Origin of the sequence: Hydrogenophaga sp. OTU3427 (genome assembly GCF_038440225.1) — a bacterium.
GTDB lineage: Bacteria > Pseudomonadota > Gammaproteobacteria > Burkholderiales > Burkholderiaceae_C > Hydrogenophaga.
Genome location: NZ_JASATI010000024.1, coordinates 1 through 57,250 on the forward strand (window position 1 = coordinate 1; position 57,250 = coordinate 57,250).

The 57,250-nt window shown below is 68.5% G+C and carries 47 protein-coding genes and 1 pseudogene; 17 read left to right on the forward strand and 31 right to left on the reverse strand.

The genetic code is table 11. From position 1 onward, the window contains the following. Together pyk and AAHB17_RS14555 are read right to left on the reverse strand one after the other, a co-directional pair. Window positions 1–1,384 (reverse strand): pyruvate kinase (pyk, locus tag AAHB17_RS14550; protein WP_342131349.1); only part of this gene is annotated, 1,384 nt, incomplete at its 3' end. 180 nt (window positions 1,385–1,564) lie between these two features. Next, window positions 1,565–2,506 carry a LysR family transcriptional regulator gene (locus tag AAHB17_RS14555; protein ID WP_342131350.1) on the reverse strand — a complete coding sequence of 314 codons (942 nt, stop codon included), beginning with the start codon at window positions 2,504–2,506 and terminating at the stop codon, window positions 1,565–1,567. Between the two features lie 158 nt (window positions 2,507–2,664). Between AAHB17_RS14555 and gcl the strand changes: the two genes are divergently transcribed. The 5 genes from gcl (at window position 2,665) to AAHB17_RS14580 (ending at window position 8,790) form a co-directional block, all read left to right on the forward strand. Further along, on the forward strand, window positions 2,665–4,440 hold the full coding sequence (gene gcl, locus AAHB17_RS14560) for a glyoxylate carboligase (protein WP_342131351.1): 1,776 nt from the start codon (window positions 2,665–2,667) through the stop codon (window positions 4,438–4,440). Between the two features lie 77 nt (window positions 4,441–4,517). Next, on the forward strand, window positions 4,518–5,297 hold the full coding sequence (gene hyi / locus AAHB17_RS14565; protein WP_342131352.1) for a hydroxypyruvate isomerase: 780 nt from the start codon (window positions 4,518–4,520) through the stop codon (window positions 5,295–5,297). A 30-nt stretch (window positions 5,298–5,327) separates the two neighbouring features. Continuing rightward, window positions 5,328–6,230 (forward strand): 2-hydroxy-3-oxopropionate reductase, encoded by a 903-nt coding sequence (gene glxR / locus AAHB17_RS14570; RefSeq protein WP_342131353.1) that lies wholly within the window; start codon window positions 5,328–5,330, stop codon window positions 6,228–6,230. Beyond that, window positions 6,227–7,510: a glycerate kinase type-2 family protein gene (locus tag AAHB17_RS14575; protein WP_342131354.1), complete on the forward strand. Its 1,284-nt coding sequence runs from the start codon at window positions 6,227–6,229 to the stop codon at window positions 7,508–7,510. The genes glxR and AAHB17_RS14575 overlap by 4 nt, the downstream gene beginning before the upstream one ends. Before the next feature lie 125 nt (window positions 7,511–7,635). Next, entirely contained in the window at window positions 7,636–8,790 is a 1,155-nt protein-coding gene (locus AAHB17_RS14580) for a fatty acid desaturase (protein WP_446719603.1), read from the forward strand. 170 nt (window positions 8,791–8,960) lie between these two features. Here the strand turns inward: AAHB17_RS14580 and AAHB17_RS14585 are convergent, their stop codons facing one another. The 3 genes from AAHB17_RS14585 to AAHB17_RS14595 form a co-directional block, all read right to left on the reverse strand. Next, window positions 8,961–9,521: a FlgO family outer membrane protein gene (locus tag AAHB17_RS14585; RefSeq protein WP_446719604.1), complete on the reverse strand. Its 561-nt coding sequence runs from the start codon at window positions 9,519–9,521 to the stop codon at window positions 8,961–8,963. Next, window positions 9,518–10,201: a hypothetical protein gene (locus AAHB17_RS14590; protein WP_342131356.1), complete on the reverse strand. Its 684-nt coding sequence runs from the start codon at window positions 10,199–10,201 to the stop codon at window positions 9,518–9,520. Before AAHB17_RS14590 ends, AAHB17_RS14585 begins: the two co-directional genes overlap by 4 nt. A 175-nt stretch (window positions 10,202–10,376) precedes the next feature. Continuing rightward, a complete protein-coding gene (locus AAHB17_RS14595; RefSeq protein WP_342131357.1) occupies window positions 10,377–11,570 on the reverse strand; it encodes a phosphoglycerate kinase in 1,194 nt (397 codons plus the stop codon). 232 nt (window positions 11,571–11,802) lie between these two features. On the opposite strand from AAHB17_RS14595, the gene AAHB17_RS14600 reads away from it, so the two are divergent. The 4 genes and pseudogenes from AAHB17_RS14600 to AAHB17_RS14615 all read left to right on the forward strand — a co-directional run bounded on the left by AAHB17_RS14600 (window position 11,803) and on the right by AAHB17_RS14615 (window position 18,601). Further along, window positions 11,803–14,130, forward strand: a complete 2,328-nt coding sequence (locus AAHB17_RS14600; protein ID WP_342131358.1) for an NADP-dependent malic enzyme — start codon at window positions 11,803–11,805, stop codon at window positions 14,128–14,130. A gap of 217 nt (window positions 14,131–14,347) precedes the next feature. Further along, complete coding sequence (locus AAHB17_RS14605) at window positions 14,348–14,764, forward strand: ribonuclease (RefSeq protein ID WP_342131359.1); 417 nt, start codon at window positions 14,348–14,350, stop codon at window positions 14,762–14,764. 46 nt (window positions 14,765–14,810) lie between these two features. After that, a pseudogene (locus tag AAHB17_RS14610) lies at window positions 14,811–15,206 on the forward strand (barstar family protein); the annotation flags it as partial. A 401-nt stretch (window positions 15,207–15,607) separates the two neighbouring features. Continuing rightward, window positions 15,608–18,601: a CHAT domain-containing protein gene (locus AAHB17_RS14615; RefSeq protein ID WP_342131360.1), complete on the forward strand. Its 2,994-nt coding sequence runs from the start codon at window positions 15,608–15,610 to the stop codon at window positions 18,599–18,601. Here AAHB17_RS14615 and AAHB17_RS14620 read toward each other — a convergent pair whose 3' ends face one another. Genes AAHB17_RS14620 through AAHB17_RS14640 form a run of 5 tightly spaced genes read right to left on the reverse strand, consistent with a single transcriptional unit; the run spans window position 18,602 to window position 25,805 of the window. Further along, complete coding sequence (locus AAHB17_RS14620; protein ID WP_342131361.1) at window positions 18,602–19,438, reverse strand: hypothetical protein; 837 nt, start codon at window positions 19,436–19,438, stop codon at window positions 18,602–18,604. Next, window positions 19,435–21,213 carry a CHASE2 domain-containing protein gene (locus AAHB17_RS14625; RefSeq protein ID WP_342131362.1) on the reverse strand — a complete coding sequence of 593 codons (1,779 nt, stop codon included), beginning with the start codon at window positions 21,211–21,213 and terminating at the stop codon, window positions 19,435–19,437. The genes AAHB17_RS14620 and AAHB17_RS14625 overlap by 4 nt, the downstream gene beginning before the upstream one ends. 17 nt (window positions 21,214–21,230) lie before the next feature. Next, window positions 21,231–21,998 (reverse strand): 16S rRNA (adenine(1518)-N(6)/adenine(1519)-N(6))-dimethyltransferase RsmA, encoded by a 768-nt coding sequence (gene rsmA, locus AAHB17_RS14630; RefSeq protein WP_342131363.1) that lies wholly within the window; start codon window positions 21,996–21,998, stop codon window positions 21,231–21,233. Beyond that, window positions 21,995–23,386 (reverse strand): peptidylprolyl isomerase, encoded by a 1,392-nt coding sequence (locus AAHB17_RS14635; protein ID WP_342131364.1) that lies wholly within the window; start codon window positions 23,384–23,386, stop codon window positions 21,995–21,997. The genes rsmA and AAHB17_RS14635 overlap by 4 nt, the downstream gene beginning before the upstream one ends. Continuing rightward, complete coding sequence (locus AAHB17_RS14640) at window positions 23,379–25,805, reverse strand: LPS-assembly protein LptD (protein WP_342131365.1); 2,427 nt, start codon at window positions 25,803–25,805, stop codon at window positions 23,379–23,381. Before AAHB17_RS14640 ends, AAHB17_RS14635 begins: the two co-directional genes overlap by 8 nt. Before the next feature lie 116 nt (window positions 25,806–25,921). Between AAHB17_RS14640 and AAHB17_RS14645 the strand changes: the two genes are divergently transcribed. Together AAHB17_RS14645 and AAHB17_RS14650 are read left to right on the forward strand one after the other, a co-directional pair. After that, the gene (locus AAHB17_RS14645) at window positions 25,922–27,010 is read left to right on the forward strand and encodes an aminoglycoside phosphotransferase family protein (protein ID WP_342131366.1); all 1,089 of its coding nucleotides are present in this window, start codon (window positions 25,922–25,924) and stop codon (window positions 27,008–27,010) included. Between the two features lie 7 nt (window positions 27,011–27,017). Then, window positions 27,018–27,734, forward strand: coding sequence for a 16S rRNA (uracil(1498)-N(3))-methyltransferase (locus tag AAHB17_RS14650; protein ID WP_342131367.1), 717 nt, complete (start codon window positions 27,018–27,020; stop codon window positions 27,732–27,734). A gap of 20 nt (window positions 27,735–27,754) precedes the next feature. On the opposite strand, the gene AAHB17_RS14655 is transcribed toward AAHB17_RS14650, so the two are convergent. From AAHB17_RS14655 to AAHB17_RS14670, 4 genes are read right to left on the reverse strand one after another with little or no spacing between them, the layout of a single operon-like run. Next, the gene (locus AAHB17_RS14655) at window positions 27,755–28,243 is read right to left on the reverse strand and encodes an NUDIX hydrolase (RefSeq protein ID WP_342131368.1); all 489 of its coding nucleotides are present in this window, start codon (window positions 28,241–28,243) and stop codon (window positions 27,755–27,757) included. Next, window positions 28,240–30,648, reverse strand: a complete 2,409-nt coding sequence (locus AAHB17_RS14660) for a CHASE2 domain-containing protein (protein ID WP_342131369.1) — start codon at window positions 30,646–30,648, stop codon at window positions 28,240–28,242. Before AAHB17_RS14660 ends, AAHB17_RS14655 begins: the two co-directional genes overlap by 4 nt. An 8-nt stretch (window positions 30,649–30,656) precedes the next feature. Then, entirely contained in the window at window positions 30,657–32,402 is a 1,746-nt protein-coding gene (locus AAHB17_RS14665; RefSeq protein WP_342131370.1) for a FecR domain-containing protein, read from the reverse strand. Further along, complete coding sequence (locus AAHB17_RS14670) at window positions 32,365–33,105, reverse strand: response regulator transcription factor (protein ID WP_342131371.1); 741 nt, start codon at window positions 33,103–33,105, stop codon at window positions 32,365–32,367. The genes AAHB17_RS14665 and AAHB17_RS14670 overlap by 38 nt, the downstream gene beginning before the upstream one ends. Window positions 33,106–33,375: 270 nt before the next feature. Between AAHB17_RS14670 and AAHB17_RS14675 the strand changes: the two genes are divergently transcribed. From AAHB17_RS14675 to AAHB17_RS14700, 6 genes are all read left to right on the forward strand, one after another. Continuing rightward, a complete protein-coding gene (locus AAHB17_RS14675) occupies window positions 33,376–34,506 on the forward strand; it encodes a Re/Si-specific NAD(P)(+) transhydrogenase subunit alpha (RefSeq protein WP_342131372.1) in 1,131 nt (376 codons plus the stop codon). A 4-nt stretch (window positions 34,507–34,510) separates the two neighbouring features. After that, window positions 34,511–35,221, forward strand: a complete 711-nt coding sequence (locus AAHB17_RS14680) for a hypothetical protein (protein WP_342131373.1) — start codon at window positions 34,511–34,513, stop codon at window positions 35,219–35,221. Between the two features lie 11 nt (window positions 35,222–35,232). After that, complete coding sequence (locus AAHB17_RS14685) at window positions 35,233–35,556, forward strand: NAD(P) transhydrogenase subunit alpha (protein WP_342131374.1); 324 nt, start codon at window positions 35,233–35,235, stop codon at window positions 35,554–35,556. Further along, a complete protein-coding gene (locus AAHB17_RS14690; RefSeq protein WP_342131375.1) occupies window positions 35,553–36,977 on the forward strand; it encodes an NAD(P)(+) transhydrogenase (Re/Si-specific) subunit beta in 1,425 nt (474 codons plus the stop codon). The genes AAHB17_RS14685 and AAHB17_RS14690 overlap by 4 nt, the downstream gene beginning before the upstream one ends. 226 nt (window positions 36,978–37,203) lie before the next feature. Further along, a complete protein-coding gene (locus AAHB17_RS14695; protein WP_342131376.1) occupies window positions 37,204–38,892 on the forward strand; it encodes a long-chain-fatty-acid--CoA ligase in 1,689 nt (562 codons plus the stop codon). A gap of 95 nt (window positions 38,893–38,987) precedes the next feature. Next, window positions 38,988–39,743, forward strand: coding sequence for a 5'-methylthioadenosine/adenosylhomocysteine nucleosidase (locus AAHB17_RS14700; protein ID WP_342131377.1), 756 nt, complete (start codon window positions 38,988–38,990; stop codon window positions 39,741–39,743). A 14-nt stretch (window positions 39,744–39,757) separates the two neighbouring features. Here the strand turns inward: AAHB17_RS14700 and AAHB17_RS14705 are convergent, their stop codons facing one another. From AAHB17_RS14705 to corA, 17 genes are all read right to left on the reverse strand, one after another. Then, a complete protein-coding gene (locus AAHB17_RS14705) occupies window positions 39,758–40,459 on the reverse strand; it encodes a GntR family transcriptional regulator (protein ID WP_342131378.1) in 702 nt (233 codons plus the stop codon). Window positions 40,460–40,504: 45 nt separating this feature from the next. Next, window positions 40,505–41,782 carry a C4-dicarboxylate transporter DctA gene (locus AAHB17_RS14710; RefSeq protein ID WP_342131379.1) on the reverse strand — a complete coding sequence of 426 codons (1,278 nt, stop codon included), beginning with the start codon at window positions 41,780–41,782 and terminating at the stop codon, window positions 40,505–40,507. A gap of 118 nt (window positions 41,783–41,900) precedes the next feature. Further along, window positions 41,901–42,713 (reverse strand): N-formylglutamate deformylase, encoded by an 813-nt coding sequence (gene hutG / locus AAHB17_RS14715; RefSeq protein WP_342131380.1) that lies wholly within the window; start codon window positions 42,711–42,713, stop codon window positions 41,901–41,903. Window positions 42,714–42,726: 13 nt separating this feature from the next. Then, window positions 42,727–44,118 (reverse strand): formimidoylglutamate deiminase, encoded by a 1,392-nt coding sequence (locus AAHB17_RS14720; RefSeq protein WP_342131381.1) that lies wholly within the window; start codon window positions 44,116–44,118, stop codon window positions 42,727–42,729. Beyond that, on the reverse strand, window positions 44,115–45,356 hold the full coding sequence (gene hutI, locus AAHB17_RS14725) for an imidazolonepropionase (RefSeq protein WP_342131382.1): 1,242 nt from the start codon (window positions 45,354–45,356) through the stop codon (window positions 44,115–44,117). The genes AAHB17_RS14720 and hutI overlap by 4 nt, the downstream gene beginning before the upstream one ends. Next, on the reverse strand, window positions 45,353–46,006 hold the full coding sequence (locus AAHB17_RS14730; RefSeq protein WP_446719605.1) for a HutD/Ves family protein: 654 nt from the start codon (window positions 46,004–46,006) through the stop codon (window positions 45,353–45,355). Before AAHB17_RS14730 ends, hutI begins: the two co-directional genes overlap by 4 nt. A gap of 1 nt (window position 46,007) precedes the next feature. Next, window positions 46,008–46,796 (reverse strand): amino acid ABC transporter ATP-binding protein, encoded by a 789-nt coding sequence (locus AAHB17_RS14735; RefSeq protein WP_342131383.1) that lies wholly within the window; start codon window positions 46,794–46,796, stop codon window positions 46,008–46,010. Further along, complete coding sequence (locus AAHB17_RS14740) at window positions 46,793–47,461, reverse strand: amino acid ABC transporter permease (RefSeq protein ID WP_342131384.1); 669 nt, start codon at window positions 47,459–47,461, stop codon at window positions 46,793–46,795. Before AAHB17_RS14740 ends, AAHB17_RS14735 begins: the two co-directional genes overlap by 4 nt. A 21-nt stretch (window positions 47,462–47,482) precedes the next feature. Next, window positions 47,483–48,226 (reverse strand): transporter substrate-binding domain-containing protein, encoded by a 744-nt coding sequence (locus AAHB17_RS14745; protein ID WP_342131385.1) that lies wholly within the window; start codon window positions 48,224–48,226, stop codon window positions 47,483–47,485. Window positions 48,227–48,267: 41 nt separating this feature from the next. Next, entirely contained in the window at window positions 48,268–49,014 is a 747-nt protein-coding gene (locus AAHB17_RS14750) for an IclR family transcriptional regulator (RefSeq protein ID WP_342131386.1), read from the reverse strand. A gap of 84 nt (window positions 49,015–49,098) precedes the next feature. Beyond that, window positions 49,099–50,796 carry a urocanate hydratase gene (gene hutU / locus AAHB17_RS14755; RefSeq protein ID WP_342131387.1) on the reverse strand — a complete coding sequence of 566 codons (1,698 nt, stop codon included), beginning with the start codon at window positions 50,794–50,796 and terminating at the stop codon, window positions 49,099–49,101. A 27-nt stretch (window positions 50,797–50,823) separates the two neighbouring features. Further along, complete coding sequence (gene hutH, locus AAHB17_RS14760; protein ID WP_342131388.1) at window positions 50,824–52,365, reverse strand: histidine ammonia-lyase; 1,542 nt, start codon at window positions 52,363–52,365, stop codon at window positions 50,824–50,826. 85 nt (window positions 52,366–52,450) lie between these two features. Next, window positions 52,451–53,239: a histidine utilization repressor gene (gene hutC, locus AAHB17_RS14765; protein WP_342131389.1), complete on the reverse strand. Its 789-nt coding sequence runs from the start codon at window positions 53,237–53,239 to the stop codon at window positions 52,451–52,453. A 12-nt stretch (window positions 53,240–53,251) separates the two neighbouring features. Next, a complete protein-coding gene (locus tag AAHB17_RS14770) occupies window positions 53,252–54,034 on the reverse strand; it encodes an ABC transporter ATP-binding protein (protein WP_342131390.1) in 783 nt (260 codons plus the stop codon). Then, on the reverse strand, window positions 54,031–54,864 hold the full coding sequence (locus AAHB17_RS14775) for an ABC transporter permease (RefSeq protein WP_342131391.1): 834 nt from the start codon (window positions 54,862–54,864) through the stop codon (window positions 54,031–54,033). Before AAHB17_RS14775 ends, AAHB17_RS14770 begins: the two co-directional genes overlap by 4 nt. 5 nt (window positions 54,865–54,869) lie before the next feature. Further along, the gene (locus AAHB17_RS14780) at window positions 54,870–55,826 is read right to left on the reverse strand and encodes an ABC transporter substrate-binding protein (protein ID WP_342131392.1); all 957 of its coding nucleotides are present in this window, start codon (window positions 55,824–55,826) and stop codon (window positions 54,870–54,872) included. A 295-nt stretch (window positions 55,827–56,121) separates the two neighbouring features. Further along, window positions 56,122–57,108, reverse strand: coding sequence for a magnesium/cobalt transporter CorA (gene corA / locus AAHB17_RS14785; protein ID WP_342131393.1), 987 nt, complete (start codon window positions 57,106–57,108; stop codon window positions 56,122–56,124). Window positions 57,109–57,250 lie beyond the last annotated feature (142 nt).

Consider the following 57,250-nt stretch of genomic DNA (forward strand, 5'->3'; position numbering starts at 1 on the left):
CCATGGGCCCGCCGCAGGTGATGGCGTAGACGTCGCCGGCCTGGACGATGCCGCGTTTTTTCAGGTGGGCCTCGGCGTCGGCCAGGGCGGTGTCGCGGTCGGCGCTGGTGTCCATCAGCAGCGGGCGCACGTTGCGGTACAGCGTGAGCTTGCGCTGGGTGGCCAGTTTCGGGGTCAGCGCGTAGATGGGCATGCGCACGTCGTGGCGGCTCATCCACAGGGCGGTGGAGCCCGATTCGGTCAGCGCCACGATGGCCTTGGCGCCCAGGTGGTGGGCGGTGAACAGGGCGCCCATGGCGATCGTCTGGTCGATGCGGCCGAAGGTCTTGCCGGTGAAGTCGGACTCGATCTCGTGGTGGTGGGCCTTCTCGGCCGCCTCGCAGATCTTGGCCATCTCCATCACGGTTTCCAGCGGGTACTTGCCGGCGGCGGTCTCGGCGCTGAGCATCACGGCGTCGGTGCCGTCCAGCACGGCGTTGGCCACGTCGCTGACCTCGGCGCGGGTGGGCACGGGCGCCAGGATCATGCTTTCCATCATCTGGGTGGCGGTGATCACCACCTTGTCCATCTCGCGCGCCAGCCGGATCATGCGTTTTTGAAGCGCCGGCACGGCCGCGTTGCCCACCTCCACCGCCAGGTCGCCACGCGCGACCATGATGCCGTCGGACACGCGCAGGATGTTCTCCAGCTCGGGAATGGCCTCGGCGCGCTCGATCTTGGCGATCAGCCCCGGGCGGTGGCCGTCGCTGCAGGCCACGTTGCAGAGCTGGCGGGCCAGTTCCATGTCGGTGGCGGTCTTGGGGAAGCTCACGGCCACGTAGTCGGCCTTGAAGGACATGGCGGTGCGGATGTCGTCCATGTCCTTGGCGGTCAGGGCCGGGGCGGTCAGGCCGCCACCCATCTTGTTGATGCCCTTGTTGTTGGACAGCTCGCCGCCGACCTTGACCGTGGTGTGCACCGCCGGGCCCACCACCCGCTCCACCGTCAGCACGATCAGGCCGTCGTTGAGCAGCAGCAGGTCGCCGGCCTTCACATCGCGCGGCAGCTCCTTGTAGTCCAGGCCCACGCCCAGCAGGTCGCCCGGCTCGGTGCGCTCGGCGTCCAGCACGAAGGCTGCGCCGTTCTCCAGCATCACCTTGCCCTCGGCGAACTTGCCGACGCGGATCTTGGGGCCCTGCAGGTCGGCCATGATGGCCACTTCGCGGCCGGCGCGCTGCGCCGCCTGGCGCACCAGGGTGGCGCGGTCGATGTGGTCCTGCGCCTTGCCGTGCGAGAAGTTGAGCCGCACCACGTTGACGCCGTGGCGGATCATCTGCTCCAGCAGCGCGGGCTCGCTGGAGGCGGGGCCCAGGGTGGCGACGATTTTGGTGGCGCGTTGTGGCATGTGGTCTGTCTCCGGCCCCGGGGGGCGTTGTAATCAAGTTTCGGATTATCTGCCGGTTGAGTTACCAAGCGGTTTCATACGGCCTCGCCTTCAAATGCATAACTTCGTTGGTTCGCCTCGCCGTGCTATAGCACTGTCTTCGGCTTCCCGCCTCGTTCTGCGCTTGAATGCAAGGCCGTATCACTCTGCGGCGCTGGTCTTGCGTTTGCCGCCGGGGCTGGTCTTGTCCCACCATTCCTGGTCGAACTGGCCCTGCAGCCATTCGATGAACTGTGTCACCTTGGCCGGCACCATGCGCGGCGAGGGGTAGACGGCGTGGATCTCCTGCTGGGGCAGCTGCCAGTGGTCCAGCACGGTGGCCAGCGCGCCCGTGCGCACCGACTCCTGCGCCACGTAGCGCGGCAGCGCCGCCACCCCGAAGCCCGATCGGGCGGCGCTCAGCAGCATGGACAGGTTGTTGGAGCGCAACCGCCCGTGCACCGGCACCGACGCCGCGCGGCCCTGCGTGCCGGTGAAGTGCCAGCGGGCGTCGCCCTGCACCGTGCTGTAGATCAGGGCGTCGTGCTGCTGCAGGTCCTTGGGCGTGCGCGGCGTGCCGTGCTGCTTGAGGTAGCCGGGCGCGGCCACCACCACCCAGGGGTTGAGCCCCAGGTAGCGTGAGCCCAGCGTCGAGTCGGCCAGCCGGCCCATGCGGATGGCCACGTCCACGCCCTGCTCCACCATGTTCACGTAGCGGTCGTCGCAGCTCAGGTCCACCTGCAGGCGCGGGTTCATCTGCATGAACTGCATCACCAGCGGCGCCATCACCCGGCGCCCGAAGGCCACCGAGGTGCTGATGCGCAGGGCACCCTGCACCTGCGTCTGCAGCAGGGTCGCGATCGATTCGGCTTCGTCCACGTGGTGGGCGATGATCTTGCACTTCTCGTAGTACAGCAGGCCGATCTCGGTGGGCGTGACGCCGTGGGTGGAGCGGTGCAGCAGGCGCGCGCCCAGCTGCGTCTCCATGCGCCGCACCTGCTTGGTGGCCGCCGGCTGACCCATGCCCAGCTCGGCCGCGGCCTTGCTGAACGAGCCCAGGTCCACCACACGCACGAACAGACGAATCGCTTGAATACGCTCCATGGACAGGAGGTTAAACGCCTTCCTGCTCCCCTGTCCATTCCACCGTGGAATAAGCGAAATGAGTGGCGGCGGCCTTCCGGGAAAAGGCATGGACGCGGACCATGCGTCCAGCGGGTTCACCACGGACCCAAACACCACCCCCTATCCCAGGAGACCCCATGCCCAAGATGAAAGCCGCGATGGCCGCCGTGCTCGTGATGGAAAAGGAAGGCGTCACACAGGCCTTTGGCGTGCCCGGCGCCGCCATCAACCCGCTGTACGCCCAGCTGCGCGAACGTCAGACCATTTCGCACGTGCTGGCCCGCCACGTCGAGGGCGCCTCGCACATGGCCGAGGGCTACACCCGCGCCCGGGCCGGCAACATCGGCGTCTGCATAGGCACCAGCGGCCCGGCCGGCACCGACATGGTCACCGGCCTCTACTCGGCACAGGCCGACAGCATCCCCATCCTGTGCATCACCGGCCAGGCGCCGCGGGCGCGTTTGCACAAGGAAGACTTTCAGGCGGTGGACATCACCTCCATCGTCAAGCCGGTCACCAAGTGGGCGACCACGGTGCTGGAGCCGGCCCAGGTGCCACGCGCCTTCCAGCAGGCCTTCCACCTCATGCGCTCGGGCCGTCCGGGGCCGGTGCTGATCGACCTGCCGTTTGACGTGCAGATGGCCGAGATTGAATTCGACATCGATACCTACGAGCCGCTGCCCGCCTACAAGCCGGCCGCCACCCGCAAGCAGATCGAAAAGGCCATCGCCATGCTGCAGGCGGCCGAGCGGCCGTTGATCGTGTCGGGCGGCGGTGTCATCAACGCCGATGCCTGCGAGCTGCTGGTCGAGTTCGCCGAGCTGACCGGCGTGCCGGTCATCCCCACGCTGATGGCCTGGGGCAGCATCCCCGACGACCACCCGCTGATGGCCGGCATGTGTGGCCTGCAGACCAGCCACCGCTACGGCAACGCCAACCTGCTGGCCAGCGATTTTGTGCTGGGCATCGGCAACCGCTGGGCCAACCGCCACACCGGCAGCACCGAGGTCTACTGCAAGGGCCGCACCTTCGTCCACGTGGACATCGAGCCGACCCAGATCGGTCGCGTCTTCACGCCCGACCTTGGCATCGTCTCCGACGCCAAGGCGGCGCTGGAACTGTTCGTGACCGTGGCGCGCGAGCTGCAGGCGGCCGGCACCCTCAGGGACCGCAGCGCCTGGGTGGCCGAATGCCGCGAGCGCCGTCGCACCCTGCTGCGCAAGACCAATTTCGACGCCGTGCCCATGAAGCCGCAGCGGGTCTACCAGTGCATGAACAACAACTTCGACCACGACACCACCTACGTGTCCACCATCGGCCTGTCGCAGATCGCCGGCGCGCAGTTCCTGCACGTCTACCACCCGCGGCACTGGATCAACTGCGGGCAGGCCGGCCCGCTGGGCTGGACCATTCCGGCCGCGCTGGGCGTGCGCGCCGCCGACCCCACGCGCAAGATCGTCGCGCTGTCCGGCGACTACGACTTCCAGTTCATGATCGAGGAGCTGGCCGTGGGCGCGCAGTTCAAGCTGCCCTACATCCACATGGTGGTCAACAACAGCTACCTCGGCCTGATCCGCCAGGCGCAGCGCGGCTTCAGCATGGACTACTGCGTGCAGCTGGGCTTCGACAACATCAACGCGCCCCAGCTTGACGGCTATGGCGTGGACCACAAGGCCGTGGTCGAGGGCCTGGGCTGCAAGGCCATCCGCGTGCACCGGCAGGAAGAGATCCAGCCCGCCATCCGCCAGGCCGAACAGTGGATGGCCGAGTTCCAGGTGCCGGTGGTCATCGAGGTGATGCTGGAGCGCGTGACCAACATCGCCATGGGCACCGAGATCGACGCCATCAACGAGTTCGAGGAACTGGCGCTGAGTGCCGCCGACGCGCCCACCGCCATCGGCCTGCTGGATTGACATCGCCCCCCCCCGCGCCACGCGTTGCGTTGGGGGCTTTGGCGCCCTGAACCCCCGATTTCATTCAAGGAGACCCCATGCCGAAATTCGCGGCCAACCTGACCATGTTGTTCACCGAAGTGCCTTTCCTCGACCGCTTTGCGCGGGCGCGCCAGGCCGGTTTCGACGCGGTCGAATTCTTGTTTCCCTACGCCTTCGAGGCCGCCGAGATCCGGCGCCGGCTCGACGACAACGGCCTGCAACTGGTGCTGCACAACCTGCCCGCCGGCGACTGGGACGCGGGCGAGCGTGGCATCGCCTGCCTCCCCGGCCGCTCGGACGAATTCCGCGCCGGCGTGGCGCGCGCCATCACCTACGCCCAGACCCTGGGCGTGGGCCAGCTCAACTGCCTGGCCGGCAAGCGGCCGGCTGGCGTGACCGAGGCCGACGCGCGCCGGACCTTGGTGGACAACCTGCGCTTCGCCGCGTCCGAGCTGAAGACGGCGGGCCTGCGCTTGCTGATCGAGCCCATCAACAGCTTCGACATCCCGGGCTTCTACCTCAACCGCACCGCGCAGGCGCTGGCCATCCTGGACGAGGTGGGCGCCGACAACGCCTTCGTGCAGTACGACATCTACCACGCGCAGCGCATGGAAGGCGAGCTGGCCGCCACCCTGCAGCAGCACCTGGCGCGCATCGGCCACGTGCAGCTGGCCGACAACCCCGGCCGCAACGAACCCGGCACGGGCGAGATCAATTACGCCTTTTTGTTCGCCCACCTCGATCGCATCGGCTACGCCGGCTGGGTGGGATGCGAATACAAGCCCGCCACCACCACCGAGGCCGGCCTGGGCTGGCGCAGCGCGCTCGTCGGCTGATCCCCATTCATTTATTTGGCAGAACCTTCCATGACTTCCTCTCCCCTCAAGATCGGTTTCATCGGCCTCGGCATCATGGGCGCGCCCATGGCCGGGCACCTGATCGCCGCCGGCCACCAGCTGTTTGTCTACACCCGCAGCAAGGTGCCCGAGGCCATCGCCACCAGCAGCGCCACCCAATGCACCCACGCGCGTGGGGTGGCCGCCCGGGCCGACATCATCTTCACCATGGTGCCCGACACGCCCGACGTCGAGAAGCTGTTGTTCGGCGAGGATGGCATCGCCGCCGGGCTCACGCCGGGCAAGACGGTGGTCGACATGAGCTCCATCTCGCCCATCGCCACCAAGGTGTTTGCCGACAAGATCAAGGCCCTGAGCTGCGACATGCTGGACGCGCCGGTGTCGGGCGGCGAGGTCGGCGCGCGCAACGCCACGCTGTCCATCATGGTCGGCGGCGACGAGGCGGTGTTCGAGCGCGTCAAGCCGCTGTTCGAGCTGATGGGCAAGAACATCACCCTGGTGGGCGGCAACGGCGACGGCCAGACCGCCAAGGTGGCCAACCAGATCATCGTTGCGCTCAACATCGAGGCCGTGGCCGAGGCCTTGCTGTTCGCGGCCCGCGCCGGTGCCGACCCGGCCCGCGTGCGCCAGGCGCTGATGGGCGGCTTCGCGGCCAGCAAGATCCTGGAGGTGCACGGCGAACGCATGGTGAAGCGCACCTTCAACCCGGGCTTTCGCATCGAGTTGCACCAGAAGGACCTCAACCTGGCCTTGTCCAGCGCTCGTGCGCTGGGCGTGTCCCTGCCCAACACCGCCATCGCGCAGGAGCTGTTCAATGCCTGCGTGGCCCACGGCGGGCGGGCCTGGGACCACTCGGCCATGGTGCGCGCGCTGGAAAAGCTGGCCAACTTCGAGATCGGCCAGCCGGCATGAACGCGATGACGCCGCCCGAGTTGCTGCGGCGCCTGTTCGACGCCGCCATCGCCTCGGCCCAGCCGGCCTTGTGTGTGCCGCCGCACCTGCCCACGCCGGCCGAGCTGGGCGCGGGCCGGCTCATCGTGATCGGCGCCGGCAAAGCGTCGGCCGCCATGGCGCGCGCGGTGGAAGACCACTGGCCCGGTCCGCTGGAGGGGCTGGTGGTCACGCGCTATGGCCACGCCGTGCCCTGTGAGCGCATCGCCATCGTCGAGGCCGCCCACCCGGTGCCGGACGCCGCCGGCCAGCAGGCCGCGCTCGACATGCTGCGCCTGGTCCAGGGCCTGCGCACCGAGGACACGGTCTTGTGCCTGATCTCGGGCGGCGGCTCGGCCCTGCTGCCCCTGCCGTTGCCCGGCATCTCCCTGGCGGACAAGCAGGCGGTGGGCCGCGCCCTGCTGGCCAGCGGTGCCAGCATCGTCGAGATGAACACCGTGCGCCGCCATCTGTCGGCCATCAAGGGCGGCCGGCTGGCCGCCGCCTGCCACCCGGCACGGGTGATCACGCTGCTGCTGTCCGACGTGCCGGGCGACAACGCCATCGACATCGCCTCCGGCCCCACCGTGGCCGACCCCAGCACCTGCGCCGACGCGCTGGACACCGTGCGGCGCCACGGCATCGCCCTGCCGGCCTCGGTGCGGGCCGTGCTCGAATCGGGCGCGGGCGAATCGGTCAAACCCGGCGACCCCCGGCTGGCACGCGCCGAGGCCCGCCTGATCGCCACGCCGCAGAAGGCGCTGGAGGCCGCCGCCGCGGTGGCGCGCGAGGCCGGCCACGCGGTCCACATCCTGGGCGATGCCATCGAGGGCGAGGCGCGTGACGTGGGCAAGGTGCTGGCCGGCATCACCCGCCAGGTGCTCGAACGTGGCCAGCCCTTCCCCGCCCCCTGTGTGCTGCTGTCGGGCGGCGAGACCACCGTCACCTTGCGCGGGCAGGGCCGTGGCGGGCGCAACGTCGAATGCCTGTTGGCCTTTGCCGCCGCCCTGGGCGACCACCCGGCCGTGCATGCGCTCATGGGCGACACCGATGGCGTGGACGGTGTGGAGCCGATCGCCGGAGCGTGGCTGGGCCCCGGCACCCTGGCCCGCGCCTGGGCACACGGCCTGCGCCCGCTGGACCACCTGGCTCAGAACAACGGCCACGGCTTTTTCGAGGCCCTGGGCGCCTCGGTGCGCACCGGGCCGACGCTGACCAACGTCAACGACTTCCGGGCCATCCTGATCGGCGCGCCCGCCTGAGCCGGGTGCGGTGCCAGCGCGCCGTTGGTCGGTCCAAAGGCATCCGGGCCGAAAAAAAGCGCCGTTTGTTCGATCTGCGTCAAATCCCCGTCACGGGTCAGCCACTAGCATCGGCCGGTCTGCTGATGTTTGACGCGGTCGGACCGCGCACTGCCATGAAATCTCAAACCGATACTTCTGCTTCTGGGACCCAACTGGACTGGCCGGAGCCGCTGAGCCCGGACGCCCCCCTGCCGCACCGCAAGGTGATCCGTTCCTGGCTGATCCCGCTGTCGCAGCGCGTCACCTGGCGTGCGATCTGGCTGCTGGCGCTGGATTACACGCTGTGGCTGGGCCTGCTGGCCGGCGTGGTGCTGGCCGACGCGGTCTGGCTCAAGGCCCTGTGTGGCCTGGCCGCCGGCTTCGTGATCGGGCGCCTGTTCATCATCGGCCACGACGCCTGCCACCAGAGCCTGACGCCCCACCGACGCCTCAACAAGTGGCTGGGCCGCATCGCCTTCCTGCCTTCGCTGACCGCCTACAGCCTGTGGGACATGGGCCACAACGTGGTGCACCACGGCTTCACCAACCTCAAGGGCGTGGACTTCGTGTGGGCGCCGCTGACGCAGGCCGAATACGCCGCCCTGCCGCCCGCACGCCGTGCGCTGGAGCGCCTCTACCGCAGCGGCTGGGGGCCGGGCGTGTACTACATGGTCGAGATCTGGTGGAAGAAGATGATGTTCCCCAGCCCGGCGCAGTCGGGCGGCACCCATCGCGCCATCTTCACCCGCGACTGCCTGCTGGTGTCGGGTTTCGGCCTGCTGTGGGCCACCGGCATCACCGCCGCCGCCCTGGCCACCGGCCAGTCGGTGGCGCTGATGCTGGTCTGTGGCCTGGTGCTGCCGCTGCTGTTCTGGTTCCACATGGTCGGCTTCGTGATCTACGGCCACCACACCCACGTGCGCGTGAAGTGGCACGACGAGCGCGGCGCCTGGCAGCGCGCCCAGCCGTTCGTGTCCACCACGGTGCACCTGACCTTTCCGCTGCGCATCGGCGCGCTGGTGCACCACATCATGGAGCACACCGCCCACCACGTGGACATGAGCATCCCGCTCTACCGTTTGAAGGACGCCCAGAAGGCGCTGGAACACCTGCTGCCCGAGCGCATCATCGTGCAGCCGTTCTCGTGGCGCTGGTACTTCGACACCGCGCGTGCCTGCAAGCTCTACGACTTCAGCCGCCAGTGCTGGACCGATTTCCGCGGCCGCGCCACCGGCCCGGCCCTGCTGCCGGCGGCCTGATACGACGTCGCCTTCAAACGCATAACTTCGGTGGTTCGCCTCGCCGTGCGACAGCACTGTCTTCGGCTTCCCGCCCCGTTCTACGCTTGAATGCGAAGCCGTATGAGCGCCCTGAAGCACCCACAAAAAAGGCGGCCAGTGGCCGCCTTTCTTACTGGGGGAACGCAGCGTCAGCGCGGCACCTGCAGCAGGCGCTGCACGTCGCGGTCGTTGGGCAGGGCGTAGTCGTGGCCGTTCAGGATGCGGCCGTCCTCGGTGCGCACCATCTTCAGGCTCACATAGGTCACGCTGGCGGCGGTGGAGTAGGTGCCGACCAGGACCACCGACGCGTTGTGCGACTTGGCGATGTCCTTGATCTCGCGCGACAGCAGCAGCTCGCCCGTGCCTTCCTTGACGAACACGTCGCCGCGCAGCTTGAGCTCCTTCACGTGCAGGCCGTTGGCCACCAGGTGCGAGGCGTACTGCTCGGACAGGGTGCGGCCCAGCGGGGCGGCGCGCGACAGGTCGTTGACGTTGACCACGGTGGCCACCAGCACGGCCGACTGGCCGACGTTCTCGCGGCTCACACCGGCCAGCAGCTTGTCGATGGCGGCCTTGTTGCTGGCGATGAAGGCGTTGTTGGCGGCTTCGTCGTAGGTGGGTTCCACGCGGGTGGGCGCGGAGGTGGAGCAGGCCGACAGGCCCATCACGGCAGCGGCGGCCACGGCCGCCAGGACAAAACGCTGGCTCATTGCGACACCACCTTGTAGTTCACACTTTGCATGGCCGTGTTGACGAACAGCGGGGTGTCAGCGGTTTCGAGGTAATAGACATCGGTCTTGCGGGCCACGTACTGGCCGCCACGGGTGACGGTGGTGGTCAGGATCAGCTCGGTGGCGGTCGGGCCGCCCGAGTTGACGCTGCTGGCGTAATCCAGCGCGGCCGCGCCGCCCAGGGCGCCCAGCAGCTTGGCGTCGACGTGCTCCAGGCGCAGGCCGTAGGCCACCATCAGGCCGCCCGCCAGCATGGTGAAACCACCGGGAATGAAGTGCGGGCGCGGGCTGTTGTGGCGCACCACCTGGGTCTGGTAGCTCACCTGCAGCGCCTGCGGGTTGTTGGTGGTCAGCACCTGCTTGCCGCCCTGGACCATCTTGGTGATCAGGAACTCGCGGAAGCCCTGGTCGAACGCACTGGGCTTGGCGGGCAGGCTCACGTAGACGGGGGCGTTGGCCACGCCCGCCTTGTCCAGCGTCGCCGCGGTCTGGCTGACCACGTCCTTGGACACCAGGTCCCAGTGGCCGGCCGAACGCACCTTGTACTGCGAGGTCAGTTCGAAGTTCTGGGCCAGCGGAATCGGCGAATTGGCGCAACCCGCCAGGGTGGCCAGCAGGCCGGCAAGCGCCGACATGCCAGCGGCTTTGGAAATTTTCATGCGTCCCTCCTGGTGCTGAAATGCGGCCGTGGCAATTTGTTACCACGGATGAACGGATTGTTAATTCTGTTCGGAATCAATGCCGTTCACAAGGAATTTCTGGGCCGCAAGGGGGCGCGCATCGCCACGGTTGTTTTTGCACATCATTCCGCTATGGCGGAATGCCTGAGGAGACTCAAGCAGCGCGCCGGGCCAGCACCTCGAAAGCCGGCAGGGTCTTGCCTTCGAGCACCTCCAGGAAGGCGCCACCGCCGGTGGAGATGTAACCGACCTGCTGCTCGATCCCGTACTTGGCGATGGCCGCCAGCGTGTCACCGCCACCGGCAATGGAAAACGCGCTCGACTCGGCGATGGCCTGCGCCAGCACCTTGGTGCCGTTTTCAAACGCAGCGAATTCGAACACGCCCACCGGGCCGTTCCAGACGATGGTGCCGGCGGCCTTGAGCTGCGCGGCCAGCAGGGCCGCGGTCTGCGGCCCGATGTCCAGGATCAGGTCGTCGTCGGCCACCTCGGTGGCCTTCTTCACCGTGGCCGGCGCGTCGGCCGCGAAGGCCTTGGCCGTCACCACGTCGGTGGGAATGGGCACGGCCGCGCCGCGGGCTGCCATGGCTTTGATCACCGCCTGGGCCTCGCCCACCAGATCGGGCTCGGCCAGGCTCTTGCCGATGTTCAGGCCCGCCGCCAGCATGAAGGTGTTGGCGATGCCGCCGCCCACGATCAGCCCGTCCACGTTCTTGGCCAGCGCCTGCAGGATGGTCAGCTTGGTGCTGACCTTGGAGCCGGCGACGATGGCCAGCAGCGGGCGCTTGGGCGCTTGGAGCGCGGCCGCGATCGCATCCATCTCGGCGGCCAGCAGCGGGCCGGCGCAGGCGATGGGCGCGGTCTCGGCGATGCCGTAGGTCGTGCCCTCGGCGCGGTGGGCGGTGCCGAAGGCGTCGTGCACGAAGATGTCGCAGAGCTTGCCCAGCTTGGCGGCCAGCTCGGGTTTGTTCTTCTTCTCGCCCACGTTGAGGCGGCAGTTCTCCAGCAGCACGACCTCGCCGGGCTGGACCGTGAAGCCGCCGTCGACCCAGTCGGCCACCAGGCGCACGGGTTGCCCCAGCAGTTCGGCCAGGCGGGTGGCCACGGGGGCCAGCGAGTCCTCGGGCTTGAAGGCGCCTTCGGTGGGGCGGCCCAGGTGGCTGGTCACCATCACGGCGGCGCCGGCGTCCAGCGCCATGCGGATGCAGGGCACGCTGGCGCGGATGCGGGTGTCTTCGGTGATGGCGCCGCTGTCGTCCTGTGGCACGTTGAGGTCGGCGCGGATGAAGACGCGCTGGCCTTGGGCACGGCCTTGGGCGCACAGATCGGAGAAGCGGATGAAGTTCATGTCGGGGCGGGTGGAAAAGGGGCGGGCGGGAGCGCAGCCGGTGATTGTAGAAGTGGCGCTTTGCGCCAGCCTTTCAGGCATGAGGCGCTGTTTCGGATGCCGCACAAAAAGTCAAAAGCGAAACAACCGCCTACGTGGTCTTGCTTACTAGGGTTGTCCCCTGAGCGACGCCTACAATGGCGCACCCTCGGGCCGGGAGGCGCCGGGCTCGAACCCTTTGGAGACGCATCACATGTCACAGGATCAGGAAAACAAGCGCGCCGAGCTGCGCCGCGCCGCGCTCGAATACCACGAGTTCCCCACGCCCGGCAAGGTGGCGATTGCGGCCACCAAGCAGTTGACCAATCAACGCGATCTGGCCCTGGCCTACTCGCCCGGCGTGGCCGCGCCCTGCGAGGAAATCGTGGCCGACCCGGTCAACGCCTTCAAGTACACCAGCCGCGGCAACCTGGTGGCCGTCATCACCAACGGCACGGCCGTGCTGGGCCTGGGCGACATCGGCCCGCTGGCCTCCAAGCCGGTGATGGAAGGCAAGGGCGTGCTGTTCAAGAAGTTCGCCGGCATCGACGTGTTCGACATCGAGATCAACGAGAAGGACCCCGAGAAGCTGGTCGAGATCATCGCCTCGCTGGAGCCCACCTTCGGCGGCATCAACCTCGAGGACATCAAGGCCCCCGACTGCTTCTACGTCGAGCGCAAGCTGCGCGAGCGCATGAATATCCCGGTCTTTCACGACGACCAGCACGGCACGGCCATCTGCGTGGGCGCGGCCATCATGAACGGCCTCAAGGTCGTGGGCAAGGACATCAAGGAGGTCAAGCTGGTCACCTCCGGCGCCGGCGCCGCCGCCCTGGCCTGCCTGAACCTGCTGGTCAAGCTGGGCATTCCGCGCAAGAACATCTGGGTCACCGACCTGGCCGGCGTGGTCTATGAAGGCCGCACCGAGCTGATGGACGAGGACAAGGTCCAGTTCGCCCAGAAGACCGAGCAGCGCACGCTGTCGCAGGTGATCGAAGGCGCCGACATCTTCCTGGGCCTGTCCGCCGGTGGCGTGCTCAAGAAGGAGATGGTGGCCAAGATGGCGGCCAAGCCGGTCATCATGGCCCTGGCCAACCCCAACCCCGAGATCTCGCCCGAGGACGTGAAGGCGGTGCGCGACGACGCCATCATGGCCACCGGCCGCACCGACTACCCCAACCAGGTCAACAACGTCCTGTGTTTCCCCTACATCTTCCGGGGCGCGCTGGACGCGGGGGCCTCCACCATCACCGACGAAATGGAAATCGCGGCGGTGCACGCCATCGCCGAGCTGGCCCAGGCCGAGCAGAGCGAGGTGGTGGCCGCGGCCTACGCGGGTGAGGCCCTGGCCTTCGGCCCCGAGTACCTGATTCCCAAGCCCTTCGACCCGCGCCTGATGATGAAGATCGCGCCGGCCGTGGCCCAGGCGGCGGCCGACAGTGGCGTCGCCCTGCGCCCCATCACCGACATGGATGCCTACCGCGACCGGCTGCAGAGCTTCGTGTTCGCCTCGGGCACCATGATGAAGCCCATCTATGCCGCCGCCAAGCGGGCCGCGAACAAGCGCATCGCCTATGCCGAGGGCGAGGAAGAGCGCGTGCTGCGCGCCTGCCAGGTGGTGGTGGACGAAGGCCTGGCCCGTCCGACCCTGATCGGACGCCCCGCCGTGATCGCCCAGCGCATCGAGAAGTTCGGCCTGCGGCTGAAGGAGGAGCTGGACTACGACGTCGTCAACATCGAGCAGGACCACCGCTACCGCGACTTCTGGCAGACCTACCACCAGCTGTTGGAGCGCAAGGGCGTGACCGTGCAGTTGGCCAAGATCGAGATGCGCCGGCGCCTGACCCTGATCGGCGCCATGCTGTTGCGCAAGGGCGAGGTCGATGGCCTGATCTGTGGCACCTGGGGCACCACCCACCAGCACCTGATGCACATCGACCAGGTGATCGGCAAGACCGAGGGCGGCAGCCCCAGCACCCCGCAGGACGTGCGCATCTACGCCTGCATGAACGCGCTCATGCTGCCCGGCCGCCAGGTCTTCCTGGTCGACACCCACGTCAACCACGACCCGAGCGCCGAGGAGCTGTGCGAAATCACCGTGATGGCGGCCGAGGAGATGCTGCGTTTCGGCATCACGCCGAAGGCCGCGTTGCTGAGCCACTCCAATTTCGGCAGCAGCGACCAGCCCAGCGCCATCAAGATGCGGCGCACCCTGGCGCTGTTGCGCGAGCAGGCGCCGTGGCTGGAAGTGGATGGCGAAATGCACGGGGATCTGGCACTCGATGGTGCCGCTCGCAAGGCGCTGATGCCCAACAGCACCGTCGCCGGTGACGCCAACCTGCTGGTTTTTCCCAACATCGACTCGGCCAACATCGCCTACAACCTGCTCAAGACGGCGGCCGGCGGCAACATCGCCATCGGCCCGGTGCTGCTGGGCGCGGCCAAACCGGTGCACGTGCTCACCCCAAGCACCACGGTGCGGCGCATCGTCAATATGACCGCACTCACCGTGGCCGACGCCAACGCCGCCCGCCATAGCTGAAATCGGAAGTTGGTACACACCAACTTTGCCTGATGCGATCTCTGCCCGTTCCCGGGCAGAGCCCGCTTTTTGGGCATGGGCTTGCGTTTTTGTCGCGTTTCAGGCACACTTGCGACCTTGAATTTAAGGGTTAACCCGGGCTCGTAAACCCGCTGTCAGCAGCTTGTTGACGGGGCTTTCGGGGCCGGGTTGATTGCGTAAGGAACAGGGTTTTTTCATGAACCGGAAAAAGGCTTGGGGCAAGGCCTGGGTGGTCGCGGCCGCGTTGGCGGTTGCATCGACGCTTGGCGTACAGGCGCGCACCTCCGCTGACAGCTCCGAACCACTGGTCACCCGTTCGCCGTCCGACACCATTGCCTTGGCAGCGTTGCCCGCCTCCGGGCGTGACGTGATGGTTCAGATCAGGCAGGGCGGGCCCTTTCGGTATGAAAAGGACGGGACGGTGTTTGGCAACCGCGAGCGCTTGTTGCCCCGGCACAAACGCGGTTTCTACCGCGAGTACACGGTGCCCACCCCCGGATTGAGCCACCGCGGTGCGCGTCGCATCGTTTGTGGCGGCACCCAGGTTCGAACGCCCGAGGCTTGTTATTACACCGAGGATCACTACACGAGCTTCAAGCGCATCGTGCAGTGATCTGAGACAGCATTTTTAACTTTTTGTTATCGAAAGTGAGACGGAGATGGACACGCCACTTCGTACGGTTCGCACCAACATCGTTCAATCGATCCGAGCGTACAGCGTCAAGGACTTGCAGGCCGCGGCCGAGCAACTGGGCCACCACTTCCTGTATGCCAACCTGGCCACGGCCCAGAGCAAACAGGACGTGCTGGACCTGATCGCCGCGCAGTACACGCTGCCGTCGACCTTCGGCAAGAACTTCGATGCGCTCTACGACAGCATGACCGACCTGGTGCACAAGTCGGGCCCGCAGACCGGCTTCATCGTCGTGCTCGAGCACATTCCGGCGAACGCCAAGTTCGACAAGGAAGCGCGCGAGCAGCTGCTGGACATCTTCCGCGACGTGGCCGACTACTGGTCCGACCGCAAGATTCCCTTCCGCTGCTTCTACTCGTTCTCGGTCGCCCGTGCGCCCAAGGGCGAAGGCGTCGACGCGGCGGCCGATGAGCCCATGCCCACCGACAAGCTGGTGGACGTGAGCCCCATGGCCCTGCGCATGAGCAGCCCGTTCAACGCCGGCTACTGGCTGGCGGCGGCTTGAGGCTCGCCCCGCGCCGCGCCTAGGGCAACCCCGATCTGGCCGCTGCACATGCAGCGGTTTTTTTTTGCTCCATCCACCGTGTTCCGGGTCTTGGGGCGACAGCGCCAGCCGGTGCCATGTGGCCCAGCGGTTGTGGGTTGTCAGCGTGGGTGTGGCGCCCGATACTGCACGCGGGCGCATGGTGGCGCCCACCACACGTGGGGCGTGCAATGGAGCAAAGTTGTCTTGCAACCAGGGTTCGGATCTGGGCGGTCGCCGTGGGGCTGCTGACGGCATGGCCGGTCTCCCTGTGGGCACAAGCCGAGGGCGATGAAGCCCAGGTGCAGGGGCTGACCGAAAACGAAGAGCCGGTGGCCAACCTCAGCCCGGCCGAGGCACAGCAAGTGTTGGCCCGCACGCCCGCAGACACGGGACCGGCGCGGTATGAGTTGCTGGAGCGCCAGTACAGCGCCGCCATTGTGCTCGCGCAGCGTGCCCGCGCCTTGGACATCGCCCGGCAGCTTGCTGACGCCGCGGTCACCCGCGGGCCGCAGGCCCAAGAGTGGATCACCATCTACCTGAATGCCGAATTCAACTGGGGCCGCTCTGGCGTCGCCCTCGATGCCTGCGAGACCTACATCGCCGATTCACGACTGACGCTGGTCACGCGAGCCTCCGTCGCGCTGCGGCAGGCCTACTACACCACGGCCCGAAACGACCGGGCCATCCTGCTTCGCATTTGGTCACGCGCGGACGGTCTGGTGAGCCAGTGGCGCCAGGCTGGCGGGGTGTCCGCGGCGCTGCAGGTGGACTGGCTGCAGACGCGTTCCGAGGTGGAGCGCGCGATGGGCGACCTCCCGGCCGCGACGGCCTCGCTGCGCGAAGCACTGGGGCTGGCCCGGCGTGATCTGGCGATGGCCCTCGCGGCGCGTGGGCCCCAGGCCGAGCACCAGGTGCGGGAGGCCAGCGGACGGGTCGATGGTTCGCAAGGCATGTTGGTTTATGCGCTGGTGCGCCAGAACCGGCCACAGGAGGCCATCGAGATCGCACAGGGCAACATCGCCTTGTGGCGTGCCGGGCGCCTGTCCGAAAGCATGGGCGCGCGCTGGAACTACCGCCTGGCCACCAGCCTGAACGCGACCCAGCAGTTCGAGCCCGCGCTGACCGCAGCACGCCTGTCTGACGACATGTTGCAGCGTGCCGGCTCCAACGCCGCCAGCCACACCCGATGGCTGGCGCGCCAGGAGATCGTGCGTGCGCTGATCGGCCTGCGGCGTTGGTCCGAGGCGGATGCCTCCTACCGGGGCTTTCTGGCCGACATGCCGCCAGATGTGCTGGCGCGCACGCGGGCGTCGGACTGGCGCATGTCGGCGCTGCTGGCGGCCAAGGCCGGCCGGCTGGACGAAGCCAACGAGGCGGTCGAGCGCATCCACCGCTTCCGCACCCGCTTGTACGGCCCTGGCCACCCGCTGCTCCAGGAAACGGCGGGGGTGCGGGGCGTGGTGCGCCTGTTGCGTGGCGACGTGGGTGGTGCCATGAGCGACTACGAAACCTTGTTCGCCAGCGCACTGGACTTGCGCAGCGGGTGGTTGGACCTGGACCTGCGCGGTGTCCGCGGCTATGTGCTGGGCATTGCCTTCGACGAGTTCATGGCCCATGTGGCGGGCCGGTCGCTGGCCGGCCAGCCGCCGGCGGCGGCCATGTTGCAGCGCGCTTTCCAGTTGGCGGATCGACTGGCCTTGGGCAGCGCCCAGCGCGCCTTGACCGACAGCAGCGCCCGCGTGTTGGCCGCGAGCCCTGCGCTGGCACAGTCGCTGGAGGCGGAGCAGGTGCTGCGCCAGAAGAGTGCCGCGATCTTCGGCGGGCTGGCGGGCCTGCTCAACGAGGAGGACCGCATGCGGCGCGAGTCGCAGACCGAGGCCTTCAAGGCCGCGGCGGTGGAGGAGCGCCGTGCGCATGCGGAGAAGCTGAAGGCCCTGCGTGAGCAGATCCGGGAACGACAGGGTGATGGCGGTCAGGTGCGGGCAGAACTGGCGTCCTTGCGCGAGCGCATCGCTGCACAGTTCCCGGACTACGCCGATCTGGTGACGCCACTGATACCCAGGCCCGACGACCTGGCGCGCAGCCTTCAGGCCGGCGAGGGTCTGCTGCTGGTCCACTCCACCGATCAGGCCACGCTGGTCTGGCTGTTGCGACCCGGCGTGCCCGTGGTCTTTTCGGCCAGCCCGCTGCCGCGCCGGGAACTGGCGGCACGCGTGGCCCGCTTGCGCGCCCGCCTCGATCTGGCGGCGGCGCCCACTGCGGGTGCCGCCGCCGCGGATCTGGATGGTCTGTACGGTCTGTACCGCGATCTGTTTGCCCCGCTGGACGAGGCCTTGTCGCAGGTGCGCGTGCTGTCATTCGCCACCCAGGGGCCGTTGGCCGGATTTCCGATCGGTGCCCTGGTCACGGCGCCGCCGGCCGACCCTCAGGCCGTGCCCTGGTGGCTGCGGCGCAGCGCCTTGGCTCAGCTGCCGGCCGCTTCGGCCCTGCAAAGCCTGCGCCGCACCGCTGACCGAGCGGTGGCGCCCCGGCCGCTGCTGGGTTTTGGCGATCCGGTCTTCCAGACCGCGGCGGGCGTCGAAGGCAACACAGCCACGGCCTACGACGCCGAGCGCGGTTTCCGCTACGGCCGCTTGCCCGCCCTGCCCGACACCCGCAGCGAATTGCAGGCCATCGCGGTCGCGTTGGGCGCCGACCCTGCGCGGGATCTGGTCTTGGGTGCCGCCGCGACCCGCCGCGCGGTGCTGGCGGCCGACTTGAGCGATCGGCGCGTGGTGGCTTTTGCCACCCACGCGCTCATGCCCGGCGAACTGCCCGGCGTCTCCAAACCCTCGCTGGCGCTGGCCGCTGCGGCCGACGAGCGTGACTCGCCGCTGCTGGAACTCGACGACGTGTTGGGCCTGCGGCTGAACGCGCAGTGGGTGCTGCTGTCGGCTTGCAACACGGCGGCCGGCGAGCGCGGCGATGGTGCCATGTCGGGCCTGGTGCGGGGCTTTTTTTTCGCCGGGGCGCGCTCGGTGCTGGCCACACATTGGGCGGTGGAGTCGCGCTCTGCCGCGCAGCTCACCGCCAGCACCTTCGGCCGCTTCGGGCGGGGTGGCGAACCGGGCCGTGCCGAGAGCCTGCGCCAGGCTCAGCTGGAACTGGCCGACGGCCGTGCCGGCGGGGGGCACTGGCGCCACCCTTTTTATTGGTCGGCCTACGCATTGTTCGGTGATCCCCTGCGCTGATCAGTGGGCGGCGGCCCGCGCCTTGAGCACCGCGTTTTCCGGGCGCTCCCGTGCCAGCACCTGCCACAGGGCCTGAGCCTCTGCCCGAGCGCCCACGGCGTCGAGCTGGGTGGCAAGGAAGAGCCGGGCGCCGAAGTCGTCGCCAGCCAGCGCGCGCTGCTCGGCCAGTCGGTCCCGCAGCGCGGCGTCGGCCACCGCGAAGCGGGCGCTCGATTCCCACTGTGGATCGGTCAGGCCCCAGGCGATGACGCGCCAGCCGTAGTCACTGCCCTCGCGCAGCCGCAGCTCGGGCGGCAGGGTCGCTTGCGGCGCCCGTGTTTCGGTCTCCCAGACCACATGGCCGTCCGGCTGGGTGAGCTGCAACTGGTAGCGGCGGGCGCCCACGATGGCATCCCAGCGGAAGCTGGGGCGTGTGTCCAGGACCAGGGTGCGCACCGGCTCGCGCAGGGCTGGCAGGCCCTCGGCGCGCGGGTCGCGCATGACCAGGGTGGCGGGCGCGGCTTGCCCTTGTTTCAGTGCCAGCATGGGCAGGGTGCGCGCGGACGTGACTTGCGCCGCCAGTGTCTGACCCTGGGCGTTCGTCAGGCCTGTGGGCGCAACCTGTGCCTGCGCGCCGCCGGTCAGCCGGTATTCGCGGCCATCGGCCAGGTCCACCAGGGTGAGGCGGGCGCCGACCGGCAGGTCGATGCGTTCGCCCGCTTGCAACTCGTCGAGCAAGGCCAGCGGCGGCCGGCTCGGGCGCGCCACCTGGCCCTGCAGGTCGATCACCAGGAGGGGGGCCGCCAGGGCCGGCGCCAGCACCAGGGCGCCTGCAAGGCCGGTGAGGTGGCGTTTCATGGGCTGTCCTCGTCGGGATTCCAACCATGGACCGGCAGCGGCGAATGGCCCTTGAGCATCTGTTCGCCCAGGGGTCGCACCCGCTGGTGCCAGACGGGCTCCAACTGCTGCAGCACCGCGTCGGACAGCACCACTGGCCAGCCGGTGGTTTTGCACAGGCCTTCCAGCCGGGCGGCGGTGTTCACGGTGTCGCCGATGGCGGAGTAGGCGTGGCGTGAGCGCGCGCCCACGAAACCGACGAAACTGTCGCCCCAGTGCAGCCCGATGCCCATCTGCAGCCGTGGGCCGCCCAGACGCGCCTGGTCGGTGTTGAAGGTGGCTAGTGCGTGGTGCATGGCCTGGGCGGCGTCCAGGGCTTGCACGCAGGGGGTGGGCAAGGCCTGGGGGGCGCCGAAGAAGGCCATGATCCCGTCGCCGATGAATTTGTCAAGCGTGCCACCGTGACAGTGGATGGCCTGCGTCATGTGCTCGAAATAGCGGTTGAGCAGGGCCGTCACGTCCTCGGGCGGCAGGTGTTCGCTCAAGGTGGTGAAGTCCCTCAGGTCGGCGAACAGGACGCAGATCGCCCGCCGTTCGCCGCCTGCTTGGGGGCTGAGTCGGCCGCTCAGGATGGCTTGCAGCACCGGGGGGCTCACCGCGCCGTCGAAAGCCAGGCGCAGGCGGCGGCGCTCGGCCAGGGCGCGGACGGCGTCGGCCAGCGAACGCAGGCCCAGTCCGAGCAGCAGGGCGAGCACCCAGGTGGTGGCCGGCAGGTGCCAGCCGGCGTCGAAGGCCAGAGCGCTCGCGCCCAGCAGCAGCAGCGCACCGCCCGCCACCAGCGCCCAGCGCGCCGCCGTGGGCCGCAGCAGTGCGGTGAGCGCCAGGGCGGCGGCCAGGGCGGCACACACGGGCCACGGCCATTCGCGCGCGGGTCCACCACCGGCCAGGGCGCGCAGCTGCATGGCGTGCAGGAAGACGCCATGGGTCTGACCTCCCTGATCGGTGGTGGCCAGTGGCAGCGCCGCGCGGTGCTGGTCGTCGTGGGCCAGCAGGCTGCCGAGCAGCACGACCCGGCCCTGGAAGTGGCGTCGCAGCGCGGCCTCGTCGCCCTGGGCCTGCCATTGCAGCACCTGCGACAGCGGCAGCGGTTGAAAGGGCTCGCCCCGGTGCAGCGGCAGCACGCCGGGGCGCAGCGGCCATTGGAGCTGGCGGGCCAGCTGGCCCGCCAGCGTGGGCACGGTTGCGCCACCTTCGCCCAGACGTTCGTCGAAGCGGCGCGTGACGCCGTCGGCATCGCGCGGGATGAACACGGTGGCCAGTCCCTGGGTGCCCAGCAGGCGCTCGAACAGAGGTAGCACCGGGCGCGGGCTGCCGTCCGCCTGGGCGCCCAGGCCGAACACCAGGGGAGCGCGGCTGCGCAGCGTCGCTATGCCACGCGCCAGAGCGAGGTCCAGCCCCGGCTGCAGGCCGTCGTAGGAGGTCTCGGGCAGCACCATGTCCACGCCCACTGCGCGGACCTGGGCCTGGGCCATGGCGCGCAGGAAGTCTCCCAGGGGGCGGTGCAGTGTTGCGATGGGCAGAGCCAGTTCGCGCAGGCTGGCGTCGTCCAGTCCGACGACCACGATGGGGTTGGGGTCGTCGGTCGGGGCGCGCTGTTCCTGGAGGCTGCGCAGCAGTCGCCACTGCATGTCCAGCCTGACGTTGTCCAGCCGGGGCAGCGGGCCCAGGGTGGCCAGGACCAGCAGAAGGCAGGTGGCCAGCCAGGCCAGCAGGGCGGTGGCAGGTCTGGCTGGCATGCCCCGCCCCGTGTCGTTCAGCCGGCCGGTGCCAGCACCGTTTGCGCCAGGGCGACGTATTCGTCGACCGGGACTTCCTCGGCGCGGCGCTGCAGGTCGAACTGGCCGGCGAAATCCCGCGCGTCCAGCCACTTGCCCAGGCTGTGGCGCAGCAGCTTGCGGCGCATGCTGAAGGCGACCTGCACCAGTTCTTCGAGCAGGTGGGCGTCGAGTTTGGGGGGATGGGCCAGGGGCACCATGCGCACCACCGCACTGTCCACCCGTGGCGGGGGATCGAAGCTCTCGGGTGGCACGAACAACACGTCTTCCATGTCGTAGCGCCACTGCAGCATCACGCTCAGGCGGCCGTATTGCGCCGTGGCCGGGCGTGCCACCATGCGGTCGATCACTTCCTTTTGCAGCATGAAGTGCTGGTCCAGCACCACGTCGGCCACGGGCAGCAGGTGGAAAAGAATGGGGCTGGAGATGTTGTAGGGCAGGTTCCCAACGACACGCAGCGGCCCCTTTTGTGCTGCCAGCGCACGGAAATCCACCCGCAACACATCCGATTCGATCACCTCAAGTTGTGGGTGCGCGCGCAGATGGGCCGCGAGGTCGCGGTCGAGTTCGACCACCGTGAGATGGCCCAGCCGTTCGACCAGTGGCTGCGTCAGCGCCGCCAGGCCAGGACCGATCTCGACCATGGCATCGCCCGGTCGTGGCGCGATGGCGCGCACAATGGCGTCGATGATGCCGGCATCGTTGAGGAAGTGCTGGCCGAAGCGCTTGCGGGCCTGGTGTTTCATTTCGGCGGTTCGCGCAGCTCGACGTAGGCCTTGGCACGCAGCTCGCGTGCCCAGTCGGCGTAGGCGCGCTCCATCATCTGTTCGCGTACCTTGGGGCGGGCGGCGTCGCGGCGCTCGCGCGGGCCCAGGGCGGCCTCGCGGCGCTCCAGCACCTGGATCAGGTGCACGCCAAAACGCGACACCACCGGTTCGGACACACCGTTGATGGGCAGCGCGTTCATGGCTTCTTCGAATTCGGGCACGAACATGCCTGGGTTGGCCCAGCCCAGGTCGCCGCCCGACTTGGCCGAGGCGTCCTGGCTGTGCTGCCGTGCCAGCGCCTCGAAATCGGCCTGGCCGCTGGCGATCTGCCGGCGCCAGGCGCCCATCTGCTCGACCGCGGTCTGCTGGTTCATCTGCCGGCCGGTGCGCAGCAGGATGTGGCGTGCACGGGTCTGGGTGATGGTGGCGTCGCCGCCCGATTTGGGTGTCTTGCGCTCCAGCACCTTGAGCACGTGGAAGCCGGCACCGCTGCGCACCGGGCCGGCCACACCGCCCACCGGCAGTTTGCGGGTGGCTTCGACGAACAGCTCGGGCAGGCGGTCCAGCGGGCGCATGCCCATGCTGCCGCCTTGCTGGCGCTCCGGGCCGTCCGACAGTTCGCGCGCCACGGCAGCGATGTCCTCGCCGGCGCTGATGCGTTCGGCCGCGCGCATGGCACGGGCCAGCCGGCTGGCCACGTCGTCGGGCTTGGCGTTGTCCGGCAAGGCCACCAGGACATGGCCCAGGTTCACTTCCTCCGGTCCGGTGGCGCTGGGCGCGGCCTGGCTCTGCAGGTAGTCGTCAATGTCGCGGTCGGTCACGCGCAGCGTGGCCTCCACCTCGCGTTCGCGCAGCCGCTGCAGGGTGATGTCGCGCTTGAGCTGCTCGCGGAAGCGGGTGCGGTCTATGCCTTCCTGCGCCAGGCGGCGGCGGAAGGTGTCGAGGTCCATCTGGTTCTGCTCGGCCACCGAACGTTCGGCGATGTCCAGCGCCGCCTCTTCGACCTTGATGCCGGTGTCCGCCGCCAGTTGCAGCTGGGTGCGTTCGACGATGAGCAGCTCCAGGACCTCGCGCAGCAGCGCGTCGCGCGGCGGCACAGTTTCACCCTGGGTGCGCAGCTGGCGTTCGACGCTGGCGGCGCGGGTGCGCACCTCGCTGGCGGTGATGGGCTCGGAGTTGACCACCGCGGTCACGTGGTCCGCTTCGCGCAGGACGGGCGCGGCCGTCAGTGCGGCGGCCGCGTTGGTGCTGCCGGCATTCGGCAGGCGCAGCGACTGCGCCTGCACGGCGCCCGCGGACAGCACCACCACCAGCGCCGCCGCGGCCACCGCGCGCCAGCTTGGCCGTGGGAGGGGGGCGTCACTCATAGCGGCTGAAGCGCGAGGGCGGATTGACTTCTTCGCGCAGGTACTGGTAGCGGGGCACATTGTCTTTGAGCGTCTTCAATGGGTTGGAGCCGATGCGGGTGAAACCCACGAATTCCAGCTGGAAGAGGATGCGGCGGTTGGCCGAATTGATGCTGCGCTGCAGGCTCTCGACCACCACGCGGCCGATCCAGCAGCCCGCATCGTACTCAAAGCCCGCCACCAGATCGACCACCTTGCGGTCGGGCATGCTGTAGTTGATGCGGCCCACGCTGTACCAGCGCCCCGCGCCCAGGCCACCACCGGCCGCGCGGGCCTCGGGCGTGTCGCCGTCCCCGCCGCCCAGCGGCCATTGCCAGCCGAGGTCCAGCTGTTCGCTGGTGCCGCGCTGCAGGCGGTAGGCGGCGCTGAGCACGCGGTAGTCGCCCGGTGTGTAGCGGGTGCTCAGGGTGGTGCGCACCGATTCGCGGTTCTTGGGGTTGAATTGCACGTTGCCTTCGAAGGCCCAGCGTGGATTCCAGTTCAGCCGCGCGCCCACCAGCATGTCGCTGAGGCGTTCGGCCACCGGTTCGGCGCCGGGCAGCACCACGTTCTGGTCGCTCAGCCGCAGGCGCTGGGCGATGCCGAAGCGGGCCAGCTCGTTGCCACTGGCGGGGTCGATCAGGCGCGAGGTGGCGCCCAGCGTCAGCACATGGGCGTCGGCGATGCGGTCCTGCCCACCGTAGGGGTTCTCGGTGTAGATGGTGGCCAGGTTGAAGTCGAAGGCGGCGCTGTCGTAGCTGGGCAGCAGGCTTTGGTTCTTGTAGGGCGTGTAGGCGTAGAAGGCGCGCGGCTCCAGGGTCTGGATCAGCGCCCGGCCGAAGAAGCTGGTGTCGCGCTCCAGGAACACGCCGCTGTCGACGCTGAAGGTGGGCAGCAGGCGCGAGGCCGTGCGCCGGCCATCGGCCATGGCGACGTCGGTCTGGTACTGCGTGGCGTGCAGTTGCAGGCGCGGCTTGAGGTAGGCCGCGGGCGTGGCCCAGGTGTGCGAGACCGCGCCAATGCCCAGCAGGCGGGTGCCATCCAGGTTGCTGCCGGTCTGGGCGCGGTCGGACACGAAGCGGGTGTATTCGGTGTGCAGCGACCAGTCCCAGCCCCGGGTGCCGCCCAGGGTTTGGTCGGTCTGGGCGAAACGCGCGGTCAGCGAGGGCACGCGGTCGAACGGCGCCAGGATGGGCGCGTTCACGTCCTGCAGGGTCTGCCAGCGGTAGGCGCCGGCCGAGACCGCCCACGGGCCGCGACCCCAGGACAACACCGCGTCGTTGGCCAGCAGGCGCGAGGTCAGCGAGGTCATGGTGCGCGGGAAATCGCGCCAGTAGTCGTCGTCGCTCACCCGGTTCAGGTTCAGCCGCAGGCCGACCTGCCCCAGGCCCAGCGATGAAGGCGTGTCCAGCACTTGCGAGTGCTGCAGCGAATAGGCCCAGCGGTTGGCATCGCGCAGGCGGTCGGACGGCATGTAGGCGCCACGCGCCTGTCCGTGGTAGCTGTCTTCGAGGTAGCGGTACTCGCCCCCCATGTCGATGCCCCGGCGTGTCATCAGCGTCGGGTAGAGCGTGGCGTCGCGCTGCGGGCTCAGGTTGAGGTAGTAGGGCAGCGTGACTTCCAGGCCGCTGACGTTGTCGATGTTGAGCGTCGGCGGCAGCAGGCCCGACTTGCGCTTGTCGCTGATGGGAAAGCTCAGGTAGGGCGCGGCCAGCAGCGGCACATCCTTGAAGCGCAGCACGCCGTTGGTGGCATAGGCCACTTCCTCTGCCTGGTCGAACTCGATGCTGGACGCGCTCACCACCCAGTCGGGCAGCCAGCTCGGGCCGGGCCGGCGGGTGCAGGTGGTGTAACTCGCGCGGTGCGCGATCGAGCGGTTCTGGTCCAGGAACTCCAGCCGCTCGGCCTGGCCGGTGCCCCCTGTGCGCAGCAGGGTGAAGGTGGGCTGCAGGAAAAAGCCGGTGTTGTCGTCGAGCTTGAGCTGCAGCTCCGGGCCCTCGTACACGTTGCCATCGCGCACGATGCGCACCTGGCCGCTGGCCTGCAGGGTCTCGCTGGCCTCGGTGTAGCGGATGTTGTCGGCGCGCACCACCACATCGTGGCGCCGCAGTTCGGCCTGCCCGCTGAGCCGCGTCACGCCGTCGGCGCTGTTTTCAATCTGGTCGGCGCTCACGAAGCTGGGTGCGGCCTGCTGGGCGCCGGGGTCCAGGCGCTCCAGCAGGCGCAGGCTGGGCTTGAGTTCCAACGCTGGCCAGGTCTCGGCGTCGGTCTGGGCGTGGGCGCCACTCCAGGCGCAGAGCAGGCCGGCGGCGCCCAGGCCCAGGCTGCGTCTTGCCGCCAGGGCAATCACGCGCAGGGCACAGGGAACGGCGGCGGTGTCAGGGAGGCAGTTGCGCTTCAAGGCGGGCCCGGTGTCGTGGCAGGCCAGCAGGGCTGGCAGGCCGTTTGTAGAATCCCGGCGGATTATCCTATGGCTGCGTGAACCCGCCGTCAGACCCCACCCCACTCCCCGCCCCCATGTCGTCTTCCCCCATCGCCTGGTCCGATCCTTCGCGCCAGCAGGCCTTTGAACAATGGCTGGCCGAGCAGGCGCCCGCCCACGGCCTGCTGCCACAGACGCTGCGCCTGGCCTCGGCCGACGCCTCGTTCCGGCGCTATTTCCGCGTCGACGACACCTCGGGTGGTTCGCGCATCGTGATGGATGCGCCGCCCAGCCATGAAAACAGCGAACCCTTCGTGCGCATCGCCCACCTGCTGGGTGACGCCGGGCTGAAGGTGCCCGAGGTGTTGGCCTGGCAGGCCGACAGCGGCTTCATGCTGCTGAGCGACCTGGGCAGCAGCACCTTGCTGGAGCGCCTGGACCACGAACGCTGCGACGACGCCTTGCCTTGGTTCCAGTGCGCCAGTGACAGCCTGCTGCGCCTGCAGCAGGCCTCGCGTCCGGGCGTGCTGCCGGTCTACGACGACGCCCTGCTGCACCGCGAACTGCAGCTGTTTCCCGACTGGTACCTGGCACAACACAAGGGCGTGGTGCTGGACGACGCGGACCGCCAGACGCTGCAGACCGCCTTCGACCAGATCGTGCGCATGAACCTGGCCGCGCCGCAGGTCTTTGTGCACCGCGACTACATGCCGCGCAACCTGATGAGCCCGTCCGGTCCGGCCGACGCCGACAGCGCCCGCGTGCTGGGCGTGCTCGATTTCCAGGACGCGGTCTACGGCCCCATCACCTATGACATCGCCAGCCTGATGCGCGACGCCTTCCTGAGCTGGGACGAACCTTTTGTCATCGACGTCACCGTGCGTTACTGGGAAAAGGCCCGCAAGGCCGGCCTGCTCGACTTCGAAGGCTGGAGTGAGGACTTTGGCGCCTTCTACCGCGCGGTGGAATGGATGGGGCTGCAGCGCCACCTCAAGGTGGCCGGCATCTTCGCGCGTCTGACCTTGCGCGATGGCAAACCCAAGTACCTGGCCGACACGCCACGCTTCATCCACTACATCCGCCACACCGCCAGCCGTTACCGTGAACTTGGGCCGCTGTTGCGCCTGATCGACCGCGTCGAAGGCCTGGAAGGTCTCAGCGGTTTTGCCTTCGGCCGGGTGTGACACCCGCATGCCGCGCTTTTTCTGTCCCACCGACCTCGCGCCGGGCGCGCACCTGGGTTTGCCCGAGGGCGCGGCCCGCCACGTGCAGGTGCTGCGCCTGCAGCCGGGCGATGCCATCACGCTGTTCAATGGCCAGGGCGGTGAACACGAGGCCGTGGTGCGGCGCATGGGCCGCAGCGAGGTGGAGGTCGAGGTCGGTCTCCACCACGCGGTCGAACGCGAGCCGGCCCGAGCGGTGACCCTGGCCGTGGGCATGCCGGCCAACGAGCGCATGGACTGGCTGGTGGAAAAGGCCACCGAGCTGGGCGTGGCCCGCATCCAGCCGCTGCTGACGGAACGCTGCGTGTTGCGCCTCAAGGGCGAACGCGCCGAGAAAAAGGTCGCCCACTGGCAGGCGGTGGCGGTGGCGGCTTGCGAGCAATCGGGCCGCAACCGTGTGCCGCAGGTGGCGCCGGTGCTGGAGCTGCCGGCCTGGCTGCAGACGCAATCGGCCGAGCCGGGCCAGCGCTGGGTGCTGTCCTTGCGCGAAGGCGTGTTGCCGGCGCGCGAACGCCTGGACACGGACGCACGCGCGCTGTGCGTGGTGGCGGGCCCCGAGGGAGGCCTCAGCGCCGTCGAGGAAGACCGCCTGCTGGCGGCGGCGTTCGCGCCGGCCAGCCTGGGCCGCGCGGTGTTGCGCGCTGAAACGGCCGCGCTGGCCGCGCTGGTGCTGGCCGCCGGCTGATCCGGCCGCGCCGCTGCCGATCAGGGCGCCGCGTACAGCGCCGAGGGGTGGGTGTAGACCATGTCCAGCGGGTAGCGTTTGCCGGCATGGTGGTCCAGCACACACTGCAGCACCACCGGGCTGCGGTGGCGCGCGGCACTGTCCCGCACTTCGTCCAGTGTCATCCACAGCGTGCGCACGATGCCGTCGTCCAGCGCACGGCCGGGCTCGGCGGCTCCCAACTCGCCGCTGAAGGCCAGCCGCAGGTAGGTCGTGCCCTCGGGTTTGGCCGCGGTGCCGGTGGCATGTGCCATGTAGATACCGACCAGCGCCGTGGGCAAGAAGTGGTGGGCCGTTTCCTCCAGCGCCTCGCGCGCGCAGCCGTCCTGAGGGCGTTCACCGGGGTCAAGGTGGCCGGCCGGGTTGTTCAGTCGCAGGCCATCGGGGGTGTGTTCTTCCACCAGCAGGTAGCGGCCTTCGCGTTCGATGATGGCGGCCACGGTGACGTGGGGTTTCCAGCGCAGATTCATGGCGTCGGATTATCCGTGCCGTCCGGCAGGGTGATGGGTTCATCGTCGGGGATGGCGCGGGGCAGGAGCAGGGCGAAACGGGCGCCTTGTCCCGGCGCGCTGTGCAGCGTCACCTGGCCACCGTGGCGCACCGCCACGGTCTGGACGAAGGGCAGGCCCAGGCCCGTGCCCTGGGTGCGTATGCCCTGCTGCACACGGTAGAAGGGCTTGAACAGGTGCGGCTGGGCGGCGGGGGGGATGCCCGGCCCCTCGTCCTGGATGGCCACTTCCCAGTGGCCATCCACGGCGCGCACGCTGCAGTGCACCGTGGTGCCGTCGGGCGAATATTTGATGGCGTTGCCCACCAGGTTGGCCAGGGCGCGCTGCAGCAGTTCGCGGTCGACCAGGCTGTCGGCGGGCATCTGGGGTGGCTTGAAGCGTAGGCCGATGGACTTGGCCTGCGCCGCCTCCCAGGCGTCGTCCAGCACCTCGCCCAGCAGGTCGCTGAGGTTGTAGCGCTCGCGCACGTACTCGCGCGACTGGGCACGCACCAGGCTGATGAAATCGTCGGCCAGGGCGAGGGCCTTGCGCGCGTGGCGCTCAACGCGGTCCTGGAACTGTGCCGTGTTCATGGCGTCCGGGTCCTGGCGCACCAGGTCCACCAGGGTCAGGATGGCCGATTGCGGCGCGCGCATGTCGTGGCTCAGGAAGTGCATCGCGTCGTCGCGTTGCCGCTGCTCGGCACGCATCTGCGTCACGTCGACCAGGCTCAGGATCCAGCCGCTGTGCTGACCGGCGGCACTGAAGGACGGGGTCCACTTGACCAGCAGGTCGCGGCCCTGCTGGTCGCGGGTTTCGAGCGCGTTGGGCTCGTGCGTGGCGGTGTGGAGGTGGTGGGCCAGGCCCTGTGCCAGGCCCTCCGTGCTGACCAGGTCCGCGGTCAGGCTGGTGAGGGAGCGGCCGGCCAGGGTGACAGGGGACGAGACCTGGAAATGCCTGGCGGCGGCGGCATTGGCCAGCACGACCCGCAGCTCCGTGTCGCAGACCAGGGTGGCGTCGGGCAGGCCGTCCAGGCTGTCGCTGACAAAGCGGTGCAGGTCGCGCAGCTGGTGGGTCACGCCGGTCAGGGCATTGATGCGGCGGTCCAGGAAGTCGCCACCACGCGGGCGGCCGTCGGGGACTGGCCGTGGAATCGACAGGCTGCTGTCGCGCAACTGGTGGTACTCATCCACCAGGTAGCGGGTGGCGGCGTCCATGCGGCGCCAACTCCAGAGCACATAGGCCAGGACCACGCCCAGCATGCCCGCCACGGGCCCGAGCTGCACCTGCAGCCACAGGCTGCCGACGGCCGTGACGGTGGCCATGGACAACAGCAGGCCCAGGCACAGCAGCAGGCCCGTCAAGGGACTGGTCCACGCCAGGGCCGACAGGGCCAGCAGCACCGGCAAGGTGTTGAACAAGGTGCCCACCCAGGCGGGCGCGGTGACCAGATGGCGACCCTGCAGCAGGGTGTCGACCAGGTTGGCGGCTATCTCGACGCCAGGCATCAGCAGCCGCTCGTCGGTCACCGGCGTGGCATAGAGGTCGCCGATCCCGGTGGCGGTGGCGCCCACCAGCACCAGCTTGTTGCGGAAGGTTTCGGGTGCCACGGTGCCGTCGAGCACGTCGACATAGGGGTAGCGCGTGAACGTGCCCGGCGGCCCCGCGAACGCCACTTGTGTGCGGTGGCTGCGGCGCCAGTCGAGTGCGCGGCCGGACACCGGGTCGATGGTCGTGTGCTCGTCGTCGGTCCTGCCCGGCAGCGGGTCCCCTGGATGCAGGATGCCGGCGGTCTGCAGCAACGCCACCGTGAAGTGTGGCCAGGACTGGGTGGGCGATCCTTCACGCAGGTAGATGCTGCGGGCAACGCCGTCGTCGTCCACCGGCAGGTGCACGTGCCCGATGGCCGCGGCGCCGCGCTGGAACGCGGGCAGCGGACCGACCACCACCGCCTGACCGTCCCGGTTCTGCATCATCATGGGCAGGACCAGCTTGCCGCTGTGGGCGATCGCCGCCGCCAGCGCCCGGTCGTTGGCAGACTGACCGATGTCCGCTTCGGGCAGCAGCAGGTCGAGTCCGATGGCGGCCGGGCGCCCGGCGCTGATGCGGTCGATCAGGTCGGCGTGCAGGCTGCGGGGCCAGGGCCAGCGGCCCAGCGCCGCGATGCTTTTGTCATCGATGCCGATCAGCACCACCTGGCCGTGGGCCACCTCGCGCGGTTGCAGGCGCACCAGGGCATCGTGCAGCAGCCGGTTGGTGCGGGTGAGCAGGTTGGTGTGGTCCAGGACCACCACCGCAGCCAGCACAGCGGCGGTCAACAGCAGCCACTCGCCCCAGCGCAGCTTGTGCGCCGGCCGGGGGCGGGCAAGCGTACCGGGCTCGGGCATGGGGGGGGTCAGCGCGCCTGGCCTTTTGGCGTGGACGGGGTGATCACGTTGCCAGCACCGGATCTGACGGGCTGCCCGTCGCTGGTTTGCAGGCCGACGCTTCCCACCTGCAGCCGGTGTGTGGTGGACAGGCGGCTCAGCTGGCCGCTCTCGTCGCGGCTTTGCCAGCGCAGGAAGTGGGTGCCGCTGTCTGCCGCCGGTACATCCAGGCGTGCCCCAGGCAGCCAGCCGTCGAACACCGGCTGGGTGAACGCCGCGTCACGCGCCACCTGGACACGGTAGCTCAGGCCGGCTTTTGTTGGCCAGAACGCGGACAGGCGTGCGTCTGAAGCCACGCTGGTGTTGTCAGACAACAGCGGCAGCACCTCGAAACGGGCTGGCACACCATAGGGGCCTTGTTTGCCGGCGGCATTCAGCGCAGCCACGCGCCAGTGGTAGTGCCCGGGGGCCAGGCCGACGGTCTGCTGGCATGTGTCCGATCCGGTCCGATCGGACACCAGATCGGCGAAGTCCGCGTCGCGCGCGACCTGCACGCGGTAGCCCTGCGCACCGTCGGGCTCGGTGCAGCGCAGCGACACGGTCGGGCCAGGCACTTTTTCGTCGGGGGTGGGGTAGCGGTAGATCGGCGGCACCGGACCGGACACCACACTGAAGCCGTGGCGGGCGCTGTTGCCCAGCAGGCCGAGGGTGTCCACGTTCTGCATCGCCAGGATGTAGCGGCCATCGTCCAGCCCGTCCCAGGTCACCTGCGGTTGGTTGACCCAGGCTTCGTGCAGCACGGTGTCGGGGACGCTCGCGTCACGCACCTGCACACGGTAGGCTTGCGCCAGGTTGTTGGCAGGCAGCGAGAAGTTCACCCGCTCACCGTTGTCGAATTCGGCGGGCAGGCCGCGGAGATCGGGCGCCGCCAGCAACGTGGCCCGCTCCAGGCGGCCCTTGCCGTCCAGCCGGGCCCCCTGGCCTGCGGTCAGCAAGGCAGGCAGGCGTCGCCCCCGCAAGGCGGTCACCTGGGCCTTGGGCTGTGGCGCCAGTGCCACGGTGCCCTCGTCCACTTCGCTGGTGGTGACGAGGCCGTCGGCCGTCACGCCAAAACGCGTGCCGCGCACGCTGGCCACGGCCATGGGGGTGTGCACTTCAAAACGGCTGCCCGGGTGGCGCTTGGGCGTCACCTCGCTCTCCACACGCCCGGTTTCCATGCGGATGAGCGTCTGGCTCTGCTGCGTGTTGGGGTTCAGGCGCAGGCGCGACAGGCGCGCCCTCGAACCGGCCGACAGGCCAAAGGCCGAACCGTCGGTCAACCGCAGACGGGCAAAGGATTTGTCGCGCACGTCGATCATGGCCCCTTCCGGCACTTCGGCGCCGACGCGCAGGGCTTCGGGTTCGCTGCGGCCCGGCAGCGTCACGCGTACGTCGCCGTGCACGTGCACCACCGTGGCCGAGGTCTCGGGCAGGTTCAGCAGCGGCAAGGGAATGGTCAGCACCTGGCCGGGCGTGAGCCGGTTCGGATCGGTCAAGCGGTTGGCGCGCTGCAGGGCAGGCCAGCGGCCCGCTTGTCCGAGTTGTTGTTGTGCGATGGACCATAGGGTGTCACCCTGCACCACCGTGTGGTCGATGCCGTCGGCGTGCGCCAGCGGGAAGGTCAACGGGCCGCCCAGGCACAAGGCCACGGACACCACCCGGGCCGATCCCCACATCCCGTGCCGCGGCGAACTGGCGTCAGTCCTGCTCTTGCTCGATGCGCGAGTCGGCTTCATGTTCTTCGTTCCCAATCGATTCGAGGCGGTAGCCCTGGCCATACACGGCACTGAGCCGGTAGCCGTTCTCGGGCCGCAGGTTGAGCACGCTGCGGATGCGCGAGATGTGGGTGTCCAACGAGCGGGACATGAGTTCGGTGCCGGGTGGGTTGGATGAGCCCCACAGGCTTTCCAGCAGGTGCCGGCGCGACAGCAGGCGGCCTTTGTTGCGGAACAGGAACAGCGCGATGTCGAATTCCTTCTGCGTCAAGGCCACCGGCTTGCCGTCGATCTCGAGCCGGCGGCCGATGGGCATGAACTTGTAGCGGCCCCACACCTGCTCGGTCGGCAGCGGCTCGGCATAGACCCGCCGCAGCAGGGCCTGCACCCGCGCCACCAGCTCACCCACGCGCATGGGCTTGATCATGAAATCGTCGGCGCCACACGACAAACCTTCGACGATGTCACGTTCTTCGCGGCGGTTCGTCAAGAAAAGTATCGGGATGCGCTCGGTGAGGTTTTCCCGGATCCAGTGCACGATCTCGGGCCCCGACATGTCGGGCAGCGACCAGTCCAGCACGAGCAAGTCGTAGGACTCCCGCCGCAGTTCCTTGAGCAGGCTTTCGCCGTCCAGGAACACATGGCAGTCGTGACCGACCGCCTGCAAAGTGTATTTTGTCAACTCAAGTTGGTCGACGTCATCGTCCAGCGCGGCAACACGCATTTGTTTCCTCTCCCCTGCTGCGCGCTTGTGAGTATTGTCAGCGCAGATCAGGAAATTTTAACGTTATCGCCCATTTTGTGGGGGGAAGATGGTCAACGATTGCAAAATTCCGGGGACTTTTTTTGACCATTTGTCGGCGCGTTTGCAGGCCTTCTGACTTTTGCGAGATTCAGGGAGCGGCCTGCCGGTGGCGGCGGTCTGGGGCGCCGCAGCGGAGGCGCTGGTGAGTCAGGTAGCATTCGGGTTCAACAGTCCAACCGGAGGAGACACATGCTCATAGGCATACCGGCCGAGACGGCCGCAGGCGAGACGCGTGTTGCCGTCACGCCCGAAACCGTCAAGAAGCTCAAGGCCCAAGGCCACACGCTGCGTGTTCAATCGGGCGCGGGTGTCCCGGCCAGTGCCACCGACGCGGCCTTCGAAGCCGCGGGGGCCGAGATCACCGACGCCGCCGGCGCCTTGGGCTGTGAACTGGTGCTCAAGGTGCGCGCGCCGTCCGCAGCCGAGCTGGGTCTGATGAAGCCCGGCACCACTCTGGTGGGCATGCTCAACCCTTTCGATGCCGCCGGTCTGGCCGCCATGGCCGCGGCCGGCCTGACCGCCTACGCGCTGGAAGCCGCGCCGCGCACCACCCGTGCGCAGAGCATGGACGTGTTGTCCAGCCAGGCCAACATCGCTGGCTACAAGGCCGTGATGATGGCGGCCGACAAATACCAGCGCTTCTTCCCTATGCTGATGACCGCCGCCGGTACCGTGAAGGCCGCGCGCGTGGTGATATTGGGCGTGGGCGTGGCGGGGCTGCAGGCCATCGCCACCGCCAAGCGCCTGGGCGCGGTGATCGAGGCCAGCGACGTGCGCCCCAGCGTGAAGGAGCAGGTCGAGTCGCTGGGCGCCAAGTTCATCGACGTGCCGTATGAAACCGCCGAGGAAAAGGAAGCCGCGGAAGGCGTGGGCGGCTACGCGCGCCCCATGCCGCCGAGCTGGCTGGAGCGCCAGAAGGCCGAGGTGGCCAAGCGCGTGGCGCAGGCCGACGTGGTGATCTCCACCGCGCTGATCCCGGGGCGCCCGGCGCCGGTGCTGATCACCGAGGAGATGGTCAAGAGCATGAAACCCGGCTCGGTGATCGTGGACATCGCCGCCGGGCGGGGCGCGAACGGCGTGGGGGGCAACTGCCCGCTGACGGAGACCGACCAGACCGTGGTCAAACACGGCGTGACGCTGATCGGCGAGACCAACCTGGCCGCGCTGGTGGCGGCCGATGCGAGCGCGCTGTACGCGCGCAATGTGCTGGACTTCCTCAAGCTCGTCATCACCAAGGAAGGCGCGCTGCACGTGCCCATGGACGACGACATCGTCGTTGCCTGCCTGATGGCGCAAGGTGGGCAGGTCAAGCGTGCGTGATCCCATGCCTGCCTGGTGGCGCCCTGCCCGCTGGTGCGCCGCGCTGGGTGCCGCCCTGTGGCTGTCGGCCTGCGCGGTGCCCGATGCCAGCCGGTCGGAAGTTGGCCGTTACAAGGTCGCGCTGCCGCCAGGCCAATGGACGGAGTTGCCGGCACAAGCGGCCTTCCGCCTGCCGGCCACGGTCGACGGCGCGTCGGCACCGCTGACCACGCGGGCCTGGGCGCTGCGGGGCGACGACGGTGCCTGGCTGGCCGTGGCCCTGCTGCACGTGGCCGATGTGGGCCGCAACACCACCCCATGGACCCGCGCCTGCCCCGCCACGCGCGACGTTTGGGTGCAGGACGCGGCGGGTTCCAGCGCCGCCCGCATCGACTGCCTGCGCTACCGGCGTGCGGCCGAGTTCAACGATTGGCTGGCCAAGAACCGCCCCGACCTGGCGCAGTGGACCGCCCAGCAGGGTGTCCAGTTCAAGGGCACCTACGCGCACCTCAACCACGTGCTCACCACCACCTGGGGCGATTACGTCGCGCTGGACGTGCTGGCCGTGCAGCGGCTGGTGCGGCCGGCCACCCACAGCAACGACGAATTCCTGCGCGCCGGACTGCCCACGCAGGACTGGATCGATCGCGTGGCCGAGTCGGTGCGCCTGAGCACCCGCATGTTCGACGGCCACCTGGCCCTGCCGCCTTTTCCTTTCCCGATCAACCAACATTGAGGGCTGACCCGATGGATGCCGTATCCCCCACCCTGATCAACCTGATCATCTTCGTGCTGGCGATCTACGTCGGCTACCACGTGGTCTGGACCGTGACCCCGGCGCTGCACACGCCGCTGATGGCCGTGACCAACGCCATCTCGGCCATCGTCATCGTCGGTGCCATGCTGGCCGCCGCACTCACTGAAACCACGCTGGGCAAGACCATGGGCGTATTGGCCGTGGCCCTGGCCGCGGTCAACGTCTTCGGCGGCTTCCTCGTCACCCGGCGCATGCTGGAGATGTTCAAGAAGAAGGAACGCAAGGCACCTGTGGCCAAGGGAGACGCAGCATGAGCATGAATTTGGTTGTATTGCTGTACCTGATCGCCTCGATCTGCTTCATCCAGGCGCTCAAAGGCCTGAGCCACCCCACCACCTCCATCCGCGGCAACGTCTTCGGCATGAGCGGCATGGCCATCGCCGTGCTGACCACCGCCGCGCTCATCGTGCAATTGGCGGGTTCTGCCTCGGGCCTGAGCTGGGTGCTGCTGGGCCTGGTGCTGGGCGGCGGGCTGGGCGCCTACATGGCCAACAAGGTCGAGATGACCAAGATGCCCGAGCTGGTGGCCTTCATGCACAGCATGATCGGCCTGGCCGCAGTGTTCATCGCCGTAGCCGCCGTGGCCGAGCCCTGGGCCTTTGGCATTTCGCCCAAGGGCGCGCTGATTCCCTTTGGCAACAAGATCGAGCTCTTCCTGGGCGCGGCCATTGGCGCCATCACCTTCAGCGGCTCGGTCATCGCTTTCGGCAAGCTCTCGGGCAAGTACAAGTTCCGCCTGTTCCAGGGCGCGCCGGTGACCTTCGGCGGCCAGCACATGCTCAACCTGGTGCTGGGCCTGAGCACCCTGGGCCTGGGCCTGGCGTTCGCGCTGACCGAGAACTGGACCGCCTTCTTCGCCATGATCGCCCTGTCCTTCGTGCTGGGCGTGCTCATCATCATCCCCATCGGCGGCGCCGACATGCCGGTGGTGGTGTCCATGCTCAACAGCTACTCGGGCTGGGCGGCCGCCGGCATCGGCTTCAGCCTGAACAACAGCATGTTGATCATCGCCGGCTCGCTGGTGGGCTCGTCGGGTGCCATCCTGAGCTACATCATGTGCAAGGCCATGAACCGCTCCTTCTTCAACGTCATCCTCGGCGGCTTCGGTGGCGACGCCACCTCGGCGGCCGCGGCCGGCGGCGGCGTGCAGCGCACGGCCAAGAGCGGCAGCGCGGACGACGCCGCCTTCATCCTGGGCAACGCCGAGACCGTGGTCATCGTGCCCGGCTACGGCCTGGCGGTGGCGCGCGCCCAGCACGCGGTGAAGGAGCTGGCGCACAAGCTGACCGAGAAGGGCATCACGGTGAAGTACGCCATCCACCCGGTGGCCGGGCGCATGCCGGGGCACATGAACGTGCTGCTGGCCGAGGCCGAGGTGCCCTACGACCAGGTGTTCGAGATGGAGGACATCAATGGCGAGTTCGGCCAGGCCGACGTGGCCATCATCCTGGGCGCCAACGACGTGGTGAACCCGGCGGCGATGATCAAGGGCAGCCCGATCTACGGCATGCCCATCCTGGAGGCCTACAAGGCCAAGACCATCATCGTCAACAAGCGCTCCATGGCGGCCGGCTACGCGGGCCTGGACAACGAACTGTTCTACATGGACAAGACCATGATGGTCTTCGGCGACGCCAAGAAGGTGGTCGAGGACATGGTCAAGGCCGTGGAGTGACGGTGGGGCCGGTGGCCCCCCTGTCTTGTGTGTTGTCGCACCGTCAACGCCGGCCGTCCACCACAGCGCCCGGCGTTGTCGCTTTTTAGAGTCCCAACCCCAGCCCGCGTCAGGGAAAAACACGAAGCCTGACGTCGGGCTGACGGGGCACAATCGGTGCGCAATGCCGCGTCCGCCGCACCTGCTGGTGTGGCCGCCCGATCCTCAAGAAACTCACGGAGACTTCATGGCCACCTCGACCCAAGAACGCCCCTGGCTGTCCGCCTATCCCGCGGGTGTGCCCAGCGATATCGACGTGTCGCATTACGCGTCGCTGGTGGCGCTGATGGAGGAGAGCTTCCAGAAGTACGCCGCCCGCACGGCCTACCATTTCATGGGCAAGGACTTCAGCTACGCCCAGACCGACAGCCTGTCCGTCGCCTTCGGTGCCTACCTGCAGGGCCTGGGCCTGGTGAAGGGCGACCGCGTGGCCATCATGATGCCCAACGTGCCGCAGTACCCGGTGGTGGTGGCGGCGGTCTTGCGCGCCGGCTTCGTGGTCGTCAACGTCAATCCGCTCTACACCCCGCGCGAGCTGGAGCACCAGCTCAAGGACTCCGGCTCCAAGGCCATCGTCATCATCGAGAACTTCGCCGGCACGCTGGAACAGTGCATCGCCAACACGCCGGTCAAGCACGTGGTCCTGTGCGCCATGGGCGACATGCTGGGCCTGCTCAAGGGCGCGCTGGTCAACTACGTGGTGCGCAACGTCAAGAAGATGGTGCCGGCCTACAGCCTGCCCCAGGCGGTGCGCTTCAACGAGGCCGTCGCCAAGGGCACACGCGGTGAACTCAAGCGCCCCGAGATCAAGCCGGACGACGTGGCGGTGCTGCAGTACACCGGCGGCACCACCGGCGTGAGCAAGGGCGCGGTGCTGCTGCACCGCAACGTCATCGCCAATGTGCTGCAGTCCGAGGCCTGGAACAGCCCAGTGATCCAGAAGGTGCCGAGCAACGAGCAGATCACCACCGTGTGCGCCCTGCCGCTGTACCACATCTTCGCCTTCACCGTCTGCATGATGCTGAGCATGCGCAACGGCGGCAAGGTGCTGCTCATCCCCAACCCGCGCGACCTGCCCGCCGTGCTCAAGGAGCTGTCCAAGCACACCTTCCACAGCTTCCCTGCGGTCAACACCCTGTTCAACGGCCTGGCCAACCACCCCGACTTCAACACCGTCAACTGGCGCAACCTCAAGGTCTCGCTGGGCGGCGGCATGGCGGTGCAGGGCGCGGTGGCCAAGCTCTGGCTGGAGAAGACCGGCTGCCCCATCTGCGAAGGCTACGGCCTGTCCGAGACCAGCCCCTCGGCCAGCTGCAACCCGGTCACCAGCACCGAATACACCGGCACCATCGGCGTGCCCATTCCCGGCACCTCCATGAAATGCCTGGACGACGAGGGCCACGACGTTCCCATGGGCCAGCCCGGTGAGATCGCGATCAAGGGCCCGCAGGTCATGGCCGGCTACTGGCAGCGCCCCGACGAGACCGCCAAGGTCATGACGGCCGACGGCTACTTCAAGACCGGCGATGTCGGCGTGATGGATGCCCGTGGCTACTTCAAGATCGTCGACCGAAAGAAGGACATGGTGCTGGTCAGCGGCTTCAACGTCTACCCCAACGAGGTCGAGGACGTGGTCGCCAAGCTCGAAGGCGTGCTGGAGTGCGCTGTGGTGGGCGTGCCCGACGACAAGTCGGGCGAGGCGGTCAAGCTGGTCATCGTCAAGAAGCACGAGGCGCTGACCGAGGGCATGGTGCGTGAGTTCTGCAAGGCCAACCTGACCGGCTACAAGCAGCCCAAGGTGATCGAGTTCCGCACCGAACTGCCCAAGACCCCGGTGGGCAAGATCCTGCGCCGCGAGCTGCGCGACAAGAAATAAGGCGCGCGGACGAAGCGGCCCATCCGCTCGCTTTCGGCGCACAATTCAACCGCCTGCGGCCCCTTGGCCGAGGCGGTTTTTTTTGGAGTATCGCCATGGCACAACGCATTGCCATCGTCAGCGCCCTGCACGCCGAGCTGGCCGAGGTGCTGGCGCTGATGCCCGACGAACACAAGCGCCGCGTGGGCGGGCGCACCTTCTGGACCGGCCACCTGCATGGCCACGACGTGGTGCTGGTGCTCAGCGGCATGGGCAAGGTGGCGGCGGCGGCCACCACCGCGCTGCTGATCGACCGCTTCCAGGCCGGACAAGTCGTCTTCACCGGTGTGGCCGGCGGCCTGGCACCGGGCGTCGAGGTGGGCGACGTGGTCGTGGGCGGCGGTTTCATCCAGCACGACATGGACGCCTCGCCCATGTTCCCGCGTTTCGAGCTGCCGGGCCAGGGCGTCACCCGGCTGCCCGCCGACGCCGTGCTGGCCCAGGTGCTGCAGGAGGCCGCCGAGGATGCCGTCACCTGGCTGCCCAAGCTGCTCGACGCGACCACGCTGGCCACCCTGGGCCTGCACCGGCCTGCGGTGCACCGCGGGCTGATCGTCAGCGGCGACCGTTTCGTGTCCACCGACGCCGAAAGTGCGGCCTTGCGCCAGGCCGTGCCCGAGGCGCTGGCGGTGGACATGGAGAGCGCCGCCGTGGCCCAGGTCTGTCGTGATTTTGGCGTCGGCTTTGGGGCGGTGCGGACCATCTCCGACCGCGCAGACAACGAAGCCCACGTGGACTTCCCGCGTTTCCTCGACCAGGTGGCGCGGCACTACAGCGCGCGCATCATCCGCAGGACCCTCAACCTGCTGTGAACAGGTTCTGAGGCTCAGCGCGCCTTGCGCGCGGCCGATACCGGCGTCAGGGCCTGCTGCAGCCGGCCCTCGCGTGTGGGCACCTCGGCGCTGAGGGCGTTCTCCACGTGGCCGATGTGGTCCAGCATGCGCTGGCGCGCCAGCACCAGGTCGCCTGCTTCCAGCGCCTCGACGATGGCGGCGTGTTCGTCGCACGACTGGCGCGCGTCGTGGGTGGACTGGTAGAGCGTGGCCGCCAGCGTGGTGCGGGCCGTGAGGTCGCGCAGTACGCCGCAGAGCAGGCGGTGGCCCAGGTTCTCGGCCATGCAGACGTGGAAGTCGGCCAGCATGAAGGCGCGCGTGGCGGCGTTGTCGCCCTGGATCGCCTGCCGTTCCTGGTCGATGTGGCGGCGCAGCGCCAGCGCCACCGATTGCAGCGAACGGCCCTCGGCCGGGGCCTCGCCGGTCTGGCTCAGGATGCCGGCCTCGACGATGCGCCGGGCGGCGAAGGCGTCGCGTGCGTCCTCCACCGAAGGCTCCACCACATACCAGCCGCGGCGCGGGCGCACCTCCACGAAGCCCCGGGCCTGCAGCTGCATCAGGGCCTCGCGCACCATGGTGCGGCTGACGTGGAACAGGTCGGCCAGTTCCTGCTCCCCCAGGCGCTCGCCGGGCGCGAGCTGCTGGGCCAGGATGGATTCGACAACGCGTTGGGCGATTTCACTCTGGGTGGTCATGAGCGTCGGACTTTAACCCCTGTGTTGGCCCAGGCCGGGAATCCCTCAATCGAGCGTCGGGCGCACGCGACCGTCCAGCACCGCATGGGCCTGGGCGCGGTCGATGTCGCCTTCCCAGGCCGCCACCACCACCGTGGCCACGCAGTTGCCGATCAGGTTGCCCAGGGCGCGGGCGATGCCCATGAACCAGTCGATGGACAGGACCAGCACCAGGCCGATGGCGGGGATCGCCGGGATGGCCTGCAGCGTGGCCGCCAGCACCACGATGGCCGACCCTGGCACCCCGTGGGCGCCCTTGGACGTGACCAGCGAGATCGCCAGGATGGTCAGCAGGTCCGTCATGGAGATCGGCGTGTTGGTGGCCTGGGCGATGAACACGGCCGCCAGGGTGATGTAGATCGAGAAGGCGTCGAGGTTGAAGGAGTAGCCGGTGGGAATGACCAGGCCCACGGTCGAGTCCTTGATGCCCATGCCGCGCAGCTTGGCCATGATCTGCGGCAGCACGCTGTCGGACGAGGTGGTGGCGAAGACCACGGCCAGCTCCTCTCGCAGGTAGCGCAGCAGCTTGAAGATGCTGAAACCGGCCAGGCGCATGATCAGGCCCAGCACGCCAAAGACGAAGAAGATCACCGCCACGTAGAACAGCACCACCAGCATGCCCAGCTGCTTGAGCGAACCCAGGCCGTACTTGCCGACGGTGAAGGCGATGGCGCCCAGCACACCCAGCGGCGCCAGCTTGATGATGATGCCCATGGTCTTGAACAGCACGTGCGAGAGCGTGTCGATGAAGTCGGCCACCGGCGCGCCGCGTTCACCCAGCATGGCCAGCGCGCAGCCGAACAGCACCGCGAACAGCAGCACCTGCAGCACATCGCCGGTGGCAAAGGCCGCCACCACGGTGGTGGGGATGAGTTTCATCAGGAACTCCACCGTGCCGCCGCCGGTGAGCTTGCTGGCGTTGTCGGCGTAGGCGCTCATGGCCTTGGCGTCCAGCGCCGCCGGGTCCACGTTCATGCCCACCCCGGGCTGGAACCAGAAGGCCAGCACCAGGCCCAGCAGCAGGGCGACGGTGGTCACCACCTCAAAGTAGATCAGCGCCTTGACGCCGACCCGGCCCACGCGCCGGAGGTCACCGGCGCCGGCGATGCCGTGCACCACCACGCAGAACACCAGCACCGGGATGATCATCTTGATGAGCTTGATGAAGCCGTCGCCCAGGGGCTTGAGCTTGACCGCGAACTCGGGCCAGACAAAACCCAGCAGCACGCCGAGCAACAAGGCCAGGAGCACCTGGCCAAACAGGGACTTCAGAAACTTCGGCATGATTTCTCCTGGACAAATCAAACATACAAATCTTGTATGCAAGAATGTAGGCAAGAAATGCCCCGAGCGGTTCAGGGATTACCCTAGGGGGCGGCGCGCCAGCGGTCGGCGCGCCCGTTCAGCGCTGCTGCTGGGCGAAATCCAGCGCGGCCTGCAGCATGCGCGCCAGCGTGGGCTGCACCCGGGCCGCGCGTTCCTCGGCGTAGTCGAAGGGCCAGGCCTCGTGCATGTAGCTGCGCTGGGTCTGCTCCAGCTGCACGGCGTGGATGTGCTGCTGCGGCTGGCCGTAATGGCGGGTGATGTGCCCGCCCTTGAAGCGGCCATTGAGCACCGCCGTGTGGCCTTCGGCCGTGCGGGCGATGTCCAGCAGCGTCTGCGCCAGCGCGGGGTCGCAGCTGGCACCGTCGGCGGTGCCGAGGTTGAAGTCGGGCAGCCGGCCCTCAAAGAAGCGCGGCACTTCCGACCGGATGGAATGGGCGTCCCACAACACCGCCACGCCGTGCTGGGCGCGTATGCGGTCGAGTTCGGCCCGCAGCTGCGCGTGATAAGGGCGCCACCACGTCTCGCGGCGCTGCGCGATCTCCGCGTCGTCGGGTGCCTGGCCGGCTTTATAGAGCGGCTCCGAGTCGAAGGTGTCCAGCGGGCACAAGCCGGTGGTGTTCTGGCCCGGGTAGAGGTTGGCGTTGTCGGGCGGGCGGTTCAGGTCCACCACATAACGCGAGTGGGTGGCCATCAGCACCGAGGCGCCCAGGTCGCGCGCGAACGCATAGAGGCGGTCCAGGTGCCAGTCGGTGTCGGGCACACGACGCGCCGCGTCGGTCAGGCGCGCGGCGATGTCGGCCGGCACGTGGGTGCCCATGTGGGGGATGGACAGCAGCAGCGGCGCGGTGCCGGCGTGGAACACGAAAGGGGGCACGGTGGGTGGGTTCATGGCTTGTGTGGTGTCAGTGGGCGGGGGCCGCAAGCGAGCGGCGGGCATCGACCAGGCCCTGCCAGGCGCGGTTGCCCAGCGCATGGCGACCACCCAACACCCGCCGCTGGCCACCGGTCCAGACCTCGGCGATGGCCGACCGCCGGTGGCTGGCGAAGACGTGGGCCGACAACATGGCGTCGGGGCTGGGCAGACCTTGCAGCAGCGGGTGGCTGGCGTCCAGCAGCACCAGGTCGGCCTGCTGGCCCACCGCCAGGCCCGCCACGGCGCGGCCGCTGGCCTGGGCGCCGCCGGCCACGGCATGGAGCGTCATGGCGGTGGCCACGTGGCGCTGGGCGTCGTCGGCCAGCACGTTGCGTTGGCGGGTGGCCAGGCGCTGGCTGTATTCGAGCAACTGGAGTTCTTCGGCCGCATTCACCGTGGCGTGGCTGTCGGAGCCCACCCCCCAGCGGCCACCGGCGCCACGCCACTGCGCCATGTCGAAAATGCCATCGCCCAGATTCGCTTCGGTGGTGGGGCACAGGCCGGCCACGGCGCCGCTGTGGGCCGCGCGCCGGTACTCGTCGGCATCCATGTGGGTGGCGTGCACCAGGCACCAACGGGCATCCACCGGCAGGTGATTGAGCAGCCACTGCACCGGGCGTTGGCCGCTCCAGCGCTGGCAGGCCTCGACCTCGCCGGTCTGCTCGGCGATGTGGATGTGGATGGGCGCGGTGGCGTCCAGCGACGCCAGGCCGGCCACCGCTTCGCGCAGCGCCTCGGGCGGCACCGCGCGCAGCGAATGCGGCGCCAGGCCCAGGCGCGCGCCCTGGGCGTCGCACAAAGGCTTGAGCGACTGCAGCAGCGCCAGCATGTTGTCGGTGCGGCGGATGAAACGTTTTTGCCCGTCATTCGGCGGCGTGCCGCCAAAGCCGCTGGTCTGGTAGAGCACCGGCAGCAGCGTCAGACCGATGCCGGTGGCCTGCGCGGCGCGCAGCAGGCACAGCGACAGCTCGCGGTCGTCGGCGTAGGGCCTGCCGTCCAGGTCGTGGTGCACGTAGTGAAACTCGCACACGCTGGTGTAGCCGGCCTCCAGCATCTCCACATAGAGCCCTGTGGCGATGGCTTCCAGCTGCTTGGGTGTGATGGCACCGGCGAAGCGGTACATCAGCTCGCGCCAGCTCCAGAAGCTGTCCTGCGCGGCTCCGCGGTATTCGGTCAGGCCGCCCATGGCGCGTTGGAACGCGTGCGAGTGCAGGTTGGGCAGGCCGGGCAGCACCGGGCCGGCAGCGCGTGGGGTGCCGGCGGGCGCGGTGCTGTCTGGCGCGACGGTGCTGAGCTGGCCGGCGGCGTTCCATTGCAGCAGCACATCGCGCGCCCAGCCCGTGGGCAGCAGCGCGTGGTCGGCGAACAGGGTCTGGGTCATGGGCGTTGGGCGATGCGGCCCTGCCGCACCACGGTGGGTTGGGGGTGTTGGCCCAGCCAGTAGGCGAGTTCGGCCACGGCCTGCAGCGGCCACAGGACGAAGTTGGCGGGCTGGCCCGGCGCGATCTGCCCGTGGCTGGTCTGCAGACCCAGCGCGCGCGCGGCGTGGCGCGTGACGCCGGCCACGGCCTCGGGCACGGTCAGGCGGAACAGGGTGCAAGCCATGTTGAGCATGAGCAGCAGGCTCAGGGCCGGCGAGGTGCCGGGGTTGTGGTCGGTGGACACGGCCATGGGCACGCCGGCCTCGCGCAAGGCCTGGATGGGCGGCAGGTGGGTGTCGCGCAGGAAGTAATAGGCGCCGGGCAGCAGCACGGCCACGCTGCCGGCGGCCCGCATGGCGGCGATGCCCTCGGCGCTCAGGTGTTCGATGTGGTCGCACGACAGCGCGCCATGACGCGCTGCCAGCGCCGAGCCACCCATGTCCGACAGCTGCTCCGCGTGCAGCTTGACCGGCAAGCCCAGGACTTGCGCGGCGCGGAACACCTGTTCGGTCTCGGCCAGCGAAAAGCCGATGGTCTCGCAGAACACGTCCACCGCGTCGACCAGGCCTTCGGCCGCCAGCGCCGGCAGCATGTCCTGGCACACCAGGTCGATGTAGACCTGGCTGCGGCCCGCGTATTCGGGCGGCAGCGCGTGGGCGCCCAGGAAGGTGGTTCGCACCGTCACGCCAAATGCCTCGCCCAGGCGACGCGCCACACGCAGTTGGGCACGCTCGTGTTCGAGCGAGAGGCCGTAGCCCGACTTGATCTCGATGGCACACACGCCCTCGCGCAGCAGGGCTTGCAGACGCGGCGCGGCCAGGGCAAACAGCTCGTCCTCGCTGGCCGCACGCGTGGCGCGCACGCTGGAGACGATGCCGCCACCGGCGCGCGCCACTTCCTCGTAGGTTGCCCCGGCCAGGCGCAGGGCAAATTCGTTGGCGCGCTGGCCGCCGTAGACCAGGTGGGTGTGGCAGTCGACCAGGCCGGGCGTGACGAGGGCGTCGCGGCCGTCGTGCTGGGCGACGTGGGCGTGTTCGGTCGGCAGTGCGGCGCGTGCGCCGACCCACGTGACTTGGCCGCCGGCGACCACGATGGCGGCGTCGTCCAGCGCGGGGGCGTCCGCGCCCAGGGCTTCCGGCGCCAGGCGCAGGTTCGTCCAGACGCCGTCGGCGCTGGCGTGGGTGTCGAAGGGCTTCATGGGTTCACCGCCTGGATGGACACGGCCAGCAAGGCCGCGGCTGTCTGCTCACACGACAACGCCCAGGACTGGGCGCCGTGGTTCCACCACAGGCCCTCGCCCGGCGCCAGCATCTGATCGCCCGCGCGCCAGTGGCCTGACACCGCCATCAGCAGCCCAGCCGGCGCGGCCAGCGTGGTGGCGCCACGGCAGACCGCCACCGTGGCGCGGCAGGCCGCGCGGCGTGTCATCACGTTGAAATCGTGGCAGTCGCCGTCCAGCAGCGTGCCCAGCACCGGCGCCTCGCCGTCAAAGGCGAAGGGTCGCAGCGGCGTGTCCAGCCGGTGGTCGAAGGCGCCGTCCGTGCCCAGCAGCCGCACGCCCGCGCCCTCGAGCAGGGTGATCACGCGGTCCACGCCGGCAAAGGTTGAGAACGGCCCGTCGCTGCCGATGTGGGCGATGCTCACGCGCCAGTCGAAGGCGTCCATGCCCGCGCCCGGCGGCTGGCACACGATCTCGCGCGTGACGCCGCCGCCGTTTTTCCACGGTGTGGCGGCCAGGGTGGCACGGTCGAAGCGGTGCACTGTCATGTCAGTGCCGCCCGGCCGCCCGAAGGCATTGACGCCCCCCTCCGGGGCAGCGGTGCGCGAAGCGATGAGCGTGGGGGTCATGTCATGCGCGCGTGAGAACCGCCTGCAGGAACTCGCGCGTGCGCGCCTGCGTGGGCTGGCTGAAGATGACGTCGGGCGGGCCGGATTCGATGATGCCGCCGCCGTCCATGACCACCACCACGTCGGCGACTTCCTTGGCGAAACCCATTTCGTGGGTCACCACCATCATGGTCATGCCCTCGCTGGCCAACAGCTTCATGACCTGCAGCACCTCGCCCACGAGTTCGGGGTCCAGCGCCGAGGTCGGCTCGTCGAACAGCATCACGCGCGGCTTCATGGCCAGTGCGCGGGCAATCGCCACGCGCTGTTTCTGCCCGCCCGACAGGCTGGCCGGCATGGCCTCGGCCTTGTGGGTCAGGCCCACTTTGCGCAGCAGCACGTCGGCTTCGGCGTCGGCCTCGGCGCGGCCCAGGCCACGCAGCTTGCGCGGGCCCAGCGTGACGTTGTCCCGCACCGTCAGGTGCGGGAACAGGTTGAAGGACTGGAACACCATGCCCACCTCTTCGCGCAAGGCGTTGAGGTCGGCGTCGGGCAGCATCCGGCCGCCGTCCACCAGGGTGCGGCCGCAGATGTCGATGCGCCCGCCTTCGGCCTGCTCCAGGCCATTGCAGCAGCGCAGGAAGGTGCTCTTGCCCGATCCGCTGGGACCGATGACCACCACCACCTGCGAGGGCATCACCTCGAAGTCGATGCCGTTCAGCACCACGTGGTCGCCAAAGGCCTTGCGCAGGCCGCGGATGCGGACGATGGGCGCGGTGTCTGCCGCCGTGTTGGCTTGTTGGCCTTTCATTGCACCATTCCTCCGGCCCGCAGGCGGGTTTCCAGTTTGCGCAGGGCCAGCGTGGTCAGGCCGGTCAGCACGAAGTACATCACCGCGATGGCCAGGTAGACCTCCAGCGAACGGTAGGAGACGCTGATGATCTTCTGACCCTCGTGCATGAGGTCGTGGATGGTCAGCAGCGAGACCAGGGCCGAGTTCTTGATGAGTGCGATGAACTCGTTGCCCAGCGGCGGGATCATGCGCACCACGGCCTGCGGCAGGATCACGTTGCGCATGGCCTGGCCCGAGGACAGGCCGATGGAGCGTGCCGCCTCCATCTGACCCTTGTCGATGGACTGGATGGCGCCGCGCACGATCTCGGACACATAGGCGCCCGAGTAGATGCCCAGGCCGATCACGCCACACAGGAAGGCGGGCAGCAGGATGCCGAACTGTGGCAGGCCGAAGAACAGGATGAAGAGCTGCACCAGCAGCGGCGTGCCACGGATGGCCGCGACATAGGCGGTGCACAGGCCGTAGACCAGCTTGCGCGCCGGGTTCAGGCGCCCGATGCCGACCAGCAGGCCCAGCAGGCAGCCCAGCAGCAGCGAGACGGCGGTGATCTCCACCGTCACCACGGCGCCTTGCAGCAGCTGGGTCCAGCCCGCCCAGACGGGTGTAAAGTCAAGTTCCATTGCGGGGTGTGGCCGTGGGGCTTACTTGGCGGCGGCGCTGAACCACTTCTTGGTCAGCGCGGCGTAGGTGCCGTCGGCCTTGATCTTGGCCAGCGCGGCGTTCACGGCCTTGGTCAGTTCGGGCGTGTCCTTGCGCAGGGCCATGCCGTATTCCTCGATGGTCAGCTGCTCTTCCAGCACGCGCAGGCCCGGGCGGGTGCGCACGTACTGGTAGGCGGCGGGCTTGCCGGTCACGGCGGCGTCGGCGCGGCCGATGTCCACCAGGTTGAACATTTCCTGGTTCTTCTCGACTTCGATGCGCTGGACCTTGGGGTGTTTGTCGGTCAGGTAGCCGACCGACTTGGTGCCTACCTGCACCGAGACCTTCTTGCCGTCCAGATCGGCCAGCTTCTTGATCGTGGTGTTGTTGTCCTTGACCATGGCCACCAGGCCGCCGGCGTAGTAGGGCTCGGAGAAGTCCACCACCTTCTTGCGCTCGTCGGTGATGTAGATGGCCGACATGGCGATGTCGAAACGCCTGGAGATCAGGCCGGGGATCAGACCCTTGAAGTCGATGTCCACCCACTCGACCTGTTTGCCCATGGCCTTGGCCACCGCCTCGGTCAGCTCGATGTCGAAGCCGGTGCGTTTGCCGTTGTCCACGTACTCCATCGGCGGGAAGGTGGCGTCGGTGCCCACGCGCAACACGTTGTCCTGTGCGTGCACCGAGGCGGCGCCCAGGCCCAGGGCGGCAGCGGCTAGAAGGAGTTGGCGGCGGATGTTCATGGGAAAGCTCCAGGGGTTGAGGGAACAAGGGAAGAAAACATTCAGGGCGGACTGAGCAGGCGGGAGATGCGCGCGGCGGCCACGATGGTCATCTGAGTCAGCGCGTGTTCCTGGTCCTGCACGCGGGAGATCGGCGCCATCAGCGTGATCGCACCGACCGCGTGCCGGGGCGCGGCGAACACCGGCGCGCTCACGCCCCAGACGCCCGCATCGACCTCGCCGGCGCTGGTGACGCAACCGGCCTGGCGGATGGCGGCCAGTTCGGCGTCGGCGGCCTGCCAGTCGGCGCCGCCGGGGGCGTGGAACACGTCCAGCACCGCGCGGCGCTGCACCTCGGGCAGGTGGGCCAGCACACATTTGGCCGAAGCCCCCGCACGCAACGGCACGCTGCGGCCCTTCTCGAAGGAGCAGCGCAACGAATGCTGGCTCTCGACCATGTCCAGGCAGACCGCGCGGTCGTTGACCGCCACGATCAGGCCCACACTTTCGTGCGACTGGCGCGACAAGGCCTCCATCTCGGGCCGGGCCACACGCATCACGTTGGAGGCGAGGTCGAAACCCAGGGCCAGCTGCAGGCTCAGCGGACCGGGTGCGTAACTGGCCTCGATCTCGGAGACGAAGCCCCAGTCCTTGAGCCGGGCCAGCTGGCGGTACAGCGTGCTGCGTGCCAGGCCTGTCTTTTGCATCAGTTCGGCGGCGCTCATGGCCCGCCCGTGCTGCGCCAGCACCGCCAGGACCTGAAGGACCCTGTCGGTGGCAGCCACGGAAGGCGATGCGCTCGTCAACATGGCGGCAGTATCAAAGCGTTCGCCCACCCGTCCAACCTTTCTTTCCCATTCTGTGGGAATTCAATTCCCTTTTTCAACCCAGGTTCAGCGCACCATGGGCAGCTTGAGGCCTTGCTTTTTGGCCGTTTCCACGGCCAGTTCGTAGCCGGCATCGGCGTGGCGCATCACGCCCGATCCGCAGTCGTTGACCAGCACGCGCGCCAGGCGCTCGGCCGCGGCGTCCGTGCCGTCGGCCACGATGACCATGCCCGAGTGCTGCGAGTAGCCCATGCCCACGCCGCCGCCGTGGTGCAGGCTGACCCAGCTGGCGCCACCAGCGGTGTTGAGCAGGGCGTTGAGCAACGGCCAGTCGCTGACGGCGTCGGTGCCGTCCTTCATGGCTTCGGTCTCGCGGTTGGGGCTGGCCACCGAGCCGGTGTCCAGGTGGTCGCGGCCGATCACGATGGGGGCCTTGAGCTCGCCGTTCTTCACCATCTCGTTGAAGGCCAGGCCGGCCAGGTGGCGCTCGCCCAGGCCCAGCCAGCAGATGCGCGCCGGCAGGCCCTGGAAGGCGATGCGCTCGCGTGCCATGTCCAGCCAGCGGTGGGTGTGCTTGTTGTCGGGGAACAGCTCCTTGATCTTGGCGTCGGTCTTGTAGATGTCCTCCGGGTCACCCGACAGCGCCACCCAGCGGAAGGGGCCCTTGCCCTCGCAGAACAGCGGACGGATGTAGGCGGGCACAAAACCGGGGAAATCGAAGGCGTTCTTCACGCCCTGGTCGAAGGCCACCTGGCGGATGTTGTTGCCGTAGTCCACCGTGGGAATGCCCATGGCCTGGAAGTCCAGCATGGCCTGCACGTGCACCGCGCAGCCTTGGGCGGCGGCGTCGGTCAGGCGCTTGTGCTGCGCCGGGTCCTTCTGCGCGGCCTTCCACTGCGCCACGGTCCAGCCCACGGGCAGGTAGCCGTTGATCAGGTCGTGGGCCGAGGTCTGGTCGGTCACCAGGTCGGGCTTGATGCCACCGGCCTGGGCGCGCTTGACCAGTTCGGGCAGCACTTCGGCGGCGTTGCCCAGCAGGGCGATGGAGACGGCTTCCTTCTTGTCGCAGTGGTGCTTGATCAGCGCCAGCGCGTCGTCGATGTCCTTGGCCTGCTTGTCCACGTAACGCGTGCGCAGGCGGAAGTCGATGCTGCTCTGCTGGCACTCGATGTTGAGCGACACGGCGCCGGCCAGCGTGGCGGCCAGGGGCTGGGCGCCACCCATGCCGCCCAGGCCGGCGGTCAGGATCCATTTGCCCGAGAGGTCGTTGTTGTAGTGCTGGCGGCCGGCCTCGACAAAGGTCTCGAAGGTGCCCTGCACGATGCCCTGGCTGCCGATGTAGATCCAGCTGCCGGCGGTCATCTGGCCGTACATGAACAGGCCCTTGCGGTCGAGTTCGTTGAAGTGTTCCCAGGTGGCCCACTTGGGCACCAGGTTGGAGTTGGCGATCAGCACGCGCGGGGCGTTGCTGTGGGTCTTGAACACGCCCACCGGCTTGCCCGACTGCACCAGCAGCGACTCATCGTCGTTCAGGTCCTTGAGCGAAGCCAGGATCTGGTCGAAACAGGCCCAGTCGCGCGCGGCGCGCCCGATGCCGCCGTACACCACCAGGTGCTGCGGGTTCTCCGCCACCTCGGGGTCGAGGTTGTTCTGGATCATGCGGTAGGCGGCCTCGGCGATCCAGTTCTTGCAGGTCAGCGTGCTGCCGCGCGGGGCGCGGACGACGCGGCTGGGGTCGAGGCGGGGGTCGGTGTTGGTGGTCATGTGGGCTCCTTGGGCGTGTGGGTGAGTTCAGGCGATGGCCGGCAGTGCGAAGCGGGCCGAGGCGATCAGCGCGCCCGTGCGCACCATGCCGATGGCGGCCTGCATGTCGGGCTGGATGTGGCGGTCGTCGCTCAGGTGGGGCACCTGGGCGCGCAGCGCGGCGTGCACGGCGGCCAGCGGCGTGCTGGTGGTCAGCGGGGCGTGGAAGTCGCAGCCCTGGGCGGCGCACAGCCACTCGATGGCGATCACGGCCATGGCGTTCTCGGCCATGGGCAGCAGGCGGCGCGCGCCGTGGGCGGCCATGGAGACGTGGTCTTCCTGGTTGGCCGAGGTCGGGATGGAATCGACGCTGGCCGGGTAGGCGCGCTGCTTGTTCTCGGACACCAGGGCGGCGGCCGTCACCTGCGGGATCATGAAGCCGGAGTTGAGGCCGGGCTTGGGCGTGAGGAAGGCGGGCAGGCCCGACAGCGCCGGGTCCACCAGCATGGCGATGCGGCGCTCGGCCAGCGAACCGATTTCGCAGATGGCCATGGCGATCATGTCGGCCGCGAAGGCCACCGGCTCGGCGTGGAAGTTGCCGCCCGACAGGGCCTCGCCGCCGTTGTCGCTGCTGAAGATCAGCGGGTTGTCGGACACGCCGTTGGCTTCGGTTTCCAGCAGGTCGGCCGCATGGTGCAGCACGTCCAGGCAGGCGCCCATGACCTGCGGCTGGCAACGCAGGCAGTACGGGTCCTGCACGCGCTCGTCGCCGCTCAGGTGCGAGGCGCGGATGGCACTGCCCACCAGCAGCTGGCGCAGCGCCTCGGCCGTGGCCATCTGGCCCTTGTGCTTGCGCAGCTTGTGGATGCGGGCGTCGAACGGCGCGTCGGTGCCCTTGGCCGCGTCGGTGGACAGCGCACCGGTCAGCAACGCCGATTGCAGCAGGCGCTCGGCTTCGAACAAACCGGCCAGCGCGTTGGCGGTCGAGAACTGTGTGCCATTGAGCAGCGCCAGGCCTTCCTTGGGACCCAGCACCACGGGTTCGAGGCCCACACTGGCCAGCGCCTCCACGGCCGGCATGCGGCCCGTGGGCGTGAAGGCCTCGCCCACGCCAATCATCACCTCGGTCATGTGGGACAGCGGGGCCAGGTCGCCCGAGGCGCCGACCGAACCCTGGCCAGGCACGACCGGAACCACACCACGGGCCAGCATGGCTTCGAGCAACGCCAGGGTGGCGGGCCGGATGCCCGAGGCACCTTGCGCCAGGCTGGCCAGCTTGAGCGCCATCATCAGGCGTGTGATGGCCGCCGGGGTGGCCTCGCCCACGCCAGCGGCGTGCGACAGCACGATGTTGCGCTGCAGGGTTTCGAGGTCGGCCGCCTCGATGCGCACGCTGGCCAGCTTGCCAAAGCCGGTGTTGATGCCATAGACCGGCTCGCCCTTGGCGACGATGCGCTCCACCGTGGCGGCGCTGGCGGCCACGGCGGCGGCACACGCCGGGTCGAGCTGGAGCGAGGCGCCGCGGTAGATGGAGCGCCACTGCGCCAGCGGCACGGCGCCAGGGGTCAGGATGAGGGATTCGTTGGACATTGTTTGCTCCTGTATATACAAGTTAGTATCAGCGAAAAGAATCATCCGCGCAAGGGGCCGATGTCAGGCGGCGATCAATGGCGGCTCAGGTCGACAGGGGATTGCCGTCGGAACGGTAGCGGCTGCCCAGGTGGTAACGGGTGGCGGGATGCAGGCAGCGCACCAGGGTCACGGGCACGCCGCGCGTCCAGGTGCGGCGCGTGAGCAGCAGGCAGGGCTGGGCCGGCTCCATCTGCAGGCGCGTGGCCTGTTCGGCCGTGGGGAGCACCGCGTCCACCACGTGTTCGATCTCGTCGAAGGGCACGTTGCGCACGAGGTATTCCGACGGCTGCTGCTGCTTGAAGTCCTGCAGCAGGTAGTCGGGCGCCACACGTGGGTTCACGTAGCGGTCCTCGAGCTGGATGGGCAGACCGTCTTCCATGTGCACACACACGGAGTGGAAGACCGACTCGCCGGTGCGCACGTCCAGCGCGGCGGCGATCTCCAGCGACGCTGCCACACGTTCGACCGTCAGCATGTCGCAGCGGTAGTCGTGGCCACGCTCGCGGATCTCGCTCGCGAGGTTGGCGATCTGCAGCAGGGTGGACTGCGGCTTCTGCTCGGCCACAAAACTGCCCACGCCCGCCACCCGCACGATGCGGCCTTGCTCCACCAGCTCGCGCAGGGCGCGGTTGACCGTCATGCGCGACATGCCGAAGCGGGCCACCAGCTCGTGTTCGGACGGCAGGCGGTCGCCGGCGCGCAGCGAACCGTCCTGGATCTTGCGCGAGATGAAGTCCTTGATCTGCTGGTACAGCGCGACCGACCCCGAAGCGGCGGCTTCGGCGGCGTGGCGCTGGGCACGGGCAGGGTGAACGGCGGTGGAGCGGGGCATGGCGAAGCGGCGTCAGTGGTCGGCAGTTGCCATGGATTCTGCGCGAATCTCTTCCGTCAGCTGGGCCTTCAAGTCCATGAACTCGGGCGAGGTCTTGATGGTGTAATGGCGCGGGTGGGGGAAGTTCACCGCCAGCTCGGTCTTGATGCGACCGGGCCGGGCGCTGAACACCGCCACGCGGTTGGCCATGAAGATCGCCTCGTCGATGTCGTGGGTGACGAACAGCACCGTCTTCTGGGCCGACTCCCAGATGCCCAGCAGCAGCTCCTGCATCAGCACGCGGGTCTGGTTGTCCAGTGCGCCAAAAGGCTCATCGAGCAACAGGATCTTGGGGTCGTTGGCCAGCGCGCGGGCAATGGCCGTGCGCTGTTGCATGCCGCCCGAGAGCTGCTTGGGAAAGTGCTGCTCGAAGCCGCGCAGGCCCACCTTGGCGATGAAGTAGTCGGCGCGTTCCTTCTGTTGCGCCTCGGGCAGGCCCCGTTCGCGCAGGCCGAAGCGGATGTTCTGCTCGATGGTCAGCCAGGGGAACAGGGTGTAGCTCTGGAACACCATGCCGCGGTCGGCACCGGGTCCGTCGACCGGCTGGCCGTCGAGCAGCACGCGGCCGGTGCTGGGGTGATCCAGGCCGGCGACGATGCGCAGCAGGGTGGACTTGCCACAGCCCGAGGGGCCCAGGATGGTGACGAAGTCGTTCTCGCGGACCTCGAAATCGACGGGCGTCAGCGCTTGGGTCTTGGCGCCCTTGGGGCTGGTGAAGACGCGCGAGACGCCTTGAACGGAGAGAATGGTTTTCACAGCGTGCTCCAGCCAAACAGGCGTCGGTTCAGCGCCTTGAAGGCAAAGTCCGACACCAGGCCGATGAGGCCGATGACGATGATGCCGAAGATGATCTGCCCGGTGTTGAGCAGGGCCTGGCTGTCGGTGATCATGTGGCCGATGCCCGAGGACGAGCCGATCAGTTCGGCGACGATGACGTAGGTCCACGCCCAGCCCAGCACCAGACGCAGGGTCTCGGCGATCTCGGGCGCGGCGCCAGGGATCAGCACGCGCCGCACGATGCCGGTGTTGTCGGCCCCCAAGGTGTAGGCGGCTTCCACCAGGTCCTTGCGGGCGGCGCCCACGGTCACGGCCACCATCAGCACGATCTGGAACACCGAGCCGATGAAGATGACCAGCAGCTTTTGCAGCTCGCCCAGGCCGGCCCAGAGGATGAGCAGCGGGATGAAGGCCGAGGCCGGCAGGTAGCGGCAGAAGGACACAAAAGGCTCGAAGAAGGCCTCGACGCCCTTGTGCGCGCCCATCGCGATGCCCAGTGGCACCGCCACCACGGCGGCCAGGATGAAGCCGCCGAACACCCGCCACACCGTCATCCCGATGTCGTGTATGAAGTTGAATTCGGTGAACAGCTTCCAGCCTTCCTCGGCCATGGTGATGGGGCTGGCCAGGAAGGTGGGCGAGACGTAGCCGCCGAGTGTGAAGAAAGCCCACACGGCGAAGAAGACGACGAAAAACCCCAGGCCCAGCAGCCACTTGGCGCTGGCGCTGACGGGCTCCAGCGGCGCCAGGCCGCGCCGCCGGCGCGGGGCCGGGGCGGCTGGCACCGCCACGGCGGTGGTGGTGCTCATGGTGCTCACTTGATGAAGCTGGTGTCGAACATGGCGTCGAAGTTGTCCGGCGCCTTGCGGATGACGCCTGCATCGAGCAGGATGGCGGCGGCGTCCTTCATGAAGGCCTGCAACTCGCCGGCGAAGAACTTCTGGTTGGCCGCCTTGTCCTGCCAGCGCAGGTAGGCCGAGGACTTGGCGAACTGCTCGCCGCTCTGCTTGACGGCGGCGCCCATGATCTCGTTGGCCTTGGCCGGTTCGGCCTTGATCATCTCCAGCGCGTCGAAGTAGGCATTGGCCAGGCCCTGGGCCGCCTTGGGGTTGGCCTTGAGCCACTCGGGCGCGCAGCCCACGGTGTCCATCACCATGGGGTAGTCCAGGGTGGTGGCCAGGATCTTGCCGGCCGTCGGGTTGGCGCGCACGGTGGACAGGTAGGGCTCGTAGGTCATGGCGGCGTCGTTCTGGCCGGTGACGAAGGCCTGGGCCGCGGGTTGGGGTTCCAGCGACACGGTCTTGACGTCCTTCATGCCCATGCCGTTCTTGGACAACATCCAGGCGAGGCCAAAGTAGGGCGCGGTGCCAGGGGCGCTCACCGCGATGGTCTTGCCCTTGAGGTCGGCAAAGGACTTGACGTCGTTGCGCACCGCGATGCCGTCGGCGCCAAAGGACTTGTCGAGCTGGAAGATCTGCACGATGGGCACACCGTTGGTGTTCCAGGCCACGTGGGTTTCCACCGTGGTGGCGGCGCACTGGATGGCCTTGGAGGCCAGGGCCAGGTGGCGGTCCTTCTGCGGAATCATCTTGATGTCCACGTCCAGGCCGTGTTTCTTGAACAGACCGGCCTTGTCGGCCAGGGTCAGCGGGGCGAAGCCGGTCCAGCCCGACATGCCCAGCGCCAGCTTGGTTTCCTGAGCCTGCGCGGCCGTGGACAGGGTGGCGGTCAGGGCCACGAGGGCCGCGGTTTTCAGGAGTGAGGTGCGCATACAGAACTTCCTTTGCAATAAGAACAACCGCCGCAGCGGTGGGGAAACCGTCTCCCTCGTGTCGCAGGATGATTCCTGTCTATACAAGATGCCGCCACAAGAAAACCGGTGACAAACGGCCTGAAACGCCAAGTTTGGCGGGGCTGTGGCACCGGTTCGGTGAATGGTGCCCCAGACCGGCGCGCCTTGCATCCGGACATGCACCAGCTTGTTGTCTATACAGATGTGTGCTAGCGAGGGTGGGCTTGCTCAGCAGTTTGCATGCCAGGCATCAGACAACCCCGGCCGGGCGGGCCTATTTCAGCCAGCCACGCTTGCGGAAGTACAGCATGGGCCCCACGGCGGAGGCGAGCATGAGCAGCAGCGCCGCCGGGTAGCCCCAGGTCTGGCTCAGCTCGGGCATGTGCTGGAAGTTCATGCCGTAGATGCTGGCGATCAGCGTGGGCGGCAGCAGGGCGACGCTGGCCACCGAGAAGATCTTGATGATCTTGTTCTGGTTGATGTTGATGAAGCCGACGGTGGCGTCCATCAGGAAGTTGATCTTGTCGAACAGGAAGGCGGTGTGGCTGTCCAGCGAGTCCAGGTCGCGCAGGATCTGGCGCGCGTCCTCGAACTGCTCGGCGCTGAGCATGCGGGTGCGCATCATGAAACTGACCGCGCGGCGCGTGTCCATGACGTTGCGGCGGATGCGGCCCGACATGTCCTCGTGGCGGGCGATGGCGGCCAGCACCTCGCCGGCCTTGTTGTCCGTCACGTCGCCGGCCAGCACCTGGCGGCTCACCAGGTCCAGGTCGTCGTAGATGTCTTCCAGCGTGTCGGCGCTGTACTCGGCGTCGGCGTCGAAGAGCTTGAGCAGCACTTCCTTGGCGTCCTCGATCAGGCCGGGCATGCGGCGCGCGCGCATGCGCAGCAGGCGGAACACCGGCACGTCTTCGTCGTGGATGGAGAACAGCACGCCGTGGCCGCGCAGTTCGGTGTTGTGCTGGTTGAGGATGAAGGCCACCCGCACCGCGCGCGGCTGTTCGTCGTCATCGATCAGAAAGTCGCTGCGGATGTGCAGCTCGCCGTTGTCTTCCTCGAAGAAACGGGCCGACTCCTCGATGTCCTCGTCCATCGCGTCGTCGGGGATGTTGAGGCCGAAGTGCTGGCGCACCCAGCGCCGCTCCTCGGTGGTGGGCGACTCCAGGTCGACCCAGATGGGCTTGAACTTGGCCAGTTCTTCCAGGGATTCGATCTCTTCCTGGAACAGGCGGCCATTGGCCAGGGTGAAGACGTTGAGCATGTGCGGGCTCCCGTTCGGGCATCGGTCTGTGGGGCCACCCGGGGGCGGGTGGTGGCTGGGGCGGGGGTGCTTTCAGCCGCCGGGCGCCGCTTCAGGCCCCGGTCCACACAAGCCGATCGGGGTCAGTGCCGCGTCACGGGAA

Coding starts and splice junctions, on each gene's coding strand:
- AAHB17_RS14710 (WP_342131379.1), bottom strand. CDS start 41,782: ATGCCGAAGTTTCTGAAGTCCCTGTTTGGCCAGGTGCTCCTGGCCTTG.
- AAHB17_RS14655 (WP_342131368.1), bottom strand. CDS start 28,243: ATGAATCTGCGCTGGAAACCCCACGTCACCGTGGCCGCCATCATCGAA.
- AAHB17_RS14650 (WP_342131367.1), top strand. CDS start 27,018: ATGCCGCGCTTTTTCTGTCCCACCGACCTCGCGCCGGGCGCGCACCTG.
- AAHB17_RS14600 (WP_342131358.1), top strand. CDS start 11,803: ATGTCACAGGATCAGGAAAACAAGCGCGCCGAGCTGCGCCGCGCCGCG.
- AAHB17_RS14745 (WP_342131385.1), bottom strand. CDS start 48,226: ATGAACATCCGCCGCCAACTCCTTCTAGCCGCTGCCGCCCTGGGCCTG.
- AAHB17_RS14620 (WP_342131361.1), bottom strand. CDS start 19,438: ATGAAACGCCACCTCACCGGCCTTGCAGGCGCCCTGGTGCTGGCGCCG.
- AAHB17_RS14700 (WP_342131377.1), top strand. CDS start 38,988: ATGGCACAACGCATTGCCATCGTCAGCGCCCTGCACGCCGAGCTGGCC.
- gcl (WP_342131351.1), top strand. CDS start 2,665: ATGCCCAAGATGAAAGCCGCGATGGCCGCCGTGCTCGTGATGGAAAAG.
- hutI (WP_342131382.1), bottom strand. CDS start 45,356: ATGAAGCCCTTCGACACCCACGCCAGCGCCGACGGCGTCTGGACGAAC.
- AAHB17_RS14695 (WP_342131376.1), top strand. CDS start 37,204: ATGGCCACCTCGACCCAAGAACGCCCCTGGCTGTCCGCCTATCCCGCG.
- AAHB17_RS14730 (WP_446719605.1), bottom strand. CDS start 46,006: ATGACCCCCACGCTCATCGCTTCGCGCACCGCTGCCCCGGAGGGGGGC.
- AAHB17_RS14575 (WP_342131354.1), top strand. CDS start 6,227: ATGAACGCGATGACGCCGCCCGAGTTGCTGCGGCGCCTGTTCGACGCC.
- AAHB17_RS14555 (WP_342131350.1), bottom strand. CDS start 2,506: ATGGAGCGTATTCAAGCGATTCGTCTGTTCGTGCGTGTGGTGGACCTG.
- AAHB17_RS14595 (WP_342131357.1), bottom strand. CDS start 11,570: ATGAACTTCATCCGCTTCTCCGATCTGTGCGCCCAAGGCCGTGCCCAA.
- hutG (WP_342131380.1), bottom strand. CDS start 42,713: ATGAACCCACCCACCGTGCCCCCTTTCGTGTTCCACGCCGGCACCGCG.
- corA (WP_342131393.1), bottom strand. CDS start 57,108: ATGCTCAACGTCTTCACCCTGGCCAATGGCCGCCTGTTCCAGGAAGAG.
- AAHB17_RS14605 (WP_342131359.1), top strand. CDS start 14,348: ATGAACCGGAAAAAGGCTTGGGGCAAGGCCTGGGTGGTCGCGGCCGCG.
- AAHB17_RS14645 (WP_342131366.1), top strand. CDS start 25,922: ATGTCGTCTTCCCCCATCGCCTGGTCCGATCCTTCGCGCCAGCAGGCC.
- AAHB17_RS14590 (WP_342131356.1), bottom strand. CDS start 10,201: ATGAAAATTTCCAAAGCCGCTGGCATGTCGGCGCTTGCCGGCCTGCTG.
- AAHB17_RS14750 (WP_342131386.1), bottom strand. CDS start 49,014: ATGTTGACGAGCGCATCGCCTTCCGTGGCTGCCACCGACAGGGTCCTT.
- AAHB17_RS14585 (WP_446719604.1), bottom strand. CDS start 9,521: ATGAGCCAGCGTTTTGTCCTGGCGGCCGTGGCCGCCGCTGCCGTGATG.
- AAHB17_RS14775 (WP_342131391.1), bottom strand. CDS start 54,864: ATGAGCACCACCACCGCCGTGGCGGTGCCAGCCGCCCCGGCCCCGCGC.
- hyi (WP_342131352.1), top strand. CDS start 4,518: ATGCCGAAATTCGCGGCCAACCTGACCATGTTGTTCACCGAAGTGCCT.
- AAHB17_RS14670 (WP_342131371.1), bottom strand. CDS start 33,105: ATGCGTGTTGCCGCGCTGGACGATGACGTCGACCAACTTGAGTTGACA.
- AAHB17_RS14675 (WP_342131372.1), top strand. CDS start 33,376: ATGCTCATAGGCATACCGGCCGAGACGGCCGCAGGCGAGACGCGTGTT.
- rsmA (WP_342131363.1), bottom strand. CDS start 21,998: ATGAAACACCAGGCCCGCAAGCGCTTCGGCCAGCACTTCCTCAACGAT.
- AAHB17_RS14690 (WP_342131375.1), top strand. CDS start 35,553: ATGAGCATGAATTTGGTTGTATTGCTGTACCTGATCGCCTCGATCTGC.
- AAHB17_RS14680 (WP_342131373.1), top strand. CDS start 34,511: ATGCCTGCCTGGTGGCGCCCTGCCCGCTGGTGCGCCGCGCTGGGTGCC.
- AAHB17_RS14635 (WP_342131364.1), bottom strand. CDS start 23,386: ATGAGTGACGCCCCCCTCCCACGGCCAAGCTGGCGCGCGGTGGCCGCG.
- AAHB17_RS14705 (WP_342131378.1), bottom strand. CDS start 40,459: ATGACCACCCAGAGTGAAATCGCCCAACGCGTTGTCGAATCCATCCTG.
- AAHB17_RS14665 (WP_342131370.1), bottom strand. CDS start 32,402: ATGAAGCCGACTCGCGCATCGAGCAAGAGCAGGACTGACGCCAGTTCG.
- hutU (WP_342131387.1), bottom strand. CDS start 50,796: ATGACCACCAACACCGACCCCCGCCTCGACCCCAGCCGCGTCGTCCGC.
- AAHB17_RS14580 (WP_446719603.1), top strand. CDS start 7,636: ATGTTTGACGCGGTCGGACCGCGCACTGCCATGAAATCTCAAACCGAT.
- hutH (WP_342131388.1), bottom strand. CDS start 52,365: ATGTCCAACGAATCCCTCATCCTGACCCCTGGCGCCGTGCCGCTGGCG.
- AAHB17_RS14660 (WP_342131369.1), bottom strand. CDS start 30,648: ATGCCCGAGCCCGGTACGCTTGCCCGCCCCCGGCCGGCGCACAAGCTG.
- AAHB17_RS14780 (WP_342131392.1), bottom strand. CDS start 55,826: ATGCGCACCTCACTCCTGAAAACCGCGGCCCTCGTGGCCCTGACCGCC.
- AAHB17_RS14625 (WP_342131362.1), bottom strand. CDS start 21,213: ATGCCAGCCAGACCTGCCACCGCCCTGCTGGCCTGGCTGGCCACCTGC.
- AAHB17_RS14720 (WP_342131381.1), bottom strand. CDS start 44,118: ATGACCCAGACCCTGTTCGCCGACCACGCGCTGCTGCCCACGGGCTGG.
- glxR (WP_342131353.1), top strand. CDS start 5,328: ATGACTTCCTCTCCCCTCAAGATCGGTTTCATCGGCCTCGGCATCATG.
- AAHB17_RS14735 (WP_342131383.1), bottom strand. CDS start 46,796: ATGAAAGGCCAACAAGCCAACACGGCGGCAGACACCGCGCCCATCGTC.
- AAHB17_RS14740 (WP_342131384.1), bottom strand. CDS start 47,461: ATGGAACTTGACTTTACACCCGTCTGGGCGGGCTGGACCCAGCTGCTG.
- AAHB17_RS14685 (WP_342131374.1), top strand. CDS start 35,233: ATGGATGCCGTATCCCCCACCCTGATCAACCTGATCATCTTCGTGCTG.
- hutC (WP_342131389.1), bottom strand. CDS start 53,239: ATGCCCCGCTCCACCGCCGTTCACCCTGCCCGTGCCCAGCGCCACGCC.